The organism is Cyclobacterium qasimii M12-11B, assembly GCF_000427295.1.
GTDB lineage: Bacteria > Bacteroidota > Bacteroidia > Cytophagales > Cyclobacteriaceae > Cyclobacterium > Cyclobacterium qasimii.
The window spans coordinates 1-40,583 of the sequence record NZ_ATNM01000057.1; the positions used below are offsets into that span (position 1 = coordinate 1).

Annotated in this window: 29 protein-coding genes, 2 tRNA genes, 1 pseudogene and 1 riboswitch; of the genes and pseudogenes, 17 read left to right on the forward strand and 15 right to left on the reverse strand. The window is 39.4% G+C overall.

The window, feature by feature from the left end:
• Positions 1-24: 24 nt before the first annotated feature.
• Positions 25-261, reverse strand: a complete 237-nt coding sequence (locus ADICYQ_RS05015; protein ID WP_020893463.1) for a hypothetical protein — start codon at positions 259-261, stop codon at positions 25-27.
• Between the two features lie 244 nt (positions 262-505).
• Here ADICYQ_RS05015 and ADICYQ_RS05020 point away from each other — a divergent pair, with 244 nt between their 5' ends.
• The 6 genes from ADICYQ_RS05020 (at position 506) to ADICYQ_RS05045 (ending at position 10,949) form a co-directional block, all read left to right on the forward strand.
• Positions 506-1,708: a pyridoxal phosphate-dependent aminotransferase gene (locus ADICYQ_RS05020; RefSeq protein ID WP_020893464.1), complete on the forward strand. Its 1,203-nt coding sequence runs from the start codon at positions 506-508 to the stop codon at positions 1,706-1,708.
• Positions 1,709-1,761: 53 nt separating this feature from the next.
• Positions 1,762-2,238, forward strand: a complete 477-nt coding sequence (locus ADICYQ_RS05025) for a glycosyltransferase family A protein (RefSeq protein WP_020893465.1) — start codon at positions 1,762-1,764, stop codon at positions 2,236-2,238.
• A 1,024-nt stretch (positions 2,239-3,262) separates the two neighbouring features.
• Positions 3,263-4,279, forward strand: a complete 1,017-nt coding sequence (locus ADICYQ_RS05030; RefSeq protein ID WP_040414651.1) for a DUF4421 domain-containing protein — start codon at positions 3,263-3,265, stop codon at positions 4,277-4,279.
• A gap of 390 nt (positions 4,280-4,669) precedes the next feature.
• The gene (locus ADICYQ_RS05035; protein ID WP_020893468.1) at positions 4,670-8,056 is read left to right on the forward strand and encodes a SusC/RagA family TonB-linked outer membrane protein; all 3,387 of its coding nucleotides are present in this window, start codon (positions 4,670-4,672) and stop codon (positions 8,054-8,056) included.
• Between the two features lie 32 nt (positions 8,057-8,088).
• Complete coding sequence (locus tag ADICYQ_RS05040; RefSeq protein ID WP_020893469.1) at positions 8,089-9,747, forward strand: SusD/RagB family nutrient-binding outer membrane lipoprotein; 1,659 nt, start codon at positions 8,089-8,091, stop codon at positions 9,745-9,747.
• Positions 9,748-9,872: 125 nt separating this feature from the next.
• On the forward strand, positions 9,873-10,949 hold the full coding sequence (locus ADICYQ_RS05045) for a DUF6340 family protein (protein WP_235114401.1): 1,077 nt from the start codon (positions 9,873-9,875) through the stop codon (positions 10,947-10,949).
• A gap of 125 nt (positions 10,950-11,074) precedes the next feature.
• Here ADICYQ_RS05045 and metE read toward each other — a convergent pair.
• The 5 genes and pseudogenes from metE to ADICYQ_RS05070 form a co-directional block, all read right to left on the reverse strand.
• Positions 11,075-13,400, reverse strand: a pseudogene (metE, locus tag ADICYQ_RS05050) (5-methyltetrahydropteroyltriglutamate--homocysteine S-methyltransferase).
• Positions 13,401-13,585: 185 nt separating this feature from the next.
• Positions 13,586-13,777, reverse strand: a riboswitch (cobalamin riboswitch).
• A 308-nt stretch (positions 13,778-14,085) separates the two neighbouring features.
• Complete coding sequence (locus ADICYQ_RS05055) at positions 14,086-15,153, reverse strand: NHL repeat-containing protein (RefSeq protein WP_020893475.1); 1,068 nt, start codon at positions 15,151-15,153, stop codon at positions 14,086-14,088.
• A 9-nt stretch (positions 15,154-15,162) separates the two neighbouring features.
• Complete coding sequence (locus tag ADICYQ_RS05060) at positions 15,163-16,626, reverse strand: DUF1501 domain-containing protein (RefSeq protein ID WP_040414646.1); 1,464 nt, start codon at positions 16,624-16,626, stop codon at positions 15,163-15,165.
• An 8-nt stretch (positions 16,627-16,634) separates the two neighbouring features.
• A complete protein-coding gene (locus ADICYQ_RS05065; RefSeq protein ID WP_020893477.1) occupies positions 16,635-19,901 on the reverse strand; it encodes a DUF1553 domain-containing protein in 3,267 nt (1,088 codons plus the stop codon).
• A 383-nt stretch (positions 19,902-20,284) separates the two neighbouring features.
• Entirely contained in the window at positions 20,285-21,433 is a 1,149-nt protein-coding gene (locus ADICYQ_RS05070) for a DUF4221 family protein (RefSeq protein WP_020893478.1), read from the reverse strand.
• 266 nt (positions 21,434-21,699) lie between these two features.
• Between ADICYQ_RS05070 and ADICYQ_RS28235 the strand changes: the two genes are divergently transcribed.
• Positions 21,700-22,170, forward strand: coding sequence for a transporter substrate-binding domain-containing protein (locus ADICYQ_RS28235; protein ID WP_020893479.1), 471 nt, complete (start codon positions 21,700-21,702; stop codon positions 22,168-22,170).
• 17 nt (positions 22,171-22,187) lie between these two features.
• The gene (locus ADICYQ_RS28240) at positions 22,188-22,796 is read left to right on the forward strand and encodes an ion channel (RefSeq protein ID WP_235114403.1); all 609 of its coding nucleotides are present in this window, start codon (positions 22,188-22,190) and stop codon (positions 22,794-22,796) included.
• An 89-nt stretch (positions 22,797-22,885) separates the two neighbouring features.
• Here ADICYQ_RS28240 and ADICYQ_RS05080 read toward each other — a convergent pair whose 3' ends face one another.
• Entirely contained in the window at positions 22,886-23,428 is a 543-nt protein-coding gene (locus ADICYQ_RS05080) for an RNA methyltransferase (protein ID WP_040414648.1), read from the reverse strand.
• Positions 23,429-23,614: 186 nt separating this feature from the next.
• Between ADICYQ_RS05080 and mutS the strand changes: the two genes are divergently transcribed.
• The 3 genes from mutS to ADICYQ_RS05095 all read left to right on the forward strand — a co-directional run bounded on the left by mutS (position 23,615) and on the right by ADICYQ_RS05095 (position 26,599).
• A complete protein-coding gene (gene mutS, locus ADICYQ_RS05085) occupies positions 23,615-26,215 on the forward strand; it encodes a DNA mismatch repair protein MutS (RefSeq protein WP_020893482.1) in 2,601 nt (866 codons plus the stop codon).
• 134 nt (positions 26,216-26,349) lie between these two features.
• Positions 26,350-26,422: transfer RNA gene (locus ADICYQ_RS05090), tRNA-Gly, on the forward strand.
• A gap of 93 nt (positions 26,423-26,515) precedes the next feature.
• Positions 26,516-26,599 (forward strand) — tRNA-Leu (locus tag ADICYQ_RS05095).
• Between the two features lie 90 nt (positions 26,600-26,689).
• Here the strand turns inward: ADICYQ_RS05095 and ADICYQ_RS27045 are convergent.
• From ADICYQ_RS27045 to ADICYQ_RS05110, 5 genes are all read right to left on the reverse strand, one after another.
• A complete protein-coding gene (locus ADICYQ_RS27045; protein WP_020893483.1) occupies positions 26,690-27,955 on the reverse strand; it encodes a hypothetical protein in 1,266 nt (421 codons plus the stop codon).
• Complete coding sequence (locus ADICYQ_RS27050) at positions 27,925-28,308, reverse strand: hypothetical protein (protein WP_152520460.1); 384 nt, start codon at positions 28,306-28,308, stop codon at positions 27,925-27,927. Before ADICYQ_RS27050 ends, ADICYQ_RS27045 begins: the two co-directional genes overlap by 31 nt.
• Complete coding sequence (locus ADICYQ_RS27055) at positions 28,266-28,844, reverse strand: hypothetical protein (protein ID WP_020893485.1); 579 nt, start codon at positions 28,842-28,844, stop codon at positions 28,266-28,268. Before ADICYQ_RS27055 ends, ADICYQ_RS27050 begins: the two co-directional genes overlap by 43 nt.
• 194 nt (positions 28,845-29,038) lie before the next feature.
• On the reverse strand, positions 29,039-29,542 hold the full coding sequence (locus tag ADICYQ_RS05105; protein ID WP_020893486.1) for a hypothetical protein: 504 nt from the start codon (positions 29,540-29,542) through the stop codon (positions 29,039-29,041).
• Positions 29,543-29,785: 243 nt separating this feature from the next.
• Positions 29,786-30,169, reverse strand: coding sequence for a hypothetical protein (locus ADICYQ_RS05110; protein WP_020893487.1), 384 nt, complete (start codon positions 30,167-30,169; stop codon positions 29,786-29,788).
• Positions 30,170-30,783: 614 nt separating this feature from the next.
• On the opposite strand from ADICYQ_RS05110, the gene ADICYQ_RS28245 reads away from it, so the two are divergent.
• Both ADICYQ_RS28245 and ADICYQ_RS05115 read left to right on the forward strand, forming a co-directional pair.
• Complete coding sequence (locus tag ADICYQ_RS28245) at positions 30,784-31,080, forward strand: cation-transporting P-type ATPase (RefSeq protein ID WP_020893489.1); 297 nt, start codon at positions 30,784-30,786, stop codon at positions 31,078-31,080.
• A 17-nt stretch (positions 31,081-31,097) separates the two neighbouring features.
• A complete protein-coding gene (locus tag ADICYQ_RS05115; protein ID WP_020893490.1) occupies positions 31,098-33,293 on the forward strand; it encodes a cation-translocating P-type ATPase in 2,196 nt (731 codons plus the stop codon).
• A gap of 216 nt (positions 33,294-33,509) precedes the next feature.
• Here the strand turns inward: ADICYQ_RS05115 and ADICYQ_RS27060 are convergent, their stop codons facing one another.
• On the reverse strand, positions 33,510-33,833 hold the full coding sequence (locus ADICYQ_RS27060) for a GIY-YIG nuclease family protein (RefSeq protein ID WP_152520462.1): 324 nt from the start codon (positions 33,831-33,833) through the stop codon (positions 33,510-33,512).
• 288 nt (positions 33,834-34,121) lie between these two features.
• Between ADICYQ_RS27060 and ADICYQ_RS05125 the strand changes: the two genes are divergently transcribed.
• Together ADICYQ_RS05125 and ADICYQ_RS05130 are read left to right on the forward strand one after the other, a co-directional pair.
• Positions 34,122-35,312, forward strand: coding sequence for a tyrosine-type recombinase/integrase (locus ADICYQ_RS05125; RefSeq protein WP_020893493.1), 1,191 nt, complete (start codon positions 34,122-34,124; stop codon positions 35,310-35,312).
• A gap of 171 nt (positions 35,313-35,483) precedes the next feature.
• Positions 35,484-35,678, forward strand: coding sequence for a hypothetical protein (locus ADICYQ_RS05130; RefSeq protein WP_020893494.1), 195 nt, complete (start codon positions 35,484-35,486; stop codon positions 35,676-35,678).
• 4 nt (positions 35,679-35,682) lie between these two features.
• On the opposite strand, the gene ADICYQ_RS27365 is transcribed toward ADICYQ_RS05130, so the two are convergent.
• A complete protein-coding gene (locus ADICYQ_RS27365) occupies positions 35,683-35,826 on the reverse strand; it encodes a hypothetical protein (RefSeq protein WP_020893495.1) in 144 nt (47 codons plus the stop codon).
• A gap of 525 nt (positions 35,827-36,351) precedes the next feature.
• Between ADICYQ_RS27365 and ADICYQ_RS05135 the strand changes: the two genes are divergently transcribed.
• Positions 36,352-36,918 carry a hypothetical protein gene (locus ADICYQ_RS05135; protein WP_020893496.1) on the forward strand — a complete coding sequence of 189 codons (567 nt, stop codon included), beginning with the start codon at positions 36,352-36,354 and terminating at the stop codon, positions 36,916-36,918.
• Positions 36,919-37,161: 243 nt separating this feature from the next.
• Complete coding sequence (locus ADICYQ_RS05140; RefSeq protein ID WP_020893497.1) at positions 37,162-37,806, forward strand: hypothetical protein; 645 nt, start codon at positions 37,162-37,164, stop codon at positions 37,804-37,806.
• Between the two features lie 1,839 nt (positions 37,807-39,645).
• Here ADICYQ_RS05140 and ADICYQ_RS05150 read toward each other — a convergent pair.
• Positions 39,646-40,380, reverse strand: a complete 735-nt coding sequence (locus ADICYQ_RS05150) for a hypothetical protein (protein ID WP_152520461.1) — start codon at positions 40,378-40,380, stop codon at positions 39,646-39,648.
• Positions 40,381-40,583 lie beyond the last annotated feature (203 nt).

The following is a 40,583-nucleotide window of genomic DNA, read 5'->3' on the forward strand; positions in this document are numbered from 1 at the left end:
CTAAAGCTATTTTTTATTAACCCTTTACTGGTTTTTCGCCAAAGTGAAAATTCTTCTTTTTTTCTTCTTCTTCTTCTTTTTTTCTTCCTTGAGATTGTCCTCAGCATCAGAAAATAAAAGTACTGGGGTAGAGGTGGGAAGGAGTATGTTCTCTTCCACTCCTGATGAATCTACCTCAACCCTGGTCGAATCTTCCTGGCCAAAACCAGCTGAAGTGATAAAAAAAAGCACTACAAATAATAAGTAAATGAGTTTTTTCATAACAATTTTAAAACGAATATAAAGGCCCGGTTGTTGTAGTTAGGTGCAAAAAATCAAAAGGTCCAGTATACTTAACCATGATAACATTTCTCAAAACTAGTCAAAGATTTAGGAATCGTTGTCATTATGCTTATTTTTGCAAAATTAAAAAGGGGCGGAAAGGCCATCATTCATTACCTAATAATTTACTTGGACAAAAGGTCCTACTAATCTGATTATCAAACGTAATTTAAATAAAATATAAATGAATTCCATCCTATCTGATCGTATAAACAATATGGAAGAGTCAGCTACGCTGGCTATGGCAAAAAAAGCCAGGGAATTAAAGACTCAAGGAATAGACATTATAGGTCTGAGTCTAGGAGAGCCTGATTTTAAAACGCCTAAACACATTCAAGAGGCTGCCAAAGATGCCATCGATGAAGGAAAGTATTTTTCTTATCCTCCAGTAGCGGGTTATCAAGATCTTAGAGAAGCTATCGCTAAAAAGCTAAGGGATCAAAACAATATTTCAGAAGCGAAGGCTGAAAATATAGTGGTTTCTACAGGAGCAAAGCATTCTATAGCCAATATCTTCATGTGCCTTATTAATGAAGGTGATGAAGTGATCATTTTTTCTCCTTATTGGGTTTCTTATTCTGAGGTAATCAAATTGGCCGGTGGTGTACCTGTGCTTATTCAAGGTAGCCTGGAAAACAACTTTAAAGCTACTGCTAAGCAATTAGAGGAAGCCATTACAGACAAAACCAAGGCGGTGATTTATTCTTCACCATGTAATCCTTCTGGTTCTGTTTTTAATGCGGCTGAATTGGAGGCCATTGCTGATGTAATCAAGAGCAAAGAAAACCTTTTGGTAATAGCAGATGAAATCTATGAATTGATCAATTTTACTGGTACTCATAAAAGCATTGCCTCTTTTCCAGGGATGTTTGAGCGTACCATTACCGTAAATGGATTTTCTAAAGGTTATGCGATGACCGGATGGAGAGTAGGTTATATCTGTGCTCCTTTGTTCATTGCGAAAGCTTGTGAGAAAATTCAAGGCCAGTTCACTTCTGGTGGTACAGGTATTGCTCAACGTGCCGCACTAGCGGGACTGATTGGCGACCAAAAGCCAACAGAAGAAATGGCGGCAGCCTATCTTAAAAGAAGAGACTTGGTTTTGGATTTATTGCGCGATATACCTGGAATCAAAACACACGTACCTGAAGGAGCATTTTACTTTTTCCCTGATGTTTCTGCCTTTTTTGGTAAATCTGCAGGCGATCAGAAAATTGAAACTGCTGATGATTTTTGCCTTTATGTACTCAAAGAAGCAAATGTATCATTGGTAACAGGAGCAGCTTTCGGTGCACCTGATTCAATAAGGCTTTCTTATGCAGCATCTGAGGCTGAATTGAAAGAAGCGCTTAAGCGTTTGAAGGAAGTGCTAGCAAAATTGAACTAACTATAAATATTATCCCCGGGAATTTTTCCGGGGATTTTTCTTACTTTTCCAAGATGCAGGCAATCGTAATCACACCCGTAAAAGACGCTCTGGAGGCTACTCTGGAAACCATTCAGGCCATTTCTGATGCCAATGGCGTTTATGATTATTGGGTTTTTAATGATTATTCTACTGATCAGACCAAAAAGGCCTTAGAAACGGCCAGTAGTAGTAAAGACTTTAAGCTAATAAACCTGGAGGAGGTAACGTCAAACCCTTCTCCCAATTATAAGACTGTCCTTCAGCTTGCCCAAAAGACAGCCTTGGAAGCCGGTTTGCCCCTGATCATTGTGGAATCTGACGTTAAGGTAAATCAGGACACTTTAGAAAATTTAGTAAATTTTGCAAATGATAATCCTAAGGTAGGGTTAGTCGGAGCCATTACACATGATGCTGAAGGAAAAGTGAATTTCCCTTACCTCAAGTTCAAGCAATTAAAACCAAAGATCCAACCAAAACTACAAGAAGCCTTAGCTTTTGTTGTACGCTGATCAGTATTAACTTTTTACAGGAATACGATTTTACCGATCTGGATAACAGCAAGGATTGGTACGACACCCATATAAGCCAAAAATCTATTGCCTTGGGTTTTGAAAATTACATACTCCCTGATTTGCCTGTATGGCATAGACCCCACGCCAGCCGTCCCTGGAAACAACTCAAATACAAGAATCCAGTGCTTTACTACTTTCGAAAGTGGTTTTTGGGCAAGGATAAAATTTAGAAAAATTCTTTATTTAAAAAGCTTTAGGTATTTGTTTACACTGAACACTTGTGTGCTTTCTATTGTATGGGAGTCAATCGATTGAAGAAACAATACAATCAGTCTGATTTTGAAATCCAATAGACCAAGCAAAGCTCAAAGCACGGTAAGCTTTTGCTTTATTAGTCCTATTAGAAGTCGGGTTTAATATAAAACACTTGATGAATTCTCATCAACTGCCAATTTTAGTAATGAGCAGGCCTACTACTTTTCTTGCTATTACAATAAAATTAAATTGTATTATTTAAATAAAAAATTATTTTTTCTATTTTCAAATTTAATGTGTCCAAAAGATTTATTCTTGATCAAGAATTCATGCTCAACTAATTGTCCCAGCTGAGGAGGTTCATTTATACCTCCATATTATTTGATTATAATTATTTGAGGCATTTTCAACTTGAATTTTGACAAGAAAAGTACCGTTATTATTCAAAATTTGAATTCATTCTGGCTTTTTTTATTGCGTTTCTTTTGAAAGAAAAGATGCATTTTTATTTATGTCAAATTTTTGTTTTGTGATTATTTCTCTAAAATATCGAAGTATACTAAGAAGTATTTATTGCTTTAATGGCTGGAAATATTGTATATTTGTCGTGGGTGATTAAGCAACTTTTTATACTTATTCTTTTTTTTGATAATTAAATGGAGGTTATTTCGAATTAATTTTTCCTAACCTCCCTTTTCTGAATGAGTTACGTTTTAATCTTGCGAATGAGTTGGTTTCATTAATTATGGGTAATCTAATTGTCTTTATGAAATATATCATTGCATTGACCCTTTCCATTCTTGTTTTTCATTCCACAGTAGTAGCCCAGGAGTCTTCTGATTCAACAGAATACTATAAAACCTATCCAGACAAATTGGTGCTAAGAACCTATATGTCTAGAAAATATACAGGTCTGGGTTTAAAAGTAGGAGATGAAGATTATTGGTACAGGCCAAATTCCACCTTGAATATGGGAGTAGGGGCTACTTATGATGGATTAACATTGAATCTTGCCTACGGTTTTGGGTTTTTAAATCCAGATAAAAAACGTGGAGAATCAAAGTATTTGGATTTACAGGCCCATGCCTATCCTAAAAATTGGGTTATAGATTTCTTTGGACAATTTTATAACGGCTATTATTTGCAGAGGGGGAGTACTATAGGAAGCAGCAATGAATCAAGGTTGTTCCCCGACATGAAGTTAAGGGTTTTAGGAGCCTCTGTTCAGTATTTATTTAACGGAGATAAGTTTTCTTATAGGGCAGCATTTTTGCAAAATGAATGGCAAAAAAAGTCTGCAGGTTCTTTTATGGCCGGGATGGAAATTTATGGAGGGCAAGTGAGGAATGGGGCTGGGATTCTGCACGCACAATCCGTTGCTCAAAATTTTAACCAGATAAAATATTTTGAAGTGGGACCGAATTTTGGTTACGCTTATTCCTGGATAATAAAGAAACACTTTTTTATTACCTTATCTGCAGCCTCCAGTTTGTCATTGGGCAGGACCTACTTAAGTTTTGAAGATGGTACAGAAAACAATAATTGGTCTATTCGTCCAAATTATTTATTAAGAGGGTTTACTGGATACAATTCGGATAGATGGTCACTTAATGTTAATTATGTATACAATCAGGTGAATTTATCTCCAGTCAGTGGGTATAAAATCAATTTGGGTACCGGAAATTATCGATTAAATCTTATTTATCGCATTAGCCCTGGCCCAGGGCTTAGAAAAAAGTTAGGGCTGATTGATAAACTCAAAGGGAAATTGGGAGCAAAATAAGCTACTGTTATCACTAAATTGATGCGTCATTTTTTTATTTCATCGTCAGAAGCCCTATTTCTCATTTTTAAATTTCTATTATTGGTTTGACCGTCCCGGTTAAATAAAAATTCTTTAATCATTTGATCTATAGGGTATTTGGTAATTGCGTATTTTGGATATAAATTCAGAATAAACTATTTAGTAATCCGTAGTTAACAAAATAGAAACATACATATAACACAATACAAGTTGTTAGATTTTTTGATAATGTGCCTATTTGCCAATATATATTGTGGGGGTAGTGGTATCTTTTCATGTATTGTAGTATAATAAGAAATAGAGTTTAAACTATAAAAATAATTTATGGTGCAGAGGTTTACAAAAATCAGACACTGGTATTGTTTAGTAATGTTATGGTTCCTGATAGGAGCCATACTTCCAGAGGCTTTGGCCCAAAGTAGAAGGGTCACAGGTAAAGTCATCTCTCAAGAAGATGGCTTAGGTATTCCCGGAGTAAATGTACTCCTTCAGGGAGGTCAATCCGGTACAGCTACAGATGTTAATGGGGATTATTCCATAACCGTTGTGGACAACAACGCGGTTTTGATCTTTTCATTCATCGGATTTGAGCCATTAAATGAAGTAGTGGGTAACCGCTCTGTAATTAACGTAACGCTTAATGAAGATGCTTCAGAAATGAAGGAAGTCGTAGTTACTGCCCTTGGTATAAAAAGGGAAGAGATTTCTTTGGGTTATTCTATAGAGCGTGTCGGTGGTGAAGAACTGACCAGAGTAGTCCAGGAAAGTTTTCTTAATGGAATGGCTGGTAAGGTTGCTGGTGTATCCATCAGTTCTACTGGTGGTACTGGTTCATCTGTAAGTATGGTGATCAGAGGTGCCTCTTCTTTAAGTAGTGACAATCAACCACTGTTTGTAGTAGATGGTGTGCCGATTGCCAATACCCTCAACAATGTCTCTTCGGTAGGCTCAGAAAACAGGGTGGATTATGGAAATGCAATTTCAGGCCTAAATCCTGATGATATAGCAGACATTTCTATCCTGAAAGGACCTAGTGCAGCGGCACTTTATGGCTCCCGGGCAGGGAATGGTGTTGTTATTATTACTACCAAGGGTGGTAATGTAGACCGCCTTACCGTAAATGTTTCTACCAATACAGTATTTGATGTACCCTTCAAATTTTTGAAATGGCACAGTAAATTTGGCGCCGGCCAATTTTCTGCTATCCCACCAGAAATAAGTGGTACGCCATTGTCCAATCCATTTGGTAGCCTGGTTCAGGAAAATGTGAATGCTGCCTTTGGTGCCGAGTTGGATAAAGGATACGAGCAGGTACAGTGGAACAGTCCTTTGGATGAAAATGGAAATCCTATTGCTATGCCTTTGGTTTCCTACCCGAATAACGTCCAAAATTTTGTTCAAACGGGAGTTACCACATCCAATAGTTTTTCAGTGGCTAATAGCAGTGAATCAATGAATTATAGGGTGTCTTATTCCAACATGCGGAATAAAGGGATCATACCGAATTCAGATTTATTTAGAAATACTTTAAACATCAATTCTAACCTAAAGCTCAATGATAAATTAAGCATTAGCACCAATATAGATGTTAGCCGTAACAATTCGAACAATAGACCCGCAGGTGAACGTGGAACAAACCCTTTACAATGGGCCTATGAAACATCTCCTCATGTTAATGTTTTGGATCTGAAAGATTACTGGCTTCCTGGCCAAGAAGGTCTGGAACAAAAAACCATGGATGCAGGCCAAGAAATCAGAGTAACTGATAATCCTTATTTCCTTGCCAATGAAGTAAACAATAGCTTCAAAAGAGACAGGGTTTTTGGAAATGTAAAAGCCGATTGGCAGATTTCGCCATCATTTAATTTCTTTGCTCGCTATTCTTTGGATCTTTTCAACGAAACCAGAGAAACCAAGATAAGTAGGAGTTACAGTCAGGAGCCTGAGGGAGCCTATGGTGTCACAGATATTCAGCGTATGGAAACGAATGCTGATTTCTTGCTTACCTATAATAAGGATGTAAATGATTTTGGGATTACGCTTTCTGGAGGAGGAAATATCCGATACCAAAATGGTAGTAATCTATTTGCAGGCTCCAAATCTGGTGTTGGTTTGATCACTCCAGGTGTGTTTACGCTTCAGAATATTTCACCAGATAATATCCAATATTCTAATAGTAGATTTGAAAGAGGGATTCACAGTTTGTATGGTTTAGCAAACCTATCCTATAAGGACATGCTATACCTGGATCTTACTGCTAGAAATGATTGGTCAAGCACACTTCTTGATGCAAATCCTTATTTCTATCCCTCTGCTGCTTTAAGTGTATTGGTCAGTGAAATGTTAGATTTACCAGAACCTTTCAGTTTGGTAAAGCTTAGAGGAGGATTTGCCTCTGTGGGAAATGATGCCAGTCCTTATCAGCTTTTAGCTGCATTGTCCAATGCTGGAGCTTGGGGGAATATTCCAAGGTTGTCTTTACCTAGTAACATATTGAATCAGTTTTTGAAACCGGAAATTGCAACCTCATTTGAAGGGGGCATTGATCTTCATTTTGCCAATGACAGGGTAAGGTTTAGTGGTACCTATTATAAAGTAGAGAACGAAAATCAAGTTATTGGTATAGGCTTGCCTCCATCTACAGGTTATTCTGGAAAACAAATAAATGCAGGTCTTTTGCAAAGTGAAGGTGTAGAGCTTTCACTTGGCGCTGATATTATCCAGAGTAAAAACTGGAATTGGACGACCAATTTTAACCTGACCAGAAACAGGACAAAGATTATTGAATTGGCAGATGAATTGCCTTACTATACACTTTGGGAAGATGCCCGAGGTGGCGCCTGGACATATGTAGGGGAGGAAATTGGGGACCTTTATGATGCCCAAGTAGTCACTGTAGAGGATCCGGAATCTCCTTATTTCGGTTTTCCGCTTTTGGATCAGACAGGAAAATGGCAAAGTATAGATGCTGTAAGTACCAGAAATAAAATAGGGAATTTTAACCCTAAATTTATTTTGGGCATGCAAACCTCTTTGTCTTACAAAAACTTTCATTTGAACCTGACCTTTGATTGGAGAAATGGCGGAGATTTTGTTTCCCAAACGTATAGGTTTGGAGAGGAACATGGTAGGTCTTCTATCTTCTTAGACAAATTGATCAATCCAGGAGAAATGGAAGGAAGTGAATTGAAAGACTACTTGATAGATAATAAGGAATCTATGATCTTGATCAATGGTAATAACTTTCCTTTGGTTGGAGGACCGACGCCGGAATACGGAAGTTACCCTTTCACCTTTGGCCCATTTACTTTGCCACATGGAGGAGTATTTATCCCTGGTGTTTATGCCACAGAATTTGATGATGACGGCAATCCTACAGCCTACGCTGAGAACCTAGGAGAGAATATTGGACAGCCTGGAGGAACGCTAACCTTGCCTTATGCAGGTAGTACAGCCTGGAGCTTTTCAAGGGCCTTCTTATATGATGCTTCATTTGTCAAGTTAAGAGAAGTTTCCTTTGGATACGACTTGCCTAAACGTTATGCCTCGGTTTTAAAAATGCAGAATTTGAGTTTCTCTGTTTATAGCAGGAATATTATCCTGTGGACGGCTGCGAAAATCAATATAGACCCAGAGATGGCATTTCAACCTTCGGGGAGCACCCAAGCAGGCTCTCAATTCAAACAAGGGATAGAGAGATGGAATGTGATGCCTTGGGTGATGCCCATAGGTTTTAAAGTCAATGCTACTTTTTAAGTGTTAGTTTTCAACTGATAAACGAAAATATTATGATTATCAAGAATAAATTATTATTCGGTTGGGCACTTTTATTACTATGTACCTTTTCCTGTAAGGAAGACCTCATAGAAATGAATATTAACCCAAATGGCGCAAGTCCAGAAACGGCGAATCCTAACCTGGTACTTTCGACGGTGCTGACAGAGGCGGGGAAATCTGTGCTAAATCTTGGGTATCAAGACATCGCAGGAGTCATGCAGCATACCCAAAAAGATGGCTGGTCAGGGGCTCATAATTCCTATGACTGGAACCGAAGCAATAGCTGGTCAGGTTATTATGGAATCCTAAGGAACAACCAATTTGTTTATGACAGGGCTGTAGAATTAGATCAGGAACTTCACCAAGGAGTAACTTTGGTGATTAGAGGGATGATGTTTGGTTTAATAACGGATCTTTGGGGAGATGCTCCTTATTCATTAGCCCTTAAAGGTAATGAAGTAACTCCTGAGACTACTTTTCCTGCCTATGATACCCAAGAAAATATTTATAAAGGTATTCTTGACGAATTGGAAGTCGCCAACCAACTGCTATCCAAATCAAAAGGGGATTACAATAGCTCAATTGAAGGGGCTGATGTATTCTATAGTGGAGACCCTTCAAAATGGAGAAAGATGGCCAATTCGCTAAAACTTAGGTTTTATATGAGGCTTTCTGAAAAGTTGCCTGATTTTGCGAAACAAGGTATAGAAACCATTCTTGCAAACCCTGGCATGTACCCAATCATCACCAATCCTGGAGATGACGCCACCATGGGTTTTGAAAGCATAAGTAAGGAAAGTAGCTGGCCAAACAATACCAAGTTTGATGTAGATGCAAGCAATTACCGTAGACTGAAAATGTGTCAAACTTTGGTGGAAGCCATGAGAGCAAAAAATGACCCTCGACTTGGAGTATGGGCCAATCCTGTGGAAATCCCACTTGTAGTTGATGCCAGTCTACCAGAAGGTACAGATAAAATAGAAGATGGAAAAAGATACCTCTCACCAGATGTATTGGAAAGCAGAAATGTTGCGCTAGAGGATATCAGTCAGAACCCTGATTATGTAGGAATTCCTCCAGGTATAGCTGGAGCACAGGTTTATAACATGAGTCCAGATGCCAATCAGGCGGCTTTTAACCCTCATGTTTCCTGGCTTAATGATAGGTATAGAGAGCCTACCGGACCTTTATTGAGAGCAAGATTAATTACTGCATCAGAAGTAAATTTCATTTTAGCAGAAGCCGCTTTGAAAGGTTGGGCCGTAGGAGGTACTGCTGAAGAGTATTATAACAAAGCCATTCAGTCTTCTTTTACTACTTGGGGATTGTCCGGTTCGGTAGAGACCTACCTTACGCAGGAAAATGTGAAATTTGATGGTACTGTCAAACAATTAATAGAGCAGAAGTGGATCGCTTCCTGGACGGCAGCTGCAGAGTCTTGGTTTGACTATCGAAGAACTGGTTACCCAGAATTGGAAGCAGGACCTTATACTATTCGGTCAGTATTGCCTGTTCGTTTGTATTATATGGTTGAGGAACGAAACCTCAATCAGGAAAATGCAGAAGCAGCCATGAGTCGATTAGAAATCACCAATTTCTCAGAAGTAGATGGAGCCAATAGTGCCTGGTCAAAACCTTGGGTTATTCAAGGTACAGGCAAACCTTGGTAAGTTTGTAATCAATAACAGAATTTTAGATAAAGGGGCTTTTCGAAAGAAAAGCCCCTTTTTTTGCTTAAAAGAGGAGACGCCGTTTGCCTATTTTGCCTTAAATTGCCAAAAAACTATAAGTGCCTATGAAATTTCCCAATTCAGAGATTGTTAAATGTTTGTACTTTATTTTGATATTGGTGGCATTTGGATCCTGCACAAAAAATGTCTCCATAACGAGACTGATGCCAGCAGAGATCAATGTTCCGAATAAAGTGCAACGTTTACTCATCGTAGACAGGACAAAACCTGAAAATCAGGGAGTCGCCATTATTGAGGGAATTCTTACGGGTGAGATGCCTTTTGAAGTGAAAAATGCCATTGATGGCACTTTGGCTTCCATTCACCAAGAGCTAAATACTTCCCCCCGATATGAAATTGTACGGGCGAATGAAAGACTAATAGGAGGACTTTTTTCGCAAACTTTCCCTGCACCCCTTAATCGGGAAATGATCAGAAGCCTTTGCGATCGATATGAAGCGGATGCTGTATTGACTTTAGAGAAGTTCAGTTCGGATTTTGTAATCACAGATAAAAAGGTCACGATCAAGAAAAAAATTGGAAAAGATGAGAATGCCAAAACCATTGAAGTACCCGGAGTATTAGTGGAGGGACTGGCATCCGTACAGGTTGGCTTTAGGTTGTATGACCCTGAAAGTGGTAATATCTTGGATCAGCATGACATGGGAAAAACCAATTCTTGGTCAGCTGAAGCAGAAACAAAAGCTAAGGCTTTGCTGCTTCTAATCGAAAAAGCCCAAGCCACCAGGTATGTAGGTCAAATGGCTGGTGCAGCTTATGCCAGACGAATCGCCCCTATGTACATCGACATCAACCGTACTTTTTATGCGAAATCAAAGAAGTTCCCAGCCTTAGAAAAAGGAGCACGCTTTGCAGAAGTCAATGAATGGGAACAAGCCATCCAAAGCTGGCAAGCTGGTCTATCCCTTCCGGGAGATGAAAAGACTTATGGCAAGCTTTGTTACAATATCTCTTTGGGCCATGAGGTTCTTGGGGATTTGTTGTTGGCCAAGGATTGGGCCGCGAGGGCTTATACGGAGTACGGCTTTAAGGCAGGAAGAACTTATGCCAAGGAGCTCGAACAAAGAATGATGGAAGATGCATTGCTAAATCAGCAACTAGGGAATTCTTCGGATCAGTAAAAATAAACCCGGATGGGGCAGTTGGCTGGATCAAATCTTAGCCATCGCCCCACCCGGGTTATATATTATCTAGTGGTTTAGCAGTTAGCCACTTAGGTGACTGCAGCCTTTATTTTGAACTTATATTAAACCAATTCACTAGGAGATTTTTCCATTGCCCTTAATTCTTTGGCAGCTTCTACCATAAGTTTCAGGGCTTTTTCTGTTTCGTCCCATTGTCTGGTTTTTAAGCCACAGTCTGGATTAACCCAAAGTTGGGCGGTTGGAATCACATCTTGTGCCTTTTTTATCAGCTGTACCATTTCAGATTTGGTAGGTACTCTTGGTGCATGGATGTCATAGATGCCAGGCCCAATTTCATTCGGATACTTGAAGTCTGCAAAGGCATCCAAAAGCTCCATTTGTGAGCGAGAACATTCGATGGTAATCACATCAGCATCCATGGCAGCAATACTTGGCATAATGTCATTAAATTCTGAATAACACATGTGGGTGTGAATTTGGGTAGCATCGCTGACACCAGAAGAGGTCAATCTAAAGGCTTCAACAGCCCAGTCGAGATAGGCTTCCCATTCCGATTTCCGCAATGGAAGTCCTTCCCTTATAGCTGGTTCATCAATTTGTATGATTTTGATTCCTGCGCTTTCAAGATCCGTTACCTCATCCCTAATCGCCAGTGCAATCTGTCGGCAGGTTTGGGAGCGAGGTTGATCATTGCGGACAAAAGACCATTGAAGGATGGTAACAGGTCCTGTCAACATGCCTTTTACACGTTTTTTGGTTAAAGATTGGGCATAAGATGACCAGAAGACCGTCATTGGTGCAGGGCGGAAAACATCTCCATAAATGATAGGTGGTTTTACGCATCGGCTACCATAGCTTTGCACCCAGCCAAATTGGCTGAAGGTGAATCCTGCTAGTTGTTCGCCGAAATATTCCACCATGTCATTTCTTTCATACTCTCCATGTACCAAGACATCCAACCCAATTTCCTCTTGTTTTCGAATGACTTTTTCAGTGGCCTCTTTTAACAAGTTTTCATACGTTTTCGCGTCAATAAAACCTTTCCTAAACTGTGACCTCCATTTTCTAACTTCTCCTGTTTGTGGAAAGGAGCCAATGGTGGTAGTTGGTAATGCGGGTAGTTTTAGCAACTTTTGCTGCAAGGTTTTTCTTGACGCATAACGGCTGTCTCTTTTATCATCGGAAGGAGAGATGGAAGCCACCCTTAATTTTACGGTTTCATTGTGGATGAGACTTGAGTTTTCTCGACTAGCAATGGCTGCCTTGTTTGTTTCAAGCTCCAGTAAGGTGTCTTTATGAGGATTTGGTAAAGACAATTCCTGCAGTAATACCACCTCTTTTAATTTTGTTTGGCAAAAGCTATCCATTGCTTGATCTCTGGTAGAAGAATTCCTTCTTGGGTTTCAGCTTCCAGGTCATAAGGGACATGCAACAAGGAGCATGAAGGTGCAAGCATAATCCTCTCTTTACCTATACTGTTAATGACTTTGCTGATGACCTCAAGTGATTTGTTAAAGTCATTTTTCCAAATGTTTCGACCGTCTACAAGGCCTAAAGAAAGGCTTAACTTTTCGGGGATTTGTAGCAATATTTCTTCCAATTGCGCTGGATTACGTACCAAATCCAGGTGAAGTGCGCAGATAGGAAGCGACAAGGCCAGTTTAATATTGTCATTTAAGCCTTCAAAATAGGTGGCAAGAAGGATTTTCAACTTAGGGAAAGCCTTTCTAATGCTCTGATAGACGAATTGAAAAGCTTCTTTTTCCTTATTGTTGAGGTCAAGACCCAAAAATGGTTCATCAAATTGAACCCAATCCGCACCATTTGTTTCCAGGTCTTTTAAAATTTCCAGGTAGACAGGGAGTAAATTATGGATAAGGTCAATTTTATCAAATCCGCTTGTTTTTCTTTCCCAAGCAATAAATAAGTGACAGGACCGATTAGAACTGGCTTGGCATTAATGCCTTTTCTTTTGGCTTCTTTAAACTCATCTACAACCTTGGTGGAATGATAATTAAACCCTTGTTTTTCAGTAAATTCAGGTACCAGATAATGGTAATTTGTATCAAACCATTTGGTCATTTCCATAGCGGTAATGTCCAGTCCATCTTTTTGGTATCCTCTTGCCATGGCAAAATAATGGTCCAATGGGCTAATGTTTGGATTTTCTAGCAGAGGAAGGTACCTCTCTGGAATAGCCCCTACCATGAGGGACATGTCAAGCACCTGATCATAGAAAGAGAAGTCATTGACCGGAATAAGATCAATCCCAATGGCTGCCTGGGTTTTCCAATTCTGGAATCGGATTGCTCTTCCTGCCTCGGCAAGTTCTTCTGATGAAATTTTGCCTGACCAATATTGCTCGCAGGCTTTTTTGAGTTCTCTTTTGCTACCGATTCGCGGATAGCCAAGAATGTGCGTTTGCATGTTCTTTTAACTTTTAAATTAATAAAATGAGTTAAAAGCCCTTTGCGTTATTTCGTAATTGCTAGGAGAAAAGAAGGGAGGGTAGATTTAGGAAGTTACCAAAAAAGACACAATTATCCCTGGGAAAACAATTGATTTTAAGATGATAACACCGAACCTGACATCACGCTTCGAATCGCGAAAGCATTGTCAATTCGAAACAGGCAGGTCTCCTGACTTGTAACATTTTTACCTTCCTTCCCATTCTTAATTCAAGAACAGTGGATTTGCTAAGGGTAAAAACCTTTGTAGTTACTTACAGTTGCGCGACAGTTCGTGATTCTCACACGATTCCCTATTAATTCACGTTAAGTAAAGCCTATTTCGGTTGATGAAGAAATAATAAAAGAACTTATTGAACTCAAATGTAGGACAGATTAATCACATTTCCTGCAACAATGGTAAAATGGCAGGGAAAAAGTAGGTTTTGAAGTGTTTTTAAAAAGTAATAATAAAGCCAAAATGAATGGTGAAAACTACCTCCAGGGCTTTGTAAACCTGATTTTCAGATTAACAACCTACCGGTATTCCCTGCAAAAATAAAAGCCGTAAAATGGGACCATGCAATAGGATTGCTATTGCATGGTTCTGGTAAGCAAAAAAGGAGAGGACTCAGTATTAGAACCTCAAAAACAGAAGTTGATAATTACACCCGATGTAATTTGTAGGGATATACACCATCAGCATTCCATTGGCAAACATATAAATTCTTGTCCTTATCCAAACAGACATCATGGCAATGTTTGAAGACAGGCAGTTCCTGAAGCATCAGTTCTAGTTTGCCATTTTTATAGACAGGTTCTGTGCCTCCAGGATTGGAAACCACCTTGTTGTTTTTGTCCAAAATGGTTACAAAACCTTTGTTTAGGAGCATATTATAATTGCCTTCTTCCATTCCAAAACATACCCCTGAATACAAGTTTTCACCATCTAAAACAGGACGGCTCATAAAAGCACCCGGTAGGTAATGATCTTCCAGGTACTCACCAGCTAAAGTGAATCGTTTGAAGGTATTCTTAATCCTTGCAGAGCAAAGTAGGGTAGGGTTGTTAGGATCTCTATAATCAATGGCTACCCCATGGGCTTGTTTGAATTTGTCGGGCTGAAGAAAACTGTCTCCTCCAAATTTTCGAATAAATTGGCCAGTCTGATCATACTGTAGGATAAATTGAGAGCCATAACCATCGGCTACATAGATATCACCATTTGGGCCTATAGCGGTTTCTGTAGGTCGGTAATAAGCATGTTCGGTATAGGTGCCAATCTTGGAAGGGTGCTCCAGCTCCATTAGGATTTTACCATTCATGGTGCATTTCACAACCTTTCCTAAGCCAACATCTGTTATAAATAAAAATTCTTCGCCTCCCTCTTCTGAAATGGTCAAACCATGTGCTCCAGAAAAGTTCAAGGTCCAGGTATCCAGAATATTGCCTGAGGTGTCATAGATCAAGATATTGTTTTTTGGATGGTCCGTTAATAAAATCAGTCTGTTGTTTTTATCAAGGACCATTTCATGGCAGTTGTTTACAGGGTGACTGTTGCTATTGGCTTTGCTCCAGTCTCTTTCTACCCTGTATTTGAAGTCACCATGCCCCAAAATATCCTTCTGGATTTGTGCTGAATTTGAATTGATATTGAAAAGTGGCAATCCGGTAGTGAAAACTGCGCCGCCACTTGTGATAGTTGTTTGAATGAATTTTCTTCTTGAATACATGAATTGTTATTATACCAATAGTTCTTTGATTACCTGTCCGTGGACATCTGTAAGTCTAAATCTTCTGCCTTGATGTTTGAATGTGAGCTTCTCATGGTCTATGCCCAATAAATGCAGCAAGGTGGCCTGGAAGTCATGTACATGAACAGGGTCTTTAGCCACATTATAGCTAAACTCATCCGTTTCTCCGTACACCATTCCTTTTTTTACACCAGCCCCAGCCATCCACATAGTAAAGCATCCTGGGTGATGGTCTCTACCATAATTGTCCGCAGTGAGTCTTCCTTGAGAGAAGCTTGTTCTCCCAAATTCTCCACCCCATACAACCAAAGTGTCTTCCAAAAGTCCCCTTTGTTTTAGGTCTTGGATCAAACCTGCTGTGGCCTGATCTGTGCTTAATGCTTGTCGCTTGATACCACTTGGTAAGCTACCATGTTGGTCCCAGCCCATGTGGTACAATTGGATGAATTTCACATCTCGTTCGGCAAGTTTTCTAGCCTGAAGGCAATTGGAAGCATAGGTGCCAGGAATTCTAGCATCCTCTCCATAAAGCTCATAGATATAGTCCGGCTCTTTGCTGGTATCTACTGCTTCAGGTACAGAGTTTTGCATTTTATAGGCCATTTCATATTGGCTGATCTTGGACTGAATTTCCGGATCCTGCCACAAATCAAACTGGTGCTCATTTAGCTTACCGATATGGTCCAGGGCACGACGCCTGTCGTGGTCATGTACCCCATGCGGATTATTCAGGTACAAAACAGGATCTTTGCCCGAGCGAAATTGAATCCCCTGATGATGGGAGGGTAGAAATCCGTTTCCCCAGGCGGTGGAGTTTAGTGGCTGTGATCCGGGGCTTTTAGAAAGTAAAACCACAAAATTGGGCAAATTTTCATTGTCACTTCCCAAACCATAACTCAGCCATGATCCGATAGATGGTCTACCACTTAATTGGGAACCTGTTTGCATAAACATGACGGCAGGTTCGTGGTTGATGGCGTCGGTGATCATTGATTTGACGATGCAAAGATCATCTACCACTTTGGCTGTGTGGGGAAAGATTTCACTAACCCATGCACCTGAATCTCCATATTGCTTAAAATCAAAAATTGATTTCACCAGTGGAAAAGTAGATTGATCGGCTACCATGCCAGAATTTCTCTGGGTTCCCTGAACGGATGGGGGGATTTCCTTTCCATGCCATTTTTCCAGTGAGGGTTTGTAGTCAAAAGTTTCGATCTGCGAAGGCCCTCCCGATTGGAAAAGATATATCACTCTTTTGGCTTTCGCTGGAAAGTGCGTACCCGTAGATAGGCCCTGTGGTTTATAGAGTCCAGAGCTGTCCGGAACTCCGGCAAACCCTGCATTTTGACCAATTAGGCTGGATAGTGCAATGGCTCCAAAGCCCAATGAAGTCTTTTTCAAAAAGCCACGTCTTGTCTCTCCGAATTTGTTTATGTCGTTCTCGTTCATGGCGCTTATTATCTTATGGTATACCCTTCAGTGGTATTCATTATTCCATTAATTACGGTAGCCAATGAGGCTACCCGAACTGGGTCTAGCGAACTGTCTAGCGGTTTACTGCCTGTACTAAGGTAGGCCATTGCATCACTTTTATTCAGACCAAAGCGTTCTTCTTCTTCCTGATAAAATTGTTGAATAATCTCCATTTCCTGGGCGTCAGCTTGTCTGCCTGTACTCAATTTAAAGGCCTTGGCCAGTTGCTCTTCAGGGCGATATTCTTTCATGAGTTTTTCTGCTGCCACTCTTGCTGCTTCTACGAATTGTGGGTCATTTAATAAGACCAGGGCTTGTAATGGCGTACTCGTTTCTGTTCTCCTCACCTTACACTCTGACCTGTCGCTTACATCAAAGATCATCATAGACGGTGGCCCCGAAGTTCTTTTCCAAATCGTGTACAAGCTTCTTCTGTAAAGTCCGTCACCAGGTTCTTGTAAATACCTGTACCTCCAGGATTTGGTAGTAATTTCATCCCAAAGCCCTTCCGGTTGATAGGGGTATGCACTTTCGCTAGCTGTATTTTGCGCAAGCAATCCACTTATGGAAAGGGCGTTGTCCCGGACCATTTCTGCCGTCATCCTAAAACTTGGCCCTCTGGCCAGAAGAAGGTTGTCGGGGTCTTCTTCCAATAAGTCTGGACTGTTTTTGGAAGATTGCTGGTAAGTGGCAGACATCACAATGAGTTTATGCATCTTTTTGATGTCCCAGCCAGATTCTCGGAAAGTAACCGCTAACCAGTCCAGTAGCTCAGGATGAGAAGGCATGCTTCCTTGATTTCCAAAGTCATCAGAAGTAACAACCAATCCTTTTCCAAAATGCATCTGCCAGATTCTATTGATAAATACGCGGGCAGTCAAAGGGTTGTCAGCATCAAAAAACCACTTGGTTAATCCCAATCGATTTTTTGGCCATTTTTCATCGTAGTGAAGAACTGGTTCAGGAATGCCCGGTTCAACTTGTTCCGTAGGAGCATTGTACATTCCTCGGTCTAGAATAAATGTAGGTCTGGGTTTCTCCAGATCCCCCATTACCATTATTTCTTTGATGTCTGTTGTTGTTTTAGCCCGTTCTTTTCGTAAATCTACCATCGATTTCCTTAGGCCATTGGCTTCGGGATGGTCAGATTTAAATAGGTAATCAGCGACCAATTCTTTGGCGTTCTTATCTCCTTTTGATGAAATAGAGGCTTTAGCTTTTTCTGGATTGGCATCATATAGTACCTCCAAAGCAGTTAACTCCTGATTATATATTTTCAATTCATCCAGTCCACCATTGAGGAAGGTCTTCATTTTATCCCTTACCCCCAATACAAAGCCTCGGAATCCGTAGGTGTGAATGTCTGGCTTAAATAGAATGGATTTATATATATTGTCTGCGGAAACGGTCACTGGTACTTTTTCTCCATTGAGGTAAATACCGACGCCATCAGCTTTTCCCAATCCATTATAAGTAATGGTGAGGTCTGTCCATTCTTTTGCCGGGATCGCTGCGACTGTTTTTACCTGGATGGCATTGTCTGGCCAGCTGTAGGCCATGATAAAGTTAAGTTTATTGTCTTCCAGAAATAGGGAATAACCTTTTAACCCAAGGCGAATATCCTCACAGTGGGTAAATATTACTGTCTCATTATAAAGGGTGTCTGGAAAAACAGAAAGGCTTACGGAGAAAGGATCCGTCTGGTCAAACCAGCCTACTTTATCCGGTAAGCTCAATGTGGTGTAGTCATTGATGAAAATACCCTTTCCGGCAGTACCATCTTTAATTACTGGTTCTTTGATCAATGCTGCTCCAGATTGATTGGTCTTTCCAGGGCTTTTAAAGGTGGTTTTATTGCTTGCTGGAAGCATTGTCTCAAAACTGTAAGCTGCTACAAGTTTAGAGGAAAGACTTTTTTGGATTTTGCCTGGTAGATCGGCCTCTTTTAAAGACTGCTTTTCAACTTCCTGATCAGCTACTTTTCGCAAATCGTCCAAATGCGTTTCCTTGGACTTAATCTGACTGTCTATGTAATTTAAAATCTTGTCCTGTTCTTCATTTGTGAGTAATAGTGCAGGTCCTGGCACTTGTCCTGGTCCGTATACTGCTGTTCCCAATTCATTTGTACTGTTAAAAAAGGCTGACAATTGGTAGAAGGACTTTTGACTTATCGGATCATATTTATGGTCATGGCAGCGGGCACATTCCATACTTAATCCCATGATGGCTTTTCCAACAGTGGAGGTACGGTCAGCTACATATTCTGCTCTGTACTCTTCGAAAACGATACCGGCTTCAGAATTCTTTTTATGAAGGCGGTTAAAGGCTGTTGCCAAAATGCTCTCTTGCGTTGGGTCTTCAATGAGGTCTCCCGCCAGTTGCCAGGTGATGAACTGCTCATAGGACATGTTTTTGTTAAAAGCCCGAATTACCCAGTCCCGATAAGGACTAAAGTCCCTGTGTTTGTCGTCCAAATAGCCATCTGAATCGGCGTATCGGGCCACATCCATCCAGTCTGCTGCCATTCGTTCGCCATAAGCTGCAGAAGAAAGCAATCTGTTGACTAACTTCTCGTAAGCCTCTGGGTCATCATTTGCCACAAAACCTTCTATTTCTTGAAGAGAGGGTGGTAGACCTGTAAGGTCAAAACTTACCCGGCGGATAAGGTTTTCTTTGCTGGCTTTTTCTGCCGGCTTTCGATTGCTGGTTTTTAATTTTGCAGCTACAAAATGATCGATTTCGTTATTGGCCCAATTTTCCTCAGTGATGGCAGGGATACTTGGTGTCTCAGGTTTGATAAATGACCAATGAGGCTTGTATTTTGCGCCTTGTTCGATCCATTTGGTTAGCGTAGCAATTTCTGCTACACTAAGGCTAAGGTTTGATTCAGGTGGAGGCATCAATAACTCCTTGTCTTCGGTTAAGATTCTGCTTACGACCTCACTTTTACCTGGTTTTCCCGGTACAATGGCATAATGACTGGCATTGCTCTTTAAGCTGGCATATGCAAACTCCTCCAAATCTAGTCTTAAATCCGCTTCCTGATTGGCTGCATCAGGTCCATGGCAGGCATAGCATTTGTCTGATAATATGGGCTTGACATGATAATTAAAATCTATGGCTTCAGGCAGGTCTTTATAGGCCAATTCAATGGCTTCTGGCTTCTCCCAGCCACAACCTACCAAGAAGGGCAGGAGTGAAAGCAAAGAAAAGGTTGACCTGTATATTATTTTGGGTATGACTTGTGTCATTTATTGAAAATTGAAAATTTTAAAAGGTCCTTGTTTCCCCAATTGAAATTGGGAACTATTAATGTTTAACGGGTAATTTTTACCAATAGTTAACCTTAAAGTTATTGAATATCTTTAAGAAATAAAATTACAATTTTAAGGAGGTGGCAATAGCAAATTTTGTCTGGTGAAAATGGTTCAATAGGATCTATTTCCACGCTTAACATGGGTTTTTGTTGTGTATTCGATGGTCGCCAAATGAAGGAGTTGTGCAATCGGTGTACTCATAACGAAAAGTTAGGACCTGTGACACTATCAACTAAAAATGCAAGCTTGCTTTATAGGGGGAAGTTATTTTAAGTTTGCTACTTGAATGAGGTGAAGCCTGCATCAAAAGAATTCCATTACCAGGTAATTTCAATTCTTACAAAGCCCATCTCATCTTCGATATTTTCAAACAGCCATAGTTTGCCATCTTTGGCAAAATAAATATTTGGATAGGTATCAATTGTTTGGAAATGGTCTTCTGCGATTAAGTTGAGGTCCTTGTCCAATACACTAATATAACATTCAGATCCGGTGGGAAGGAATGGTTGCCCTTCTCTGGCGGTAGCATTTTCATCAAATTTCGACCGAAAAGACATACGATAATATACCTGTTTTTTTTCATCCCAAACAGGTTCCATAAAGTTAATGTCTTCTGCTATTTTTTGAAAGTAGCTATCAAATTGAGACTGATCTCCAACTTCAGAAGGGTAAGTGCCACTTTTTTCATTTGGGTTCAGTTGGCTGTTGAAGGTGATGTGCCTGAGGGAGTCATTTGTTTCGTCCAGCACATAGAGTTCATTACTTACGTTGGTTCCCAATAATACCTTTCCTCCCTCTTTTATTAAATAACGACTGGCACTTAGAGTGCTACCCATTCCACCCTCATTGGATGATATTTCAAAATTTCTGGCTTTATCAATGGCTGGGACTGGAAATTTATTAAAGGTTCTGTCTTCAATGTTTATTATTGCAAAAGACATGTCCTTTTTTTCATGATCGGATATTAAAGAGGCAAATTGCTTACCGTCCGAGGCTATACTTATCGTTTTATGAACCTGATACCCTTCCTCTAGCTGGTCTGATTCTTGCCCTATTTCATTGAGGTTGAAACTTTCGAGCTTTTCCGCTTGCCAGTTGAAAACATGTTCATTCGTACTATTGTTTATGTGTAGCTTGTCATCACCAATTAAAGAAATTGCCCAGATAGCTTCGGTGCCATTTGGTCCCTCTCTTTCGAAGTGGTGTTTTTTTTCTAGGGTTAATTTATTGAGGTTGATTTGCTCGATAGTACGTTTCAGGGGATCAACATTGTAAAGGTATTTTTTATCCTCACTTATTGCATTTACCCTAACTCTCCTTTTGAGGTATAATATTTCCTCACCTGGATCTATTGCGACGGTGTCCATGGTGATACCCAAGGAAGGTAGTGGACCTTCATCTCCATTTTTCTGTCCACTACATGCAAAGAATAAAGCGAAAAATATACAGTAAATGCTGTTTTTCATTCGGTTAGGGTTTATAGACTAAAAATTTAGCAGATATTTTTGGACTTTCCTAAAAATTGAAAAACAACTTTAGTTTTAATACATACCAAGACTATTTACTTCTAATATTTTTTAAGGATATTATTCCTGACTTGGGAAATGGTTTCATTTTGAGAGGAAATTTCTATACCCTATTTAAGGGTTCTCCTCTAATATTCTAAGGGGTTTAAAATCAATTTATTGAAATTAATCAATAAATTGGGTAGTCCTTAATAAAAGATACGCACATGTTTCAAAATCCTAAAACCTCAGTTTTAATCTTTTCAATTTTAGGCCTCCTTCTATTTACGACTAGCCTTCAAGCCCGTCAATTGCGCTTAGACATTGATACATTGCTTGTGGGGGTGGCAGGAAGTGAACCATTTGTATATGGTGAAGGTCAGGAAGTCAGTGGTATTTCTGTTGAAATTTGGGAGGAATTGGCGGCCAAACAAGGGTGGAATTATTATTTTAAGTCTTATACTACTGTAGATGACGCTTTGCATTCATTGGAACAGGGAGCTTTGGATTTGGTGATTGGGCCGATTAGTATTACTTCCAATAGGGTGGAAAATTTTAGGTTTTCGCAGCCTTTTTATAATTCGAGTTTGGCCATCGTGTCCCGTTCTGAAAAGCAAGGGTTTTGGGACAAGATCAAGCCGTTTTTCAGTATTAAATTATTGATAGCTGTATTTGTTTTTTATTCATTCTTGCCATAGTGGGTACCGTGTTGTGGTTGGCAGAGAGAAACCATTCCAAGGATCAATTTCCAAATGATCCAATAGATGGGATAGGGAATGGGATGTGGCTTGCCATCGTTACCATGAGTACTACAGGGTATGGAGACAAAGCACCGGTTACTTTGACGGGGCGCATTATCGCAGGCAGTTGGATGATTATCTCAATTATTTTTGCTACTTCTATGGTGGCAGGAATAGCCAGTACCCTTACTTTGGCCTCTTTAGGCAAATCTCCGGTTTCCAATATAGAGCAATTGGTTAATAAAAATGTGGCAACCATTTCAAATTCCCCTTCGCAAACGTTTTTAGAGGAACACTATGCCAAGCCAGTGGAAGTATTTACGCTGGAAGAAGCCATTTCTAAGTTAAGGAAAAAGGAGGTTGCTGCAGTGGTTTATGATCGGCCACAGTTGTTGTTTTATCTTAAAAATCATGGAGACGAAGATCTATTTATGGCCAAGGCGGAATATTACAAGCAAGGATATGGCTTTGCTTTTCCACTAGAGAGCAACCTGGTGTATGAAGTCAACAGGGCTTTGCTTGAACTGGCGGAAGATCAGGATACGGATGAGATAATTGATCGATACCTGATGCGCAATGAGTAATTGAATGTCAGGCTCATGTTTATTTGGTTAAACATTGATCCTGGCTCCTAAGGTGAAAAGCTTGCCTTTAGTTATTCCTAGCCTAAGAACTAAGCCTTTTTAAAGTCATTGGTTTTACTCACCATGTCCCAAAGGGTTATGCCTATACTCACTGAAATATTTAGCGAATGTTTGGTGCCAAATTGGGGGATTTCCAATACTTGATCTGCTGCCAATACCACGTCCTCTTCTACACCAAATACTTCGTTTCCGAATATAAATGCATAAGGCTTGCCTGGTTCTGGTTTGAATTCATTGAGTGGGGTACTGTGAGAGACTTGTTCTAATGCACAGATAATATAGCCTTCTTTTTTTAAAGCTTTAATTACATCTAGTGTACTTTCATGATGTTCCCAATCTACTGATTCAGTAGCACCAAGAGCTGTCTTTTGAATTTCTCTATGGGGAGGTTGACCAGTAATGCCACAGAGGTATAGCTTATTTACCCTAAAAGCATCGGAAGTCCTAAAGGCTGCACCTACATTGTTTAGGCTACGAACATTGTCCAATATCAGGGCGATTGGGTTTTTTTCGACTTCTTTGTAATCCTCAACAGAGAGTCGGTTGAGTTCTTCCATGCTGAGTTTTTTCATAGGGATATAATTTGAATATTTAAAATGCTGATTTATTGAGTTATAGGGATTAAAAAGCCCTATGGAGCTCAAATTTACTTAATTCCAGACGAAAAAAACAGAGGTGACAAAGGCCTTGTAAAAGATTTAGGTTTTGTTTCCCTTACATTCTTAATTAAATTCAGGTCCTAAAACAGAAAAATAACAATGGGCAAGACGAAAGCCAAGGAAACCCCTTTAATGAAACAATACAATGCCATCAAGGCAAAGCATCCCGGAGCCATTTTGCTTTTTCGGGTAGGGGATTTTTATGAAACCTTTGGAGAAGATGCGATAAGGGCCAGTAAAATCCTTGACATTGTGCTTACCAAACGTGCCAATGGTTCTGCTTCTCATATTGAGTTGGCAGGTTTTCCGCATCACTCTTTGGATACTTATCTGCCCAAGCTGATCAGAGCAGGTAATAGGGTCGCCATATGTGATCAATTGGAAGATCCAAAGGAGGTAAAAGGAATCGTTAAAAGAGGCGTTACAGAATTGGTTACACCTGGCTTGGCTTACAACGACAATGTGTTGGACAAGCGACGCAATAATTTTTTGGCCAGTATTCATTTCAGCAACGACCAGTTGGGGATCGCATTCCTGGATCTTTCTACCGGTGAATTTATGTGTGCCGAAGGGCATCAATCTTATATAGAGAAATTACTTCAGAGTTTTAATCCTTCTGAAATCATTCACTCTAAAGCGGCAAAGGCTGTTGCCGGTGCCTTATTAAAAAATGATTTCCACACCTTTCATTGTGAGGATTGGGTGTACCAGCAAGCATATACCTATGAAAAGCTGACAAGCCATTTTGGAACCAAGAATTTAAAGGGTTTCGGGATAGAAAACATGGAATTAGGCAGTACAGCCGCTGGTGCCATATTGTATTATTTAGAAGAAACAGAGCATAAAGAAGTCAAGCATATTGCTTCCATATCCAGGATAGCAGAAGAGAAATATGTCTGGCTGGATAAATTTACGATCAGGAATTTAGAGTTGGTTTACCCTCAGCAAGATGGAGGGGTGCCACTCATTCAGATTCTGGACCGGACGCAGACGCCCATGGGCAGTCGAATGATGAAAAAGTGGTTGGTCCTGCCTCTGAAAGAGAAAGGATTGATCGTAGAAAGACAAAAGTCAGTCAGTTTTTTTTACGAGGCTTCAGAATTAAGGGAGGAGTTGTTTTCACATCTCAAGCATGTAGGGGATCTTGAACGATTGATTTCAAAAGTGGCCGTGGGTAGGATCAATCCCCGGGAGATGAACCATTTGAGAAAAGCACTTCTCAGCACCTTGCCTGTTAAAGAATTGCTGGGGAATCAGCAAAATGGCGCTTTGAAAAAACTTGCAGACCAATTGAACGTTTGTTCTTATCTGCTGGAAAAAATCGAAAAGGAATTGATGGAGGATGCGCCTATGCTTACCCATCAGGGAGGGATTATCAAGAATGGGGTAGATCCTGATCTGGACGAATACCGCAAACTGGCCAACTCTGGTAAAGATTACCTGGTTCAAATTCAGCAAAGGGAAGTTAAACGGACAGGCATCACTTCATTGAAAGTAGCTTTCAATAAGGTTTTTGGCTATTACCTGGAAGTAAGCAATACCCATAAGGACAAAGTGCCACCGGAATGGATTCGTAAGCAAACGCTCGTCAATGCTGAACGGTACATTACTGAGGAGCTTAAGGTGTATGAGGAAAAAATCTTGCATGCAGAGGAGCGTTTAATAGCGTTGGAACAAAAGTATTTTCTATTGTTGGTACAAGATGCGGGAGATTATGTAGCGCAGATCCAGCAAAATGCACGGGTTTTGGCCACGCTGGATTGCCTGTTGAGTTTTGCAGAAGTAGCTTCTGAGAACAACTATTGTGCACCTAAAATAGCTGATACGGACGCGATCGAGATCAAGGATGGTAGACATCCTGTAATAGAAAAACAACTGGCTATAGGGGAGGATTATGTACCTAATGACATCTACCTGGACAATTCCACGCAGCAGGTCATTATCATTACCGGCCCCAATATGGCAGGAAAGTCAGCATTGCTTCGGCAAACCGCGCTGATCGTGTTGATGGCCCAAATGGGGAGTTTTGTGCCTGCCTCCTTTGCAAGGATTGGCATAGTAGACAAAGTCTTTACCCGTGTAGGGGCTTCGGACAATCTCTCCAAAGGGGAATCTACCTTTATGGTAGAGATGACTGAGACTGCCAGCATTTTGAATAATCTTTCTGACAGGAGTTTGGTGCTTATGGATGAAATCGGAAGAGGTACTTCTACCTATGACGGGATATCCATTGCCTGGTCCATTGTCGAGTATTTGCACAATCATCCTAAATGCAAAGCCAAAACCTTGTTTGCGACACATTACCATGAGCTAAATCAGCTGGCCAATGATTTCCCCAAAGTGAAAAACTTTAATGTTGCAGTAAAAGAGTTGGGCAATAAAGTCGTATTTATGCGCAAGTTGCAGGCAGGAGGGAGTGAGCATAGTTTTGGTATCCATGTTGCCCAGATGGCAGGAATGCCGAATCCTGTGGTTTTGCGTGCTGCTGAGATCATGAAATACCTGGAAAAGGACAAACAACTTCAGCAACACAAGGAAAACATCAAAGACATACCAAAGAACAATTTTCAATTGAGCATGTTTGAATTGGATCCAAAATTCAAAGAAGCCAAGGATTTATTGGAGGCGCTTGACATCAATACAATTTCTCCTGTGGAGGCATTATTGAAATTAAACGAAGTAAAAAAGATGTTGGAATAATTTAGTGCGTTTATTGTCAGGCAGGTAGCGTTTTCTTGATAAAAATTTCTTTCGTATTATTGGACTTTAAAAATTTAGGCGTAAATTTGCATCACAATCACGGAAATAAAAGTTTTTCTGTGTACCAATGACAAGCGAAAGTAGCTCAGCTGGTAGAGCACGACCTTGCCAAGGTCGGGGTCGCGAGTTCGAATCTCGTCTTTCGCTCATATAAAGCCCTTATTTAAGGGCTTTATTATTTAGATGGCGATTATAGTGGAAATGGTTTTTCCTTTTTCTATATTAGTTGTCGCTAATGTTGCCGGGATGGTGGAATAGGTAGACACGCAAGACTTAAAATCTTGTGGGGGTAACCCCGTGCGGGTTCGATTCCCGCTCCTGGTACAATGCTTATTCTTTAATAAGGCAAACATTTAAAAAGCCGCTTAAATTTATTTTAAGCGGCTTTTTTATTGGTCTTTGAGGTGTGTCTAGTTACTCCCAATACCCATAATACCTCCCCATCCAATACGCGACCAGGTAGTAGGTGCCACTTACCTCTGTTTTTCCACCACCTCCGATGTCCAACTGTTTTGGGTTGGTATTCCACCTGAAAGTGTTTCCTTCGGGTGAGGGCAAGGCTGTATAGGCCTGCGGGCTCCTTCCTCTGCCTGGGAACTCATCCACTTTTAAGTCCCATCGGTGACTGTTTTCTACTGACCAGGTAATCAAATCCAAAGGAAAAGTCTGTATTTCCCTGAGGGCAATGTTCAAATCCATATCTTCTTTGAGTAGTGCACTAGCAAAAACATTCCAAACCGGCATATTGTCTGAACGCACTGCTTTCCAGGATCTGTTTAGACTTTGCAAGTATAAGGGGTAAGAAGGATCGTCTTTAGGAGTGTAGTTGAGCAAGTTGTAGTAGGGAAGGAAATTTAGAATGTCATCGGAGTGACTGATGTCAAATGGGTCAGTCATCTTGGCCTCAAGTGCGTTGATGGCATAACCTTCCTTTTCAATAAGGTGTTGGTAGACTTTTTTATATTTTGCCTTCCCTGTAAAATGATAGGCAGTTTGCAGAGAGGAAAGGATCTGCAAGGAATTTAGGCCTTTCTCATACAGCCAATTGGAAGATCTGTTCAGGGAGTCTGGGGTCCATATGGCCCACCTTGTGGGTTTCCCATCGTAATCGATTAGTTGTAAATCATTGTCGACAATGTGACCGACGATACGATCAATAAGGTCCACTACTCTTTTTTTATCGTCTTCGTCAGCTACAAGGTCGTGGTACAAAGACATGGAAAGCAGATGCCCTACGATTTCATCAGAACTGGTGTCATCTAACCATTGCCATTTACCATCTGGTGATGGGTGCCAGTTTTTTGGATGCGGAGACCTTGATGGGGCCAAAAGATCTTCTGACCTTACATAAGACCTGGCAGGGTATCCTGGTATCCCAGTGACTGTCTCCAATCTTTCCAGGGCTTCGAAAGTTCGCTTTGCCTTTGTTTTGGCATCTTCACTTTTGGTGACGCCATATCTGAATGATTCGGCAATCAGGTAGCAGGAGGTCCAGAGGCCATCATTGTCTTGGTTTTCCAAAAAGCTACTGTTGATGTCTCCTGCTATCGCCAGTTTGGACCTGTTAACAATGCCAATTCGGTTATGTCTTTTTTCGATAATCTCTTCTATTCCATTTGCCTTTTCTTCCAAGGTCATGGCTTTCAGTCCTATTTCGGAGATGCCATTGGGCGTTGCCACCCATACTTTTCCTGGCTCAATAGGGAGAATGTCGTTGATTTGGTCATCAGGTAACCATCTTTTACTGGTGTAATACCTCCAGTTTTTCCTTTTCGGATCAAACCTTTTGGCGTGCCTATCCATAACAAGCTATCCGTTTCGAGTATTTTTGTTGCAGGGCCGTATGGGAGTCCATCTGCGCCTCTTTTTAGCCAATGATTGCCATCAGCGGCAAGAGACGCAATTGCTTTTGGTGAGCTAAATAAAATGTCTTTACCATTTAATCCGGTGGTTACTGTCAGGTATTGGCTATCATGCCCGAGTGCTAAGCCTATTTTATCCATGTCCAGCCATACGCCTGATTTTTTTGCCAAAGACCTTCGTCAGCTGCAATCCATATTATGCCTTCATTGTCCTGGGTTATTGCATTGATTTTTATGTCAGAAAAGGTGGTGACTTTTTCCCATGTTCCATTCCAGCTATACAGTCCGTGGGTGGTTCCGGCCAATAAAGTGTTGTTATCTATCCAATGTGTACTTGTGATGGATTGGCGGCCATGGGTCCGCGGTGGGTTTGGGATTCTTTCGCCTTTTTCAGACCATATGGTCTTGTCATTGTTCATCCATACTGTTTGGGAATTGTCCGCAGTAGCATTGATTATACCTGAGACATAAGGTTGGCCTGTCCATTTGTCCTTTTGATTGTAAAATATTCCGTGGGAGGTGATTGCTTTGATTGTGTTGCCATGCTTGAATAATTTCACGACGTCTAAACCAGCATTAAGAGGGAGATCAATTTTTTGGCTGACTTCCTGGTAATAGGAGCCAGAAGCTATTTTCTGAGAAAAAACCTGGACTGGGCTGAAGCATAACCAGGCCATTAAAAAGGCAGTAAATTTCAAGACTTTCATGTTGTTAGGGTTTCAAGCTGACTAGTGGAGGTTTCTTGGGTGATTTTCACGTTTCATTGAAAAGCTGAAACTTCCTGATTTACTACTTATCTTAGGTATAATTGGGCTATTTATTTCAGAATTGTAAATGAAATTGAGATGTTGAGATTAATCTGTCACTTTTTTCGTGGCTTTAAATTTGGATAAGGCTGATCTTATTGACTTATATCAGCTCTGGTGTATATGGGAGAGGGGGCACACGAAGAGAGCAGGACATCATTGCATGGGGTGGCTATCAATAATTTCATGCCCTTGTCTCTGTATTCTAATGTGGAGGAAACAGGGACAATACTATTATTGATATCTACAGGGTTTAAGTCATCAAGTTCTCCCCAAGGTTTATCGTTATCTATGAAAAGATTTTGGTTAGGCAGGAAAGTAATAGTATTGCCGTCCAGTTGGTAGGAGCCAGTTGAGAAAAAATAATAACCTACTAGTTCTCCTGAATTTGGCTGTCGGTAAGTAATGGATTTGGTAAAAGTCCTGTCTTCATTGATTATAAGTGTTGCGACGCTATTCAGTCCATAGCCCTCATGCAAGTTTACAACTTCCCAAGTATCATAAAGGCTGCCATTTGAAAAACTATCCTCCCAATTTGTACAGGAGCTTATGCTAATAGCAAACCAAATTAAAAGGGTTAGAAAATTTGTACGTTTCATGATGGTTAATAAAGGTGTTTAATTGTCAAGACGATTTACTTTTCACATTTGTCTCAATTGCTTGCAACTGAGATTTAAAATTAGGGTTTTTAATTGAAAAGTGTAAATGAGTAGCTAGTCAGTCTATTAAGAGACTGAATGCTAACAAAGTTAGGAAGAGATTCAAAAAGTAAAAAAGTGGTGTATTTCGGTAGGGTCCATCACGAAAAAGTAAGGGCGTGGCTTTTTTAATCTTATTTAAAGCTACGAAAATGTCATGTTGTCAAAAATATGCAATTCAATTGTTTTACCATTGTCCATAAAATAGCAGTCTGCTAAATTTTCCAAGGGAAGTTTGGTGTTTGTGTTGTTGTTAAATACCCCTAGTTTCCCTCTTCCGTGATGGTGATAAGGCGTTTTGTAAAAAAACCTGAGCTTGTATTTTTCTGCTCTAGTACTAGCCATTTCCTTCGTCATTCTCCGGTGATTAATAAAGTATTTTGTGAGGTGTTCACGGATTTTGTTTTGGGCAGGCTTAGACAATAGAGGAGGTAAAAAGAACCTATTGGCAATTTTTTCTCCATTTGGATCATTAGATCCAAATGGGTAATGGTGGATGTCTAATAAGTCTGCAGTTACCAATATCATAGAATACAAATTTAAATTTTGCTGGAATAAGCTAAAAACCCATTTTTAATTTGATGAGCGTAGTTACCATTCACTGAGTTTGTTAAAGGGAATTGAATGCATATAATTAGCAATTATTATATCAATATAAGTATGTAAAATGAAAAAACAAATGAAAAAAGGTAATAATTAATTAATAAAGTTATATAAAATGGATTTATATCAAATATTGACAAGCCATTTGTTATGCAAATACTGATTTAAGTATTTCGGTACATTGTTTTTCGATGTTCTTAGTGAGAATTATTTAATCTTGGTTTATGCAATGGGATTTTCATATTTCAGCGGAAAATGTTACAATCTCAGGATATATGACTGTTGTTGAAAGGGTTTCAGCAACTGATTGGTTTTCTATGGCGCCCCTCAGGGTGAGCCTCAATATTGAATTCAATTTCCCTTGCTCTTTCAAGTAACACCTTAATTGGATTAAGGTGCTTTTCTTATTAAACGGTTAACCTGAGCGCCATTATTTTTGAGCAGTTAGGTAATGAAAAAGTAGCTTTAAAACCTAAGAATAACGAAATTCAAAACCATCGAAGAAGCGAAACTTTTGTGAGCTAAAACTTTCAAGTATTATGCGTTTAGAAAATATTAATATTCAAGGTTTGACAAGTGAGGAGGTTAAAGTTTCTAGGCAGAAATTTGGGTCAAACACTTTAAATTATAAAAAGGAAAATGGTGTTTTAGGTGCTTTAAAGAAATTAGCGAAAGAGCCAATGATTTTACTATTGTTGGCGGCTTCACTTATTTATTTTGTAAGTGGGAAACCAGGGGATGGAATCTTTCTTGCCTCTGCCATAATTATTGTTTCAATCATTTCCCTGTATCAGGATTCAAGAAGCCGCAATGCTTTACAAAAATTAAAACCTTAACCCAGCCTAATTGTAAGGTGATCCGAAATGGAAACCTGGAAGAAATAAAAAGCGAAGATTTAGTAGTGGGCGATAGTTTGTTAGTAGAGGAAGGGACTTCAGTTGCCGCAGATGGAATCATTGTTCATTCCAATGATTTCTCTGTCAATGAATCAATTCTAACCGGAGAATCTTTATCAGTCTTTAAAGCTAAAGAAAAGGAAGACAACGTCATTTATAAGGGAACTACCGTAGAAAGTGGATTGGCCATTGTAACCATTACGACTATTGGTAACGAAACTAAACTTGGGGAAATTGGTAAGAGTCTTGAAAGTATCAAGGAAGAAAAAACTCCTTTGGAATTGCAAATAAACAGTTTTGTGAAAAAACTGGTTTATGCTGGTGCCATCGTATTTATAGTAGTTTGGGGGATTAATTATTTTCATTCTTTCGATTTATTGGACAGTTTGTTAAAGGCACTTACGCTGGCCATGAGTATTTTACCTGAAGAAGTGCCCATGGCATTTAGTGCATTTATGGCAATAGGGGCCTGGCGCTTAATGAAAATGGGAATAGTGGTAAAGCAAATGAAAACGGTTGAAACATTGGGGAGTGCTACCGTCATTTGCACCGACAAAACAGGTACTATTACCGAGAATAAAATGAGTTTGGCAAAACTTTATGCCGGCCCAAACCATTCTATTCTCAGTCCTGATGATGATTTAACTCCAAAGGAAAAAGAACTCATAACAATAGCGATGTGGGCAAGTGAACCTATTCCGTTTGACCCAATGGAAGTCGCTTTGCACGACGCATATGGCAATCTAAAAATGGATGATGAGCGTCCTAATTTCAAAATGGTGCACGAGTATCCCTTTAGTGGAAAACCACCCATGATGACTCATCTTTTTGAAAATGAATTTGGCAAAAGGGTTATAGCTGCCAAAGGAGCTCCAGAAGCTTTGATGAATGTTTGTCATCTGACAACAATAGAAAAACAACAAATTGAGAATGCTATACTAACTATTACTAGTGAGGGTTATAGGGTCTTAGGTGTTGGTGAAAGTTTTTTAGAAGGAAACGATTTTCCTAAGACACAGCAAGAAATCACCTTTGAATTCAAAGGAATAGTTGCTTTTTATGATCCTCCAAAGAAAAACATTAATAAGGTTTTGGAAGCGTTTTACCAAGCAGGAATTGCGGTAAAGATTATTACCGGTGACAATGCTGCAACAACTTCAGCCATTGCCAAACAAATCAATTTTAGAGGCTATGAGAAAAGTTTAACGGGCGAGGAATTGATGCAACTTTCTGAAACAGCATTGAAAGAAAAAGTAGCCGAAACGAATATTTTTACCAGAATGTTTCCAGATGCAAAACTGAGGATCATTAATGCCTTAAAAGCAAATCACGAAATAGTGGCCATGACAGGTGATGGGGTAAATGATGGGCCTGCCTTGAAAGCCGCTCACATTGGTGTCGCCATGGGGAAAAAGGGGACCGAAATAGCCAAACAAGCTGCCTCTCTGATTTTAGTTGAGGATGATTTATCAAAAATGGTGGATGCAGTGGCAATGGGAAGGAAAATTTATACCAATCTCAAAAAAGCCATTCAATACATTATATCCATCCATATCCCCATTATTTTAACGGTTTTTATTCCATTGGCCTTGGGTTGGATTTATCCCAATATACTTTCACCCGTGCATATCATTTTCTTAGAATTAGTAATGGGGCCCACTTGTTCTATCATTTTTGAAAATGAACCCATGGAAAAAAATACCATGTCACAAAAACCAAGACCTTTCTCAAGCACTTTTTTCAACTGGAAAGAATTAACAACAAGTACTCTGCAAGGTTTAGTCATTACAGCAGGAACTTTGTTCATCTATCAATGTTCCGTCTACCAGGGTCTTGGTGAGGCGCATACACGAACAATGGTCTTCATCGTTTTAATCACGGCTAATGTTTTTTTAACCCTTGTAAATCGTTCTTTTTATTATTCTATCTTCACTACATTGAGATACAAAAACAATTTGATTCTACTCATCATAAGTATTACAGTTACTTTAACAGCGCTCTTATTATTTGTTTCGCCATTAACGGCATTTTTTCAATTTGCCCAGGTTGATGCATTTCAGTTGTTAATCAGCATAGCAACTGGATTTATAGCTGTTATTTGGTATGAATTTGTAAAAATTAACACTAGACGAAAAGGTGAAATTTCAGGTTAAAGTACACTCAATGCAGCATTAAAAAAGAACGAAACCTGATGTATGCGTTGGCCCAACAAAAGCAAAAATGCAACATCTCAAAATTCAGTCACTGGGTAAATTAAAATTCGCAAACTGGAAGAGTTTAATTCTTTCAGAAATGAACGTCATTTTATCCATGTAAACCTTTTGGTATTTCTTTAACAATACCCTGGTGGTTACTGAAATCATCAGGGCCTATACTATGCACAAATAAAAATCTAATTTTAAATAATCGAAAGTACCATGAGCATGATTCGGCATGATTATATGTTCGTGGAATACAGCATTCGGAACATGATTGGGTATTTCCATCCAATAGGTATCTGCAGTTTTACCAGTTTTACCAGTTTTTTTTAACCTTTTAGCCTTAACTGCATCAGTTGGTGACATGAAAGGGATAACAGTTTTCAATTCCCAAGGGATACCCCTTTTGGTCCAGATATTATTTTTTTCGGAGTTATTATGGAATAAGAGTCTCTTATCGATGTTTTCAGTCTGTCCGACGTAGAATTTATCGATTGATTTAGAATGAAGGGATTTTTAAAAACATCCATTTATTAAAGGTCTTTCCGATTGATGAGGTCTTTAATTTGGATTAAAATGAAGATTAAAGAAGTATCTGGTGAAAATGGTGTTAAAATGAAAAAGTCACTTAAGAAATGCATCTTAAGTGACTGATTATTAAGCTCCTCCTCTTGGGCTCGAACTATGCTTGAATGCAGCCTGTATGGGCGGTTTTACGCTAAAAATGTTGTATATTTATACTAAATCCGTACAACAAACTGTACAACATTTTAACCAGAAAACATGAGAAAACAACTACCTTCACTCTACCTAAATAAGCAACGGGTAAGTAAGAAATCTGGAAAAACGCCGCTGTTTTTCAAACACGAGATCCATGGCAAGATTGTTAAATTCCAACTTAACATTAAGGTAAATCCAGAGTATTGGAACCAGGCACTTCAGCAAGTGGAAAGCGATACGACACTTACCCAAAAAATAACTCAAATTCGGGAGCTCTGGAAACTACTGTTTCACATAGGGAAGAATGATAATCGTTCTATCGAAATGTTTCAACAGATGTTCAGGGAGAAGATTAACGGAGAAGTCAGGAAGAAGCCAATAGACCTAAAAGCTAATTTCACCTTCTACGAACTTTTTGATAAGTATATGGAACAATACAAAAACAGGTATGCCCATACGCATCTGAAGAAGTTTCTTACCGTCAAAAATTCCCTTCATAGTTATTATCCGAAATTAGCCTACCAAGAACTTACTACTGAATTATTTGATAACTACAGGGATAAATTGGTAAAACGGCAGCTGACAAACAACTATATAAAGGATCTTTTCAAGATAATAAAAAAGGCCTGCAAATTCGGTCGTTCACTTAATATTGCAATCCCAATGGATATTGAGGAGTTCAGAGTAGAAACCTATAAAGGAAAGATTATCTGGCTCACGCAGGAAGAACTGACAGCCCTTGAAAATGTGGAATGCTCCGAATCGGAACAAGTAATCAAGGATTGCTTTCTTTTCAGGTGTTACACTGGTTTGCGGCACAGCGATATGAAACATGTTGATATTCTAAACTTGAAAGGGAATAGACTTGAGTTCAATATTCAAAAACAGGGTAAACTTCATGGTATTACTTTAAGCGAGGGTACTAAATCTCTGGCATTGTTAAAGAAATACAAGTCTTTTCCGATCACCACTGGACAAAATGAAAACAGGAAACTTAAAATTTTTTGTCAGCGGGCAAGGATTAACGATGTAATAGAAACCTATAAGCGGTCAGGATCTCAATTCCTAACAGAAGCGTCTCCAAAATACCGGAAAATTTCGGGGCACACAGCCAGGAGAACCTTTGCCAGGTTGGCTTACGAAAAAGGCGTGGAGCTGCTCAAACTGAGTAAATTTCTAGGGCACAGTTCGTTAGACGTAACCCTGGGATACATTGGCATAACCTTGGCCGACCAGGAAAACATTGCCTTTTAATATTGGTGAATTACTTAGATTTTTTGATGGAATAGATTGGGGAATATCGTATATTGTAGTTATTCAAACGTTTAGGGAATATGCTATTAAAATGGAATAGCAGTATAATATGGTTACGGGTAACCAACTGGCATTCAGTTCCCTAGGAATGCTTGTTTCACTAACAATAAAATGTTAAATCCCGAACACATTGAGAAGGTAGATGAACTACTGAAGGAGTTTAAAGCCTTCCAGGAAAAGTTTGAAGAGCTGAAGGAAGATGAATTTACCTTCAAAAAAACCTTGATTAACCTAATTGCGGATCACTTTTTGGCACGAAAGCGGCTTAAAACGTTTGAAGCCATCCTTTATTTGGATAGCAATTGAAATTTCATAAATCCCCGGAAATTAGCTTTTGGGGATTTTTTATTGAATAGGGGATTAAATTGTAAGGATCATTACCAATTTTTTTATTATATTCCTTAAAATTAGGCCATGGACATTTTTTCCAGTTTAATTTTCTTGTAGTTTTCATCTTTTAAAACAGGATCAACAAGTCAGACAGGTTCCAGACGACTGTCCGTTTGCATTTGAGATGAAAAGACTATAACCTCATACCTTTACATCGTTGAAGCTATATCTCTTACTGCTGAAAGTAGGGGATTTTAAAACCCCGGTTGACCCATGGGCGAAAGGTTAGACGAACGGCAATAATATTAAGGGCTCAGGCGGTCCCACGGAAAGATTGAATATCAGGTATTTATAGGGTTTCGGTGCAAAAAAAAGTGCAAAAAATACTGTAATTCTTTAGGGGAATTAGTCCTGTAGGAATTATCCGGCAGTACTTTTTTTATGCCTGTTACCAAAGCTTAAAAGGGGACAGTAAAAAAAAGTCATCTCGATTTCACATAATGCCTAGCAACTTTGCGGCCAATGAAAATGGAAACACAAGTTGACGGTTTCGGTAATTTTCCTATATTTAGGGGGCGTTCGTTAATTAAGCTATAAGAAAAATTTCCATAAGGGCTGCGGTTTGCTATTAATTGGCATTAATTTAAAAATGAAAGAGCTTCTTCAAAAAATACTAGATGATCCCAAAGCGACCATTGCCTTAAGCGCAGTCTTGATTTCTTTCATTTCTCTATTACTTTCTATAATCACCTCAATTCAAAACCGAAGAAATAATAGATTAGGTGTCCGACCCTTGGCTTATATATATCCACCAGATTATGAAGATCGGATTGCTGTAATCATTCAAAACAAGGGAACTGGTCCAATGATAACGAGGACTATAAAATTCACCAATGAGAATGGTACATCTAAATGTAATTTAATCGACTTCATGCCAGAGTTAGAAGAAGGATATTACTGGGCGGACTACAGTAAAGCGTCAAAAATAGTACTCAGACCATCTGAAGAAAAAATTCTAATAGAGTTAAAAGGAGACCATATGGACGAAGGGTTTATTCGACATAGAGAAGAGATCCGAAGAGCACTTTCAACGATTGAAGTAGAAATTAAATATGTCAGTATATTCAATGAATGGTGTCCATTCAAGCTGAAATATAAACTTACTTGGTTTGAAAGAAAAAATAAGAACCGGTGCCAATCGAGTACACGGCCGTGAGCCATAAGCTCACGATCCGCCTCTCACACCACAATAATCAGGGTTCTCGTTTACGGTGCTCATTGGATTGATGATTGTGTTTTGAGGTTTTAATATACATATATATACCGGGCAATGTGATTAATTTAACATATCCACCAGGCCTCAACTTTTTTACGGTGGATGATATTATGGTAGTTCGCATTCCATCACAGTACATATGCGCGGTATGTCGACTTGTGCCATGCTATGAATGATTAGAGAATGAATGAGCCAGCAATTACAGATTGGATAACAGCAGTAGCTGCATTAATAGGGATTGGCCCGATAGTTTGGGGCTTGGTAAAATTGGTTTTACGAGATAAAGAAAAAGAAGAGCGACTCAGATTCGTGCAAGGACAGCTTGATGAATTAAAACGTCAAACGTCAGAATTTCAGTATCAATCGACTTTAATGAGCGAAGCAAACGCTTTGTTAGAGAAGCAAGTCAATTTGCAAGCGGAGATTTATCTTAAGACCCAGGACATTGAAGGCAAGAAAGCGGAGATTGAAAAAATGAAAAGAATATCAGATGTCAAACCACATTTTATATTATATACAGCTTCTTCTCGCCCAAATACTTTCAAAATTAGTCTCAAAAATAATGGAGCAACGGCTGAGAATATTCGAATTGATTCGACAACAGATTTTATTAAAGCGCAGGTAACACAAAACCAAAAGGCGGATAAAGGAGACATAATTGATATTGATGGACACGCTGATCTAAAAATGACTTATTTCAATTCGAATCAAGTGACTGGGGACATTGTCATTGCTTTTAAAGACGTTGATGGAAGGGAGTATTTACAAAAAGTGACCAAAGCTGGGAATGGTTGCAATATTGAACCGCCACATCTCATTGAGCAATAGGCCCCGACATCCAACATTACATATAATGAACTCATAGCCTGTCCTACTTAAGCGGGAGTGCGCCTCCTCCCTGCTGTAAGGCAATCTCACAGCACTTTATCCCGATTTTCGAGAGAGGCAATCCAGGTCTCGAAACTGTCCTGAATCGCTACCCGGTTCATTACATCTTAGGTTGCGCCTGAAGACATAATCGGGCAGGTTTTGAGGAGGAAAGCATGGATTCATACCCACTACTCAGGTGGTTTGACACTTTACCCGGTGGTAGTTGAACTGTAGCAGGATCAAATAGTCAAACCTGCTGGCCCAAGTCGAGTTATCCTTAAATATCCATGTTCACTTTATCACCTGCCATTTTATACGCAATTGAATACTTTTCTGGTTTTATCAGCTCTTAAATGCCATCCAACATGTTGGACAGGTTCAGTCAAGGGCGGTCTGTGTTGCGCCTGCGGCAGGTCGTTCATATTACCCTTGACGGGTTCTGGCCAGCTGTTACCTTTGCATTGGAGATGAAAATAGATTTACGGCCCTTTCAATGCTTTCGTTAAACTTGGCTCAGGTATAGTTCTCGTCGATCGATGGTCCTTTAAAAACCCCGGTTGATCCCGGGGCGAGGGGATAGAAAAATGGCGGCAGGGTTAAGGGCAGGATGCGAGCCGCCTGCGAGTCCGAATGGAGCCGTTCAGGAGAAGCACGATAGTGTGACTGAACGTGCGTAATGAGGGACGCAGGCGAGCCATACACTGGATGAGGGATTACATTTTGCCTACCTGCCGGAGGCCTGAAAAACAAAAATGAAATTAGGAACAGCCGAATAGAGGAACGGAGGAATGTCGAACGTAGATAAAAGCAAATTGGGAATGGGGGGCTAAAAAAGTGGAGCAAAAAAATGGTTCGGTGATACCTTACATACTCTCCTTAATTCTAGGAGTGGAATAAAAATAATAAACTCATCACGGTACCATTTTTTTGTGGAGCGTTTTAAGGTGTGAAAATTTGCTTTTTTTCGGAGTGAAGAACGTTTTTGAGTACCACAGATTCTCCGATATACCAAGCTTATTTTGGAATGGTTCGATACCATTCCAAAATAAATTATTGAATTGAATTGGTTATAAACCCTAAACCAGGCGTAAGAAAAGTCTTGATTTAATGCTGAAGTGTGTAAAATTTTTAGCTATTGTGTTAATTACCCCCCCAAATAGGCGATACTGTGTATAATGAACCCCGAAAACGCCATAATTGTTAATTTGAAAAAATCCGAAAATCTATCTTTGTTTATATACTTGAATGAAGATTTTTAAATGCAACTATGTTGCGTAAGTAATCGTCTTTTTAAGCCTGTATGTTAATTTTTATAGCGGAAAGTGCCGGGGGGCTTTCCCATATCTTAAGTTGAGGGGGTGTTTTTATAGTATGGGTCTGTTTCTAAGGGACATATTCTAAAAAATGGCGTGGTATATGGAATAGGGGAAAGGTTAACATTGATAAATGATAGCTTTATTCTCTACCTTAAATATACAAATGCATAAACAGGAAAAGCTTAAATGGTGGAGTGTGCTTTTCATTCACTGCTATCATGGGATTTCCACATTTTTAAATTACCCAAGTACAGGATTAACAAATGATACCCACCATTTTTAATTATTTAAAATTGAAAATGGTGGGATACAAGAGCGTAACAAAACTACCCTCGGTCTTTAATGGCTTTTTGTGGAGGGCTGCGGAACTCCTCAGTTCCTTAAATGTTACGAATGGACTCCATGTCCAATTCATCAGCGGATTTCTTGCGGTAGCACTTTACATAATCTCTGTGTAGGGGATTATGTATTATAATCTTTTTCATTTTTCCCAATATCTTTTAATTGTGGATACTCCATATTTCAATCCGAATTCACTTTCAATTTTATTTTTAAAACGTCTTAAAGTAAGATAGGGATAGATTTTTTTAGTGGCTACAATTAAAGATTTGGTTTGTTCGTCTGATGCCATAAAATTGCCCCTTCCATATTTTCGAATTGAGGTTGATTTATATGGAAGTCTTTCTTTTAGGTTTTTCACTGTTGGGAAAATACCCCAAAATTGATTTTGGAATTCCTTGGAAGCTTTTCTGATATCCTCCCTTATAGCCTTAATATAGCTTTCCTTGCGTAAAGCCCTTTTTAATTTAGACCTCTGGTCAGAATCCTCAACTTCTTCAACATCATCAGAATACCAGTGCTTTTTTTTTAATTTTAAAGGAACATAACCTCTAAGGTCCAGGGCTCCAGCAACTTTTAAACCGAATTCATCAATTATTTCCTCGGTCTTGGAATATCCCATTATTCCTTCATTACCCTTCCAATGTATAATCCAATTGAAAAAAAGCTTTTTTAAGGTTGTATAATCTTTTATGATTTCTTGATTATTCCAAAAGAGTTGGACAATTGTACTCTGAATATACACTTTGTCTGTAAAATTAGGGTCATACCTTAACATTGTTCGGTAAGGGATTACATCATAGACATTATATTCTTTCATCATATGCCTTAAGCTCCCAGAAATTGGAGTGAAAGAACGATATTTTTTACCGTCCATTTCAAAAAATATTAAATTTCTCATCGTTCAAAAATAAATTGAAAAATCTTTTGATTTTGAATGTTCTATTTCGGTTTTTGTAATTAAAGTTGGTATATTTTTCTAACAATATCTAAATAAATATTAATAAATCATTTGATATATTGAGCATTGCCAATCCGTTAATTTACATATCGGTTTGAAACCTTCCTTTAAATTGCTAG

Bases quoted from the DNA above. Each gene is read 5' to 3' on its own strand.
- ADICYQ_RS05140 (WP_020893497.1), top strand. From the start codon at position 37,162: ATGAATGAGCCAGCAATTACAGATTGGATAACAGCAGTAGCTGCATTA.
- ADICYQ_RS05025 (WP_020893465.1), top strand. From the start codon at position 1,762: ATGCAGGCAATCGTAATCACACCCGTAAAAGACGCTCTGGAGGCTACT.
- ADICYQ_RS05015 (WP_020893463.1), bottom strand. From the start codon at position 261: ATGAAAAAACTCATTTACTTATTATTTGTAGTGCTTTTTTTTATCACT.
- ADICYQ_RS05030 (WP_040414651.1), top strand. From the start codon at position 3,263: ATGAAATATATCATTGCATTGACCCTTTCCATTCTTGTTTTTCATTCC.
- ADICYQ_RS05130 (WP_020893494.1), top strand. From the start codon at position 35,484: ATGTTAAATCCCGAACACATTGAGAAGGTAGATGAACTACTGAAGGAG.
- ADICYQ_RS05020 (WP_020893464.1), top strand. From the start codon at position 506: ATGAATTCCATCCTATCTGATCGTATAAACAATATGGAAGAGTCAGCT.
- ADICYQ_RS05135 (WP_020893496.1), top strand. From the start codon at position 36,352: ATGAAAGAGCTTCTTCAAAAAATACTAGATGATCCCAAAGCGACCATT.
- ADICYQ_RS28235 (WP_020893479.1), top strand. From the start codon at position 21,700: ATGTTTCAAAATCCTAAAACCTCAGTTTTAATCTTTTCAATTTTAGGC.
- ADICYQ_RS05040 (WP_020893469.1), top strand. From the start codon at position 8,089: ATGATTATCAAGAATAAATTATTATTCGGTTGGGCACTTTTATTACTA.
- ADICYQ_RS05060 (WP_040414646.1), bottom strand. From the start codon at position 16,626: ATGAACGAGAACGACATAAACAAATTCGGAGAGACAAGACGTGGCTTT.
- ADICYQ_RS05150 (WP_152520461.1), bottom strand. From the start codon at position 40,380: ATGGACGGTAAAAAATATCGTTCTTTCACTCCAATTTCTGGGAGCTTA.
- ADICYQ_RS27055 (WP_020893485.1), bottom strand. From the start codon at position 28,844: ATGAAAGTCTTGAAATTTACTGCCTTTTTAATGGCCTGGTTATGCTTC.
- ADICYQ_RS05065 (WP_020893477.1), bottom strand. From the start codon at position 19,901: ATGACACAAGTCATACCCAAAATAATATACAGGTCAACCTTTTCTTTG.
- ADICYQ_RS05070 (WP_020893478.1), bottom strand. From the start codon at position 21,433: ATGAAAAACAGCATTTACTGTATATTTTTCGCTTTATTCTTTGCATGT.
- ADICYQ_RS05110 (WP_020893487.1), bottom strand. From the start codon at position 30,169: ATGATATTGGTAACTGCAGACTTATTAGACATCCACCATTACCCATTT.
- ADICYQ_RS05105 (WP_020893486.1), bottom strand. From the start codon at position 29,542: ATGAAACGTACAAATTTTCTAACCCTTTTAATTTGGTTTGCTATTAGC.
- ADICYQ_RS05035 (WP_020893468.1), top strand. From the start codon at position 4,670: ATGTTATGGTTCCTGATAGGAGCCATACTTCCAGAGGCTTTGGCCCAA.
- ADICYQ_RS27365 (WP_020893495.1), bottom strand. From the start codon at position 35,826: ATGAAAACTACAAGAAAATTAAACTGGAAAAAATGTCCATGGCCTAAT.
- ADICYQ_RS28245 (WP_020893489.1), top strand. From the start codon at position 30,784: ATGCGTTTAGAAAATATTAATATTCAAGGTTTGACAAGTGAGGAGGTT.
- ADICYQ_RS05045 (WP_235114401.1), top strand. From the start codon at position 9,873: ATGAAATTTCCCAATTCAGAGATTGTTAAATGTTTGTACTTTATTTTG.
- ADICYQ_RS05080 (WP_040414648.1), bottom strand. From the start codon at position 23,428: ATGAAAAAACTCAGCATGGAAGAACTCAACCGACTCTCTGTTGAGGAT.
- mutS (WP_020893482.1), top strand. From the start codon at position 23,615: ATGGGCAAGACGAAAGCCAAGGAAACCCCTTTAATGAAACAATACAAT.
- ADICYQ_RS05125 (WP_020893493.1), top strand. From the start codon at position 34,122: ATGAGAAAACAACTACCTTCACTCTACCTAAATAAGCAACGGGTAAGT.
- ADICYQ_RS05055 (WP_020893475.1), bottom strand. From the start codon at position 15,153: ATGTATTCAAGAAGAAAATTCATTCAAACAACTATCACAAGTGGCGGC.